The 57,381-nt window shown below is 41.9% G+C and carries 59 protein-coding genes, 1 other RNA gene and 1 pseudogene (2 of these 61 cut by a window edge); 28 read left to right on the top strand and 33 right to left on the bottom strand.

Annotated elements, in window-relative coordinates:
* On the bottom strand, positions 1-183 hold the 5' portion of the coding sequence (locus ABD772_RS06040) for an LOG family protein (protein WP_345101768.1). 525 nt of this gene lie to the left of the window's left edge; the window shows 183 of its 708 coding nt (coding positions 1-183); its start codon is at positions 181-183; its stop codon lies beyond the left edge, outside the window.
* 96 nt (positions 184-279) lie between these two features.
* Positions 280-1,770 carry a sodium:solute symporter gene (locus tag ABD772_RS06035; protein WP_345101766.1) on the bottom strand — a complete coding sequence of 497 codons (1,491 nt, stop codon included), beginning with the start codon at positions 1,768-1,770 and terminating at the stop codon, positions 280-282.
* Positions 1,771-2,003: 233 nt separating this feature from the next.
* Here ABD772_RS06035 and recR point away from each other — a divergent pair, with 233 nt between their 5' ends.
* The 3 genes from recR to ABD772_RS06020 are packed head-to-tail and all read left to right on the top strand — an operon-like array spanning position 2,004 to position 4,256.
* Entirely contained in the window at positions 2,004-2,621 is a 618-nt protein-coding gene (gene recR, locus ABD772_RS06030) for a recombination mediator RecR (RefSeq protein WP_345101764.1), read from the top strand.
* A 2-nt stretch (positions 2,622-2,623) separates the two neighbouring features.
* Positions 2,624-3,457: a glycosyltransferase family 2 protein gene (locus ABD772_RS06025; protein WP_345101762.1), complete on the top strand. Its 834-nt coding sequence runs from the start codon at positions 2,624-2,626 to the stop codon at positions 3,455-3,457.
* Complete coding sequence (locus ABD772_RS06020) at positions 3,441-4,256, top strand: SDR family oxidoreductase (RefSeq protein WP_345101760.1); 816 nt, start codon at positions 3,441-3,443, stop codon at positions 4,254-4,256. The genes ABD772_RS06025 and ABD772_RS06020 overlap by 17 nt, the downstream gene beginning before the upstream one ends.
* A 5-nt stretch (positions 4,257-4,261) precedes the next feature.
* Here ABD772_RS06020 and ABD772_RS06015 read toward each other — a convergent pair whose 3' ends face one another.
* Complete coding sequence (locus ABD772_RS06015) at positions 4,262-5,206, bottom strand: ion channel (protein ID WP_345101758.1); 945 nt, start codon at positions 5,204-5,206, stop codon at positions 4,262-4,264.
* Between the two features lie 252 nt (positions 5,207-5,458).
* On the opposite strand from ABD772_RS06015, the gene trpD reads away from it, so the two are divergent.
* The 4 genes from trpD to trpA all read left to right on the top strand — a co-directional run bounded on the left by trpD (position 5,459) and on the right by trpA (position 9,132).
* Positions 5,459-6,448: an anthranilate phosphoribosyltransferase gene (gene trpD, locus ABD772_RS06010; RefSeq protein ID WP_345101756.1), complete on the top strand. Its 990-nt coding sequence runs from the start codon at positions 5,459-5,461 to the stop codon at positions 6,446-6,448.
* 1 nt (position 6,449) lies between these two features.
* Complete coding sequence (locus tag ABD772_RS06005) at positions 6,450-7,091, top strand: phosphoribosylanthranilate isomerase (protein WP_345101754.1); 642 nt, start codon at positions 6,450-6,452, stop codon at positions 7,089-7,091.
* A complete protein-coding gene (trpB, locus tag ABD772_RS06000) occupies positions 7,075-8,256 on the top strand; it encodes a tryptophan synthase subunit beta (RefSeq protein WP_345101752.1) in 1,182 nt (393 codons plus the stop codon). Before ABD772_RS06005 ends, trpB begins: the two co-directional genes overlap by 17 nt.
* Positions 8,257-8,361: 105 nt before the next feature.
* Positions 8,362-9,132, top strand: a complete 771-nt coding sequence (gene trpA, locus ABD772_RS05995) for a tryptophan synthase subunit alpha (protein WP_345101776.1) — start codon at positions 8,362-8,364, stop codon at positions 9,130-9,132.
* 107 nt (positions 9,133-9,239) lie between these two features.
* Here trpA and ABD772_RS05990 read toward each other — a convergent pair whose 3' ends face one another.
* The 3 genes from ABD772_RS05990 to sucC form a co-directional block, all read right to left on the bottom strand.
* A complete protein-coding gene (locus tag ABD772_RS05990; protein WP_345101750.1) occupies positions 9,240-9,860 on the bottom strand; it encodes an L-threonylcarbamoyladenylate synthase in 621 nt (206 codons plus the stop codon).
* Positions 9,861-9,969: 109 nt separating this feature from the next.
* Positions 9,970-10,488 carry a YceI family protein gene (locus tag ABD772_RS05985; RefSeq protein WP_345101748.1) on the bottom strand — a complete coding sequence of 173 codons (519 nt, stop codon included), beginning with the start codon at positions 10,486-10,488 and terminating at the stop codon, positions 9,970-9,972.
* Between the two features lie 178 nt (positions 10,489-10,666).
* Positions 10,667-11,857, bottom strand: a complete 1,191-nt coding sequence (sucC, locus tag ABD772_RS05980; RefSeq protein ID WP_345101746.1) for an ADP-forming succinate--CoA ligase subunit beta — start codon at positions 11,855-11,857, stop codon at positions 10,667-10,669.
* Between the two features lie 181 nt (positions 11,858-12,038).
* On the opposite strand from sucC, the gene ABD772_RS05975 reads away from it, so the two are divergent.
* From ABD772_RS05975 to ABD772_RS05940, 8 genes are all read left to right on the top strand, one after another.
* A complete protein-coding gene (locus tag ABD772_RS05975; RefSeq protein WP_345101744.1) occupies positions 12,039-12,692 on the top strand; it encodes an ABC transporter ATP-binding protein in 654 nt (217 codons plus the stop codon).
* Positions 12,693-12,717: 25 nt separating this feature from the next.
* Positions 12,718-12,999, top strand: coding sequence for an ATP-grasp domain-containing protein (locus ABD772_RS05970; RefSeq protein ID WP_345101742.1), 282 nt, complete (start codon positions 12,718-12,720; stop codon positions 12,997-12,999).
* Positions 12,989-13,597: an HAD family hydrolase gene (locus tag ABD772_RS05965; RefSeq protein ID WP_345101741.1), complete on the top strand. Its 609-nt coding sequence runs from the start codon at positions 12,989-12,991 to the stop codon at positions 13,595-13,597. The genes ABD772_RS05970 and ABD772_RS05965 overlap by 11 nt, the downstream gene beginning before the upstream one ends.
* Before the next feature lie 57 nt (positions 13,598-13,654).
* Positions 13,655-15,175: a S41 family peptidase gene (locus tag ABD772_RS05960; protein ID WP_345101739.1), complete on the top strand. Its 1,521-nt coding sequence runs from the start codon at positions 13,655-13,657 to the stop codon at positions 15,173-15,175.
* Positions 15,176-15,330: 155 nt separating this feature from the next.
* Entirely contained in the window at positions 15,331-15,981 is a 651-nt protein-coding gene (gene rpe / locus ABD772_RS05955; RefSeq protein ID WP_345101737.1) for a ribulose-phosphate 3-epimerase, read from the top strand.
* 202 nt (positions 15,982-16,183) lie between these two features.
* On the top strand, positions 16,184-17,251 hold the full coding sequence (serC, locus tag ABD772_RS05950; protein ID WP_345101735.1) for a 3-phosphoserine/phosphohydroxythreonine transaminase: 1,068 nt from the start codon (positions 16,184-16,186) through the stop codon (positions 17,249-17,251).
* An 80-nt stretch (positions 17,252-17,331) separates the two neighbouring features.
* Positions 17,332-18,285, top strand: a complete 954-nt coding sequence (locus ABD772_RS05945) for a D-2-hydroxyacid dehydrogenase (protein WP_345101733.1) — start codon at positions 17,332-17,334, stop codon at positions 18,283-18,285.
* Between the two features lie 488 nt (positions 18,286-18,773).
* Positions 18,774-19,412 carry an NAD(P)-dependent oxidoreductase gene (locus tag ABD772_RS05940; RefSeq protein ID WP_345101731.1) on the top strand — a complete coding sequence of 213 codons (639 nt, stop codon included), beginning with the start codon at positions 18,774-18,776 and terminating at the stop codon, positions 19,410-19,412.
* A 15-nt stretch (positions 19,413-19,427) separates the two neighbouring features.
* Here the strand turns inward: ABD772_RS05940 and ABD772_RS05935 are convergent, their stop codons facing one another.
* From ABD772_RS05935 to lpdA, 6 genes are all read right to left on the bottom strand, one after another.
* Positions 19,428-20,213 carry a PhzF family phenazine biosynthesis protein gene (locus ABD772_RS05935; RefSeq protein ID WP_345101729.1) on the bottom strand — a complete coding sequence of 262 codons (786 nt, stop codon included), beginning with the start codon at positions 20,211-20,213 and terminating at the stop codon, positions 19,428-19,430.
* Between the two features lie 12 nt (positions 20,214-20,225).
* Complete coding sequence (locus ABD772_RS05930) at positions 20,226-20,888, bottom strand: ATP-binding cassette domain-containing protein (RefSeq protein ID WP_345101727.1); 663 nt, start codon at positions 20,886-20,888, stop codon at positions 20,226-20,228.
* On the bottom strand, positions 20,870-21,193 hold the full coding sequence (locus ABD772_RS05925) for a hypothetical protein (RefSeq protein ID WP_345101725.1): 324 nt from the start codon (positions 21,191-21,193) through the stop codon (positions 20,870-20,872). Before ABD772_RS05925 ends, ABD772_RS05930 begins: the two co-directional genes overlap by 19 nt.
* Positions 21,194-21,326: 133 nt before the next feature.
* Positions 21,327-22,187: a sigma-70 family RNA polymerase sigma factor gene (locus tag ABD772_RS05920; protein WP_144250350.1), complete on the bottom strand. Its 861-nt coding sequence runs from the start codon at positions 22,185-22,187 to the stop codon at positions 21,327-21,329.
* A gap of 139 nt (positions 22,188-22,326) precedes the next feature.
* Entirely contained in the window at positions 22,327-23,166 is an 840-nt protein-coding gene (locus ABD772_RS05915; RefSeq protein WP_345101721.1) for an MBL fold metallo-hydrolase, read from the bottom strand.
* A gap of 115 nt (positions 23,167-23,281) precedes the next feature.
* Positions 23,282-24,667 (bottom strand): dihydrolipoyl dehydrogenase, encoded by a 1,386-nt coding sequence (gene lpdA, locus ABD772_RS05910; protein WP_345101719.1) that lies wholly within the window; start codon positions 24,665-24,667, stop codon positions 23,282-23,284.
* 346 nt (positions 24,668-25,013) lie between these two features.
* Here lpdA and ABD772_RS05905 point away from each other — a divergent pair, with 346 nt between their 5' ends.
* Both ABD772_RS05905 and ABD772_RS05900 read left to right on the top strand, forming a co-directional pair.
* Complete coding sequence (locus ABD772_RS05905; protein ID WP_345101717.1) at positions 25,014-27,653, top strand: TonB-dependent receptor; 2,640 nt, start codon at positions 25,014-25,016, stop codon at positions 27,651-27,653.
* A 14-nt stretch (positions 27,654-27,667) separates the two neighbouring features.
* On the top strand, positions 27,668-28,837 hold the full coding sequence (locus tag ABD772_RS05900; protein WP_345101715.1) for a hypothetical protein: 1,170 nt from the start codon (positions 27,668-27,670) through the stop codon (positions 28,835-28,837).
* 79 nt (positions 28,838-28,916) lie between these two features.
* Here the strand turns inward: ABD772_RS05900 and ABD772_RS05895 are convergent, their stop codons facing one another.
* Positions 28,917-29,297 carry an SRPBCC domain-containing protein gene (locus tag ABD772_RS05895; RefSeq protein ID WP_345101713.1) on the bottom strand — a complete coding sequence of 127 codons (381 nt, stop codon included), beginning with the start codon at positions 29,295-29,297 and terminating at the stop codon, positions 28,917-28,919.
* A 9-nt stretch (positions 29,298-29,306) separates the two neighbouring features.
* Entirely contained in the window at positions 29,307-29,891 is a 585-nt protein-coding gene (locus tag ABD772_RS05890) for an acetate uptake transporter (protein ID WP_345101711.1), read from the bottom strand.
* Positions 29,892-29,989: 98 nt separating this feature from the next.
* On the opposite strand from ABD772_RS05890, the gene gpmA reads away from it, so the two are divergent.
* Entirely contained in the window at positions 29,990-30,679 is a 690-nt protein-coding gene (gpmA, locus tag ABD772_RS05885) for a 2,3-diphosphoglycerate-dependent phosphoglycerate mutase (RefSeq protein ID WP_345101709.1), read from the top strand.
* Between the two features lie 89 nt (positions 30,680-30,768).
* Positions 30,769-31,194 carry a nuclear transport factor 2 family protein gene (locus tag ABD772_RS05880; RefSeq protein ID WP_345101707.1) on the top strand — a complete coding sequence of 142 codons (426 nt, stop codon included), beginning with the start codon at positions 30,769-30,771 and terminating at the stop codon, positions 31,192-31,194.
* A gap of 9 nt (positions 31,195-31,203) precedes the next feature.
* On the opposite strand, the gene proC is transcribed toward ABD772_RS05880, so the two are convergent.
* Positions 31,204-32,022 (bottom strand): pyrroline-5-carboxylate reductase, encoded by an 819-nt coding sequence (proC, locus tag ABD772_RS05875; RefSeq protein ID WP_345101705.1) that lies wholly within the window; start codon positions 32,020-32,022, stop codon positions 31,204-31,206.
* Positions 32,019-32,816, bottom strand: coding sequence for an acetylglutamate kinase (gene argB / locus ABD772_RS05870; RefSeq protein WP_345101702.1), 798 nt, complete (start codon positions 32,814-32,816; stop codon positions 32,019-32,021). Before argB ends, proC begins: the two co-directional genes overlap by 4 nt.
* Before the next feature lie 321 nt (positions 32,817-33,137).
* On the opposite strand from argB, the gene ABD772_RS05865 reads away from it, so the two are divergent.
* Complete coding sequence (locus tag ABD772_RS05865) at positions 33,138-34,433, top strand: NAD(P)/FAD-dependent oxidoreductase (protein ID WP_345101700.1); 1,296 nt, start codon at positions 33,138-33,140, stop codon at positions 34,431-34,433.
* Positions 34,434-34,454: 21 nt separating this feature from the next.
* The gene (locus ABD772_RS05860) at positions 34,455-35,702 is read left to right on the top strand and encodes a cation:proton antiporter (RefSeq protein ID WP_345101698.1); all 1,248 of its coding nucleotides are present in this window, start codon (positions 34,455-34,457) and stop codon (positions 35,700-35,702) included.
* Positions 35,703-35,743: 41 nt separating this feature from the next.
* Here the strand turns inward: ABD772_RS05860 and ABD772_RS05855 are convergent, their stop codons facing one another.
* The 11 genes and pseudogenes from ABD772_RS05855 to ffs all read right to left on the bottom strand — a co-directional run bounded on the left by ABD772_RS05855 (position 35,744) and on the right by ffs (position 43,980).
* A complete protein-coding gene (locus tag ABD772_RS05855) occupies positions 35,744-36,694 on the bottom strand; it encodes a Rossmann-fold NAD(P)-binding domain-containing protein (protein ID WP_345101696.1) in 951 nt (316 codons plus the stop codon).
* A 115-nt stretch (positions 36,695-36,809) separates the two neighbouring features.
* A complete protein-coding gene (locus ABD772_RS05850; protein ID WP_345101694.1) occupies positions 36,810-37,937 on the bottom strand; it encodes an aspartate aminotransferase family protein in 1,128 nt (375 codons plus the stop codon).
* Between the two features lie 59 nt (positions 37,938-37,996).
* Positions 37,997-38,980 (bottom strand): N-acetyl-gamma-glutamyl-phosphate reductase, encoded by a 984-nt coding sequence (argC, locus tag ABD772_RS05845; RefSeq protein WP_345101692.1) that lies wholly within the window; start codon positions 38,978-38,980, stop codon positions 37,997-37,999.
* Positions 38,981-39,432, bottom strand: a pseudogene (locus ABD772_RS05840) (GNAT family N-acetyltransferase).
* Positions 39,422-39,784: a cupin domain-containing protein gene (locus ABD772_RS05835; protein ID WP_345101690.1), complete on the bottom strand. Its 363-nt coding sequence runs from the start codon at positions 39,782-39,784 to the stop codon at positions 39,422-39,424. The pseudogene ABD772_RS05840 and the gene ABD772_RS05835 overlap by 11 nt, the downstream one beginning before the upstream one ends.
* A complete protein-coding gene (gene argG, locus ABD772_RS05830; protein WP_345101688.1) occupies positions 39,784-40,980 on the bottom strand; it encodes an argininosuccinate synthase in 1,197 nt (398 codons plus the stop codon). The genes ABD772_RS05835 and argG overlap by 1 nt, the downstream gene beginning before the upstream one ends.
* Positions 40,981-41,017: 37 nt before the next feature.
* Positions 41,018-41,374 carry a four helix bundle protein gene (locus ABD772_RS05825; protein ID WP_345101686.1) on the bottom strand — a complete coding sequence of 119 codons (357 nt, stop codon included), beginning with the start codon at positions 41,372-41,374 and terminating at the stop codon, positions 41,018-41,020.
* Between the two features lie 40 nt (positions 41,375-41,414).
* Positions 41,415-42,062: a GNAT family N-acetyltransferase gene (locus ABD772_RS05820; protein ID WP_345101684.1), complete on the bottom strand. Its 648-nt coding sequence runs from the start codon at positions 42,060-42,062 to the stop codon at positions 41,415-41,417.
* Between the two features lie 393 nt (positions 42,063-42,455).
* A complete protein-coding gene (locus tag ABD772_RS05815; RefSeq protein WP_345101682.1) occupies positions 42,456-43,421 on the bottom strand; it encodes a YpdA family putative bacillithiol disulfide reductase in 966 nt (321 codons plus the stop codon).
* A 175-nt stretch (positions 43,422-43,596) separates the two neighbouring features.
* Positions 43,597-43,779 (bottom strand): hypothetical protein, encoded by a 183-nt coding sequence (locus ABD772_RS05810; RefSeq protein WP_345101680.1) that lies wholly within the window; start codon positions 43,777-43,779, stop codon positions 43,597-43,599.
* Between the two features lie 102 nt (positions 43,780-43,881).
* An RNA gene (gene ffs / locus ABD772_RS05805) (signal recognition particle sRNA small type) lies at positions 43,882-43,980 on the bottom strand.
* A 125-nt stretch (positions 43,981-44,105) separates the two neighbouring features.
* Here ffs and ABD772_RS05800 point away from each other — a divergent pair.
* Positions 44,106-45,293, top strand: coding sequence for a sulfotransferase family protein (locus ABD772_RS05800; protein WP_345101678.1), 1,188 nt, complete (start codon positions 44,106-44,108; stop codon positions 45,291-45,293).
* Between the two features lie 36 nt (positions 45,294-45,329).
* Here the strand turns inward: ABD772_RS05800 and ABD772_RS05795 are convergent, their stop codons facing one another.
* Entirely contained in the window at positions 45,330-45,947 is a 618-nt protein-coding gene (locus ABD772_RS05795; protein ID WP_345101676.1) for a 2'-5' RNA ligase family protein, read from the bottom strand.
* 73 nt (positions 45,948-46,020) lie between these two features.
* Between ABD772_RS05795 and dinB the strand changes: the two genes are divergently transcribed.
* Positions 46,021-47,205, top strand: a complete 1,185-nt coding sequence (gene dinB / locus ABD772_RS05790; protein WP_345101674.1) for a DNA polymerase IV — start codon at positions 46,021-46,023, stop codon at positions 47,203-47,205.
* A gap of 119 nt (positions 47,206-47,324) precedes the next feature.
* Here dinB and ABD772_RS05785 read toward each other — a convergent pair whose 3' ends face one another.
* Complete coding sequence (locus ABD772_RS05785; RefSeq protein WP_345101672.1) at positions 47,325-47,840, bottom strand: DUF4251 domain-containing protein; 516 nt, start codon at positions 47,838-47,840, stop codon at positions 47,325-47,327.
* A gap of 418 nt (positions 47,841-48,258) precedes the next feature.
* On the bottom strand, positions 48,259-50,142 hold the full coding sequence (gene htpG, locus ABD772_RS05780; protein WP_345101670.1) for a molecular chaperone HtpG: 1,884 nt from the start codon (positions 50,140-50,142) through the stop codon (positions 48,259-48,261).
* 147 nt (positions 50,143-50,289) lie between these two features.
* Here htpG and ABD772_RS05775 point away from each other — a divergent pair, with 147 nt between their 5' ends.
* On the top strand, positions 50,290-50,430 hold the full coding sequence (locus ABD772_RS05775) for a hypothetical protein (protein WP_345101668.1): 141 nt from the start codon (positions 50,290-50,292) through the stop codon (positions 50,428-50,430).
* Between the two features lie 103 nt (positions 50,431-50,533).
* Here ABD772_RS05775 and ABD772_RS05770 read toward each other — a convergent pair whose 3' ends face one another.
* Complete coding sequence (locus ABD772_RS05770) at positions 50,534-51,241, bottom strand: hypothetical protein (protein WP_345101666.1); 708 nt, start codon at positions 51,239-51,241, stop codon at positions 50,534-50,536.
* A gap of 193 nt (positions 51,242-51,434) precedes the next feature.
* On the bottom strand, positions 51,435-51,962 hold the full coding sequence (locus ABD772_RS05765; protein ID WP_345101663.1) for an NADPH-dependent FMN reductase: 528 nt from the start codon (positions 51,960-51,962) through the stop codon (positions 51,435-51,437).
* A 441-nt stretch (positions 51,963-52,403) separates the two neighbouring features.
* On the opposite strand from ABD772_RS05765, the gene trxB reads away from it, so the two are divergent.
* The 3 genes from trxB to ABD772_RS05750 all read left to right on the top strand — a co-directional run bounded on the left by trxB (position 52,404) and on the right by ABD772_RS05750 (position 56,571).
* Positions 52,404-53,360 (top strand): thioredoxin-disulfide reductase, encoded by a 957-nt coding sequence (gene trxB / locus ABD772_RS05760; protein ID WP_345101661.1) that lies wholly within the window; start codon positions 52,404-52,406, stop codon positions 53,358-53,360.
* Between the two features lie 140 nt (positions 53,361-53,500).
* Complete coding sequence (locus tag ABD772_RS05755) at positions 53,501-55,804, top strand: family 20 glycosylhydrolase (protein WP_345101660.1); 2,304 nt, start codon at positions 53,501-53,503, stop codon at positions 55,802-55,804.
* Positions 55,805-55,836: 32 nt separating this feature from the next.
* On the top strand, positions 55,837-56,571 hold the full coding sequence (locus ABD772_RS05750; RefSeq protein ID WP_345101658.1) for a hypothetical protein: 735 nt from the start codon (positions 55,837-55,839) through the stop codon (positions 56,569-56,571).
* Here the strand turns inward: ABD772_RS05750 and ABD772_RS05745 are convergent.
* Positions 56,568-57,284, bottom strand: a complete 717-nt coding sequence (locus ABD772_RS05745; RefSeq protein ID WP_345101656.1) for a DUF72 domain-containing protein — start codon at positions 57,282-57,284, stop codon at positions 56,568-56,570. The genes ABD772_RS05750 and ABD772_RS05745 overlap by 4 nt on opposite strands.
* A gap of 95 nt (positions 57,285-57,379) precedes the next feature.
* On the opposite strand from ABD772_RS05745, the gene ABD772_RS05740 reads away from it, so the two are divergent.
* Positions 57,380-57,381, top strand: a 2-nt sliver of a protein-coding gene (locus ABD772_RS05740; protein ID WP_345101654.1) for a BatA domain-containing protein. 2,080 nt of this gene lie beyond the right edge of the window; a 2-nt sliver of its 2,082-nt coding sequence is all that appears in the window; the start codon is cut by the window's right edge — 2 of its three bases fall inside, at positions 57,380-57,381; the stop codon falls past the right edge of the window.

Raw genomic sequence — 57,381 nt, 5'->3', positions numbered from 1 at the left:
AGGATTGTCATTATGGGTACGTGCAGACCCGAATATGGAAACGCAAGGACCTATTTTAGCCAGTTTTTCAAAGCCATCGACAAACTCGGCCATTATTTTAAATATTTGCCAGGAGTCGGTTACTTTAATCTCCTGCCAGTTTTTGTTATCAAATGCATGTCTTATTTTTTCTTCACCAGTCATGTTTTTTTTATTTAGTCCGGAAGTCGGAAGTCCGAAAGTCCAGGAAGTTTTAGATGTTTGTTCTTATAGATGTTTGTAAACGTAATATTGTTTTGATCAAGCTTTCATACTTTCGGTTTTCCCGGCTTTTGGACTCGAAGTTGCCAGCAATCCAACAAATGTAATTAATCCGTTTATCAGGATGAGTTCGTTGTCGAAGGTATAGCCAAACAAATAGGCAGCGTGCGAACTAAGGTAAAAACATATCGCCGGAGATATAAGGCAGATAAAAGGCACTATTTTATCTCTTACCTGTCGGCGGCTCATAAACAACCCAAAGGAATATAAGCCCAATAAAGGCCCGTAGGTATATGATGCTACTTTAAAAATTGCGCTCACTACAGCATCGTTATTTATAGCGTTAAATACAATGATCGTCAAAAACATCAAACCCGAAAAGCCAATATGCACATAATGCCGCATGTTAACCATTTTTTTGCTGTTAATGTCTTTGCCTTTGTTAAAGTTCAAAAAGTCGACACAAAACGAGGTGGTTAAGGCCGTTAGTGCCGAATCGGTAGTGGCAAAGGTGGCAGCCGTTAAGCCAAGCATAAACACTATGGCCGGCACGATCCCCAGGTACCTTAAGGCGATGGTAGGATAGAGGTAGTCGGTTTTGGTGACGGCGATACCGTTTTTTGCAGCATACATGTACAATAGCGCACCCACACTCAAAAAGAAAATATTGATCACCACAAATACAGCTGTAAAACTGAACATGTTTTTTTGTGCTTCGCGGATATTTTTTAAGCTGAGGTTTTTCTGCATTAAATCCTGATCAAGGCCCGTCATGCCCACGGTAATGAATAAGCCGCCAATAAATTGCTTGCTAAAGTGGAAATGGCTGGTCATAAAATCGCTGAAGAAAAAGATCTTGGAGTAGCTGCTGTTCTTGATGGCATCTGCCGCCTCAAAGACGTTCATGTTCATGCTACGGCAGATAAAATATATCGACAGAAAAACAGATGATACCAGGAACAGTGTCTGCAAGCTGTCAGTAATGATGATTGTTTTTAATCCGCCTTTAAAGGTATAAGCCCATATCAGCAATAAACATATCAATACTGTAACTGCGAACGGCACCCCATAACTATCAAAAATAAATTTCTGTAATACAATTACCACCAGATATAATCTGAATGCCGAACCAATTACCCGGCTTATCAAAAATATACCTGCTGCCGTTTTATAACTCCAGTTACCTAATGCATGTTCAATATAACTGTAAATGGAGGTCAGCTTCATGCGGTAGTACAAGGGGAGTAATACGGTTGCTATGATGATAAATCCGGCAGCATTACCCAATATAAACTGGAAATAGGCAAACTGATCGCCGCTGGGTGCACCTACTTTGCCGGGGACGGAGATAAACGTCACGCCGCTAAGCGCGGTACCAATCATCCCGAAGGCCACTAAATACCATTTTGAATTACGATTGGCTACAAAGAACGTATCGTTGTCTGATGATTTGCGCGAGGTAAGCCATGAAATGACAAGCAGAACAAGAAAGTATCCAATGATAAAAGAAAGTAAAATCCCAGGCGACATTTATTTAAGTTTATTACCCCACGCGTTATTGCGAGGAACGAAGCAATCTCTACACTTGCTATTCAAATTTGTTAACCTGTCGCGCAGAGATTGCTTCGTTCCTCGCAATGACGTGGCTGATAATATTTGCCTCCCCTTGACGCGGGTGACATTATTGTCATCGAAATGACGAACTCTATATTCAATCGTAAACGGACTACGGCGATTTAGCTATTATTTTTTAAATTCGCAATATGAACTTTTCGTCGAAGTTGTTGGAGAATGCGGTGGCCGAGTTTGCCAAATTGCCGGGTGTAGGTCAGAAAACCGCTTTGCGTCTGGTGTTGCACCTGCTTAACCAGGATAAAGAAGAAGTACAAAAGTTTAGCGGTGCCATTAGTACACTCCGCAATGAGATTCGTTTTTGTGAGGTTTGCCATAATATTTCTGACCAGCAGGTGTGCGAGATCTGTTCGTCGCACAAACGCGACCTCAGCATGATCTGTGTAGTTGAAGATACCCGCGATGTGATGGCCATTGAGAACACCAGTCAGTACAATGGCGTTTACCATGTTTTAGGCGGATTGATATCACCGATGGATGGTGTCGGGCCATCTGACCTTCAGGTGGATTCGCTGGTTGAACGTTTGAAAAACGACGAAGTTAAAGAAGTGATCTTTGCGTTAAGCGCTACTATGGAAGGCGATACCACTATATTTTATCTGCACAAAAAATTAAAACAGTTTAACATTAGTATCTCAACAATCGCTCGTGGCATAGCCTTTGGAGGAGAATTGGAGTACGTAGACGAAATCACCTTAGGGCGGTCTATCGCTACACGTGTCCCGTATGAAAATTCTTTATCCAGGTAAGTATGAAACTATCGGTAATTGTAGTTAATCAGAATCGTTGCGATTTGCTTAAACTTGCGCTTAATTCTTTGATTAAAGCGTCTAGTAACATTGATTATGAGGTGATTATAGTTGACAATGCATCAACTGACAGCTCTGTAGAAATGCTTCGTGCCGATTATCCGGATATTAAATTGATTACCAATACGGTTAATGAAGGTGTGTCAAAAGCAAGCAATCAGGGTATCGGCGTTTCCAGGGGAGAGTATATTTTACTGGTCAATGCGGATACTATTTGCGGCAAAGAGACTTTAACGAAAGTTATAGAGTTTATGGATGTACATACCGATGCCAGCGGTTTAGGCATCAGAATGTTGGGTGCACAAGGCAGATTTCTGCCAGAATCAAATCGCGGCCTGACCAAGCCCTGGGTCACCTTTTTTAAACTGATAGGTTTTGCCAGGAACTTTCAAAAAACACGTTTATCAGACCGTAACCATAAAGCCTGGGTAGAGGAGTTTCAAACCTCGGAGATTGATATTCTGAACGACGCTTTTATGCTCATCCGTAAATCGGTTTTAAATGAAGTGGGTTTATTTGATGAACGCTTCGTGCAATTTGGGCACAATATTGATTTGTCTTATCGTATGCGTTTGGCGGGCTTCAAAAACTTCTATTTCCCAAAAACTTACATCATCAACTTAAAAAGCAATAACACACCTAAATTTAGCTGGCAATACATAAAGAATTTTTATGGCGCTATGCTTATCTTCGCGGCTAAGTACCTGTTCAGATTGCCTGAAATAAAAATAGAAGGCATGCAGATGTACCCGGCTGCTTATGAAGTTGAACAATAAAACCGTTATCATAACCGGTGCCTCTTCGGGTATTGGTAAATCATTAGCTCATGAATTTGCCCGCAGGGGCGCTAACCTGGTGTTAGCCGCAAGGCAATATGTTACTTTATGCCAGATAGCACAAGAGCTTCAAGATCAATATCAGATCAAAGCGCTGGCTGTGCAGTGCGATGTAACTTCAGAAAGCGATTGCCGGCACCTCATTAACCAGGCGAAACTTAGTTTTGGCAAAATTGATATCCTCATCAACAATGCAGGGATATCCATGCGCGCATTATTTAAAGACGTTGATGTACAAGTTTTAAAAACCTTGATGGACGTCAATTTCTGGGGAGCAGTGTATTGTACCAAATATGCATTACCTGAAATCGCCCAAACGCAGGGGTCTATAGTCGGCGTGTCGTCTATAGCTGGGTATAAAGGCTTGCCAGGCCGTACCGGGTATTCCGCCTCTAAGTTTGCCATGAATGGATTTTTAGATTCGCTAAGGGTTGAAAACTTAAAAACCGGCGTACATGTGATGACTGCCTGTCCAGGCTTCACAGCATCAAATATCCGTAATACGGCTTTAAATAAAGAAGGTAATCAGCAAGGCGAAAGCTCAATGCACGAAGAAAAAATGATGACCTCTGAAGAGGTTGCCAAATTAATTGTCGACGGGGTAGAGAAGCGCGAACGCACACTCATCATGACCGGCCAGGGAAAGCTAACCGTATTGCTCAGCAAAATAATCCCCGGTATTTTAGATAAGTTGGTTTATAATGTATTTACCAAAGAAAAAGATCCGCTACTGAAATAATGTGATCATATTTCAACCAGGTCATGGTGGTCAATCTTGTCCAGATTAAGCACCAGCCGCCCTTCTTCATCACGGTCAAAAGCCGGTTTAAATCTGGCCCCCCAAACTATTTCGTCGTACATATATGAAGTACGTGAGTGGACGGTCTGCGAGAAAGTATCGTCAAAAGCTTTCAACAAAACTGCAAATGTAGCCCCCGAGTTTTTAAGGTCGGCGGCTGTCATATCGCGTAACGGGCTATTGTCATCGAGCGGATGGACTATAGTCCAGCTTAGTGTTAGTATGCTTACTTTCTTGCGCTCTAAGTCTAAAGATATAAATCGGCGCTCCTGTTTTCCATTTACTTCTTCATTGTAGGAAAATATCACTTCCATGCTCAGGTCGATCAGGGTATTGCGGCGCAGGTTGGTTAGCCTGAACATTAACCCTTTGCCGCCCTGGTAAGGCGCTACCAATAAATGCTGGCTGTATTTAATCTTGGCCGACGGTTTGGAAAAGCGCCCGTATAATAAACCAGTTGCTAAGGCAAAAGCCAGCAGACCGATCATTGACTCAAAAGCAGCCACTGTATTAGCCGCCATACCATGCGGACTGATATGGCCATAACCAACTGTAGACAACGTTTGGGCCGAAAAGAAAAACGCATCCATGAAATGATAAAAGAAGCTATTACCTTCAGTGCCATCTAAAGTGCCGGGGCCTAGCGATACGTAGATCAAAGCAAATATAATATTAGCTATCAGGTACCCTGTAAGTACAATCAGCCAAAACTTAAACCAGTTCATGGTGATAAGCGAGTGGTAATTGTTAGCGGTGTTGAATATAGATAAGCCCTTACGTTTTACGTTAATAGAGCCGTCCTGGTTAATGAGCCGCTGCGTATTAACCACTGCTTTGGTGCCAAAACCAAGGTCATCCTCCGGATTAAATTTTCTTTTGTGTATTGCCATTTTGCCGTTGTGATAAAGCTGATCGCGCAACTTTTTGTAAAAATATTATTCTGCTTGCTTTTAGAAAAAACTATTTCCATATTTGCGCCGTAATGATTGCAAAAATGTTAAATAATTGGTGGTGGCTTAACGATTAAATCGTAAGGCAAACTCCTGTTATAAAAAATATTAAAAAGGGTTGCCGCGTGGTAACCCTTTTTTGTTGACAGCATTTAAAGGTCATTAATCAATTAAATCCCACACGGGGCATATATGAAACAGATACTTAATCATCTTTTTGAGAACAAGACACTAACGCGCGAGCAGGCTAAAGATATACTGACACTTATTTCGCAGGGGCAGTTTAATACTTCGCAGATCACTGCTTTTATGACGGCTTATTGCATGCGCACAATCAAGGTTGCTGAGCTTGAAGGTTTCAGAGATGCAATGTTAGACTTGTGCCTGGCGGTTGATCTGGGTACTGACGATGTGATAGACCTTTGCGGTACCGGCGGCGATGGCAAGGATACCTTCAATATATCAACGCTGGCCTCATTTGTTGTAGCCGGTGCCGGCTACCAGGTTGCCAAGCATGGTAATTATGGGGTATCGTCGGGATGTGGTTCGTCAAATGTGATGGAGTATTTGGGGTATAAGTTTACCAATGATCTGGATACCCTGAAAAGGAATCTGGCCGAAGCCAATATTTGCTTTTTACATGCGCCGCTGTTTCATCCGGCCATGAAAACCGTGGCGCCTATCCGCCGTGAGTTAGGGGTAAAAACTTTCTTTAACATGCTAGGCCCTATGGTAAATCCGGCAAAGCCGAAAAATCAATTAGTCGGGGTTTATAATTTGGAGCTGGCGCGGATGTATGCTTATCTGTATCAGCGCTCTGATAAAAAATATACAATATTGAATGCCCTGGAAGGATATGACGAAATATCATTAACCTGCGATTTTAAGACCTTTACACCGCAAGGCGAGAAAGTACACAGGCTGAGAGAGTTGGGTTTTGAAAAAGTAGCCCCCTCAACTATAACCGGCGGCGCTACGGTTGATGAATCGGCAGGGATATTTATGCGGGTGCTTAATAATGAAGCGACGACTACTCAAAGTAACGTGGTTTTGGCAAATGCGGCGTTAGCTATTCAAACCATTAAACCCGAAAAAACGTTTGCCGATTGTTTCTATGAAGCTGAGGAAGCGTTATTAAGCAAAAAAGCACTGAAAGGTTTTAAAACCCTTATAGGTAACTAAGATGAAAATAAAGGTTTGCGGATTAAAATATCCTGACAATATCAAAGCTATAGAAAAACTGAAACCCGAATACATGGGTTTTATTTTCTATGGGCGCTCGCCGCGTTTTGTGGCAGATATTAATACGGACGCTTTAGCTGCCATACCATCAGTCATTATCAAAACAGGTGTTTTTGTTAACGAAAGTGCCGAAAAGGTAGGGCAGCTTATAGAAAACTACGGTTTTGGTGCTGTACAACTGCATGGAAATGAATCGCCTGAGTTTGCTGAACAATTTAAGGGCAAAGTACAGGTGTTAAAAGCCTTTGGTGTAAACGAAGATTTTGACTTTACGCAACTGAATGGCTACGCTGGCAAAGTGGATTACTTTTTGTTTGATACCAAGACTGATGCGCACGGCGGCTCAGGCAAAACCTTTAACTGGGATATATTGAACCAATATAAATTAGAGGTGCCGTTTTTTTTAAGCGGCGGTTTGAGTTTAGATAACCTGGAGCAGATCAGCAAGATCACGCATCCGCAATTTTATGGGGTAGACTTGAACAGTAAATTCGAGATCGAACCTGGATTAAAAGATATAGAAAAATTAAGACAGGCTTTTAGCCTGATAAATCAAGATAACACGCATGAAGTACGGAGTTAACGAACAAGGATATTACGGCGATTTCGGCGGCGCATACGTGCCTGAAATGCTTTATCCGAATGTGGAAGAATTAAGGCAGCAATATTTAAATATCCTGAATGATGCCGATTTTAAAGCTGAGTTTGACCAGCTTTTGAAAGACTATGTTGGCCGGCCATCTCCGTTGTATTATGCCAAACGCTATTCGGAGAAATACGGCGCCAATATTTTTTTAAAGCGCGAGGATTTGAACCATACGGGTTCACACAAGATCAACAATGCCATTGGTCAGATCTTATTGGCGCAACGCCTGGGTAAAAAACGCATCATAGCCGAAACAGGTGCCGGTCAGCATGGCGTGGCTACGGCTACGGTCTGCGCGCTGAAAGGTATAGAGTGTGTGGTTTATATGGGCGAGATCGACATGGAACGCCAGGCGCCAAATGTCGCCCGCATGAAAATGCTGGGCGCGAAAGTTGTTCCGGCCAAATCAGGCAGTAAAACTTTGAAAGACGCTACTAACGAAGCATTGCGCGATTGGATAGCCAACCCTGTTGACACACATTATATCATCGGCTCGGTGGTAGGGCCATATCCTTACCCGGATATGGTGGCGCGTTTTCAATCTATTATATCGTTTGAAACAAAAAAACAACTGTTGGAACATACCGGTAAAGAACTGCCTGAATATGTGATGGCTTGTGTAGGCGGCGGCAGTAATGCCATGGGTATGTTCTACCATTTTTTGGAGGATGAAAGCGTGAAACTGGTAGCTGTTGAAGCAGCGGGTAAAGGTGTAGACAGCGGGCATTCTGCAGCTACAACATTCTTGGGCAAAGAGGGTGTATTGCATGGCAGCCGTACTATATTAATGCAAACCGAGGACGGGCAGGTTGTAGAACCCTATTCGGTTTCGGCCGGGTTAGATTATCCGGGTATCGGTCCGCAGCATGCGCATTTATATAAAATTAAACGCGCCCAGTATGCCAGCGTTACTGACGATGAAGCTTTAAACGCCGGTTTATTGTGCTGCCAGTTGGAAGGGATCATTCCGGCAATTGAATCAGCGCATGCTTTAGCGCAACTGGAAAAAATGAAATTTAAAAAGGATGATAATGTGGTGATCTGTCTTTCTGGACGCGGGGATAAGGATTTGAACACTTATATTAAATATTTTAATTACTAGAGTAGTACATGGTCGATAGTCCATAGACCATGGTATTGTATGAATGGACTTTAACATAATGAAACAGCTATGGGCTATTGTCCATAGATTATGGACTCAAAACATATGAACCGGCTTAATCAACTTTTCGCTACCAAAAAAAATAATTTACTGTCGATATATTACACAGCAGGGTATCCTGAATTGAATACCACTTTGGATATTGCCGAAGCTTTAGAGAAAGCCGGTGCCGATTTCCTGGAGGTTGGTTTTCCATATTCAGACCCGGTAGCTGACGGGCCGACTATTCAAAACAGTTCGCAACAGGCGTTGGATAAGGGTATGACGCTTAATGTGCTGTTTGACCAGTTGAAAGATCTGCGTCAACGTGTTAGTATTCCCATTTTGCTGATGGGTTATATTAACCCGATAGTGCAATATGGTATTGAGCGTTTCTGTAAGCAAGCCGCCGAGGTAGGGGTAGACGGCGTGATAGTTCCCGACCTGCCAATGTATGAGTATGAAACCATTTATGCTAAACATTTTCAGGATAATAACCTGAGCAATATCTTCCTGGTAACACCGCAGACCTCGCCAGATCGTATCCGTAAGATCGATGAGTTGAGTAATAGCTTTATCTACCTGCTTTCATCTTCATCTATCACCGGCGGCAGCCTGAACGTATCTGATGTTATTGAAGCATATTATACCCGTGTTAAAGCTATGAATCTGAAAAATCCAACCATTATCGGTTTTGGAATATCAGACAACGCAACCTTTAATAAAGCCTGCCAGTACGCCAATGGTGCCATTGTGGGTAGTAAGTTTGTGAAGTTGCTCGAAGAGGATAACTACCTGGAAAAGATTCCGGAATTTGTGAAAAACATAAGACCTTAGCAAATTTGTCATTTCGACGAGGAACGAGGAGAAATCTATACACCCGTTCATATGCTCGTGTATAGATCTCTCACTATGTTCGAGATGACATATTTAGGCTATATCTTTTACAGATACAGCTCCAAATCGCCCTTGCCTTCGCGCACGATCTCTAAATCGCCTGACGTGCAATCAATTACTGTTGATGCAACGTTATCGCCATAACCACCGTCGATAACGATATCTACCAAATCCTCATATTTTTCGTGAATTAGCTCAGGATCAGTTGAGTATTCAATGATATCGTCTTCATCGCGGATAGAGGTGGATACAATAGGATTACCCAATTCCTTAACAATACACCGCGCGATGTTATTATCAGGCACACGTATACCTACGGTTTTTTTATTAGAGCTTAGCAACTTTGGTACATTGTGGCTGGCATTGAAAATAAAAGTAAACGGTCCGGGTAATGCTTTTTTTAATACCCTGAAGATAGTATTATCTATCGGTTTGATGTAATCTGAGATATGGCTCAAATCATAGCAAACGAAGGAAAAATTAGCTTTTTCGGGTTTGATATTCCTGATCTTGCAAATAGCCTCAATAGCCCGGTGATTGGTAATATCGCAACCTAAACCGTACACGGTGTCAGTAGGGTAGATGATTAATCCGCCTTTGCGCAGTACCTCTACCACCTGCTCAATGATTTTTGGATTTGGATTTTCTGGATAGATCTTAATCAGCATAGGGCTATATTTTGGTACAAAGCTACAATATACAACAAAAGCAACCTTATGAAGTTGCTTTTGAACTAACAGCATTAAATGCAGGTTGTTTATATTGTATTCCGATTAATTATGCTTGTTTAGCAAATTGAACGTTGATAGTCAATTTAATATCGTCGCCTAAAACGATTGAACCAGTTTCGGTTACGCCATCCCAGGTTAAACCAAAATCTTTACGGTTGATTTTACCGGTTACCTCAAAACCCGCTTTTGTATTACCGTAAAAGTCAGTAGCAGAACCGCCGTGTTCAACGTCAAGAGCTACTGATTTGGTAACACCTTTAATGGTCAGATCGCCCACTAATTTCGAACCGTCAAATGAGGTTGATTTAAAAGTGATTTTTGGAAACTGCTCAGCATCAAAGAATTCAGCTGATTTCAAGTGTCCGTCGCGTTGTGGCTGGTTCGTGTCGATGCTGTCAACATCTAACGAAAAGTTAATATTAGCGCCGGTAAAATCATCGTTTTCTGTTTCCAGATCGCCTTCAAATGTTCTGAATGAACCGGTTACTGTTGAGATAACTAAGTGTCTTACTTTAAATTGTACTTCTGAGTGCATTGGGTCCAAAACCCATTTTGTTGTTGCCATGATCTTGATTGTTTTAAATTATAAGACAAATGTAACAACATTATATGTTTAAACATGTAATTTGATTGTAATTAAATCTATCCTTTTTAAAACAACCTGCCGGCGACGGCTTTGTTTCGAAAAAATCCAATAAAAAAGGGGCATAGAGCCCCTTTTTTAAAATGGATATCGCCTGATATTATGCTAAAACTTGCTTCACAATTTCTGCAGCTTCTTTTAAAAGAATGGCCGAGTAAACTTTTAAGCCCGAGTTATCAATCAGATCTTTAGCCTCTTTAGCGTTGGTGCCTTGTAAACGTACAATGATAGGCACCGGGATATTGCCAATCTCTTTATAAGCGTCAATAACACCTTGAGCAACACGGTCGCACCGAACAATACCGCCAAAGATGTTGATCAGGATAGCTTTTACATTCGGATCGCTCAGGATGATGTTAAATCCGGCTTTAACGGTTTGTGCGTTAGCTGTACCGCCTACATCCAGGAAGTTAGCAGGCTCGCCACCGGCTAATTTGATAATATCCATGGTAGCCATTGCCAAACCGGCGCCATTAACCATACAGCCGACGTTACCGTCCAGCTTTACATAGTTAAGGTTTGATTTTCCTGCTTCAACTTCGGTAGGGTCTTCCTCGTTAGTATCGCGCATGGCTGCATAATCCGGGTGGCGGTATAGTGCATTGTCATCCAGATTTACTTTAGCATCAACAGCTAATATTTTATTGTCAGATGTCTTTAATACCGGGTTAATCTCAAACATTGAGGAGTCGGTAGCATCATAAGCTTTATATAACGCGGCTATGAATTTAGTCATGTCCTTAAACGCATCGCCCGACAAACCCAGGTTAAACGCAATTTTACGGGTTTGGAAACCTTGCAAACCTACTTTAGGATCGATCTCTTCTTTAAATATAAGATGCGGCGTGTGCGCAGCAACTTCTTCGATATCCATACCACCTTCGGTTGAATACATGATAATATTGCGGCCTTTAGCACGGTCAAGCAATACGCTGATATAAAATTCTTTGGTTTCGCTTTCGCCTGGGTAGTAAACATCTTGCGCAATTAATACTTTACGTACCAGTTTACCTTCAGGGCCGGTTTGTGGCGTAACCAGTTGCATACCTAAAATGTCGGTAGCTCTTTGTTTAACCTCGTCTAAGTTTTTGGCCAGCTTTACACCACCGCCTTTACCGCGACCACCTGCATGTATTTGTGCTTTAATTACAACCCAGCTGGAGTTGTAATCTTCCTTCATTCTTTTGGCTGCCTCAACAGCTTGCTCAGGGGTATCGGCAATAATGCCTTCCTGAACCCTAACACCAAAACTTTTTAATATTTGCTTTCCCTGGTATTCGTGAATATTCATTTTGTTCGAAGATTTGCGGTAAATCTACAGATTTTGTTTTGAAAGTTAGAGAATAGCCGTCAGAGATTAGCGATAAGTTTGGTTTAATGAATTATTATTAAACGTCGATTTACTCAAACAACCCTTAACAAAAAACGCAACTAATCACCAATCTCTAACCACTAATCACTATTTTTACAAAATGCTTAAAGCAACAGCAATCAACAAATCATACGGTCAGCTTCAGATATTAAAAGGGGTTGATTTCGAAGTTCAGAGAGGAGAGATCGTTACTATAGTAGGCGCATCCGGCGCTGGTAAGAGCACATTACTTAATATATTGGGCACGCTGGACAGGCCCGACTCTGGCCAGTTATTTATTAATGATGTTGAGTTAAGCCGGCTTAATAATAAAAGCCTGAGCGATTTCCGTAACCGTGAGATTGGCTTCATCTTTCAGTTTCACCACTTGCTGGCCGAGTTCGATGCCCTGGAAAATGTTTGTATTCCTGCTTTTATAGCGGGTACACCACGCCAGGATGCAGCTCAACGTGCTGCCGAGCTTTTAGAGCTATTGGGCCTCGGGCATCGTCTCCATCATAAACCTAATGCGCTTTCGGGTGGAGAGCAACAGCGCGTTGCCGTAGCCCGTGCGTTGATCAATAATCCGGCCCTTATTTTTGCCGACGAACCGTCAGGCAATCTTGACTCAACCAATGCACGCGAGTTGCACGAACTATTCGGCAAGCTGCGCGATGAGTTCAACCAAACCTTTGTAATTGTGACCCATAATGAGGAGCTGGCCGATATATCAGATCGGAAAGTGGTAATGATGGATGGTTTAATAGTGCAGTAAAGTGGGTATTCTTATAACATCGGCTATGTCCGCTAAAGCACATGGTCTTAAAAATCAATTAAATAACAATAACGGCCATATTATTTTAGGCGATTATCATGATCTGCCCCAATTTATGCTGTCAGATAAATTAATTAAATTACCTGATCCGGCATTGGCCTCGTATGCTCACCAGATGCTTAGTCTTTGTTTGGATAACAGTATTAGTATTATTTACGTATTAGATAACAAAGAGGCCGGCCAGTTAACAGAAGCCAGACAACTATTTGCCGAATACGATATAGAAATAAACACAGATGACATATAACGAGATAGACGAGCGTAAAAAAGCTTTTATATTTGAGTTGGACAATGTGATCTATCCCGAAAAGGATTATCTTTTTCAGGTTTATTATCTTTTTGCCAGTTTTTTGGAGTATACAGAATTGTTTGATGCCAAGGTAATAACCGATTTGATGGTTAACACTTACCATGCAGAAGGGAAAGACAAGGTATTTGACAAAGTGAAACAGATGTTTGCCATTGATGAGAAATATCGCGTTAATTTCCATCATTTAATGTATACGGTTAAGCTGCCGTTAAAGCTGTTGATTTTTCAAAATATGCTTGATATGTTGCAGGAAATTGTAGTCGACCGTAAAAAGATATTTATTGTTACCAATGGCAATCCGGCTTTGCAATTAAACAAGATCAGGCAAACAGAGTGGCGCGGCCTCGAGCAATACTTGACCTGTTATTTCGCCGAAGAAACTAAGCCGATGCCCGAGCCGGATGTTATCCATCAGCTAATAAAAGAACATGATTTAGAGCGCGGGGATATTGTGATGATTGGCCGGTCGCAAGAAAGTAAAGACTGCGCCGAAGCCACTGGAATTGACTATCATAGCGCGAAGGAAATTTTATAATTACTTAAGTACAACATCATTATATGTTGTAACGTTAAAGAGAACTTGATAAGAAATATGAAAAAAATAATATTAGGCATTTTATTAGCTAGCGGTTTTTTTGCGGCATGTAAAAAAAACAACAATAACCCCAATAATAACAATAATGGGGGCGGAGCCTCGAAAAACGGATCTACACTTGATTTGATAAAAGACTCTGTTTATTTATACGCCAAAGAAGATTACTATTGGTATAGCAGTATCCCGTCTTACAGCACATTTAATCCGCGTTCATTTACCGGCAGCACAGATCTGGAAGCTTTACAGAGTGAGATAAATGCTATTTCCCAAACCAATCAGTATGAATACTATGATGCAGCCCCTGGCGAAGCTAAATATTCATTTATAGATCAGGGCGAGGTATCTTCAGAACTTGGTGGTACTAACAGTAACTTTGGTTTTGCGCCGCTTTATAATGAAGTAAATGACCTGCGCATAAAATATGTTTATCCGGGTTCGCCGGCTGATTTGGCCGGCATAAAGCGTGGTTATAAAATAACAGCCATTAATGGCAATAGCTCAATCAATTATGATGGGGCAGACGGTACAAATACCAATTTTGTAATTAATGCGACATTTAACAGCAATACCGTTAACATGACGCTGCAGCGCAATGATCTATCTACTTTCCAGGTTACAATAAATGCTGCCGACTATACCATTAACCCTGTTCTTACTTATAAAACTATATCACTAAGCAATGGCAAAGTAGTTGGTTACATTGTGTTTAACTCGTTTACGTCTGATGAGAATGCGGACCCTAAATTAGATCAGGCTTTCAACTATTTCCAGTCGCAGGGTGTTACCGACCTGGTAGTAGATCTTCGTTATAACGGTGGTGGATACGTATCAACAGCCGAGTATATCGATAACCTGATCGTTCCGGCTGCAAAGAATAATACCACCATGTATGCTTATCATTTTAATGATATCCTGACTAATAATAAAGAAACCTTGCTGGCTAACCAGTTCAGAAGAGATAATTCAAACCAGCTTTATAACCTGGCTCAGATCGACTATTCAGTCGCCGCAAATACTCAGAAGTTTGCTAAAAAAGGCAGTTTAAATTTAAGCCGCGTATTTTTCATTGTGAGCGGTTCAACGGCTTCTGCCAGCGAGTTAACCATCAATAATTTACGCCCGCATATGGATGTGCAGTTAATAGGTACTACCACATACGGCAAGCCTGTTGGTTTCTTCGATATCGATATTAATAAATATCAAATGTATATACCCGAGTTTGAAACACAAAACTCTGCAGGGCAGGGTGGGTATTACGCAGGCATGACCCCTGGTACAAGCGGTTACCCCGGTATAAAAGATTATGATGATGTTACCAAAGAGTTTGGCGATACTACAGAAACTTTACTACATCATGCTTTAACCTATGTGCGCAAAGGCACTTATGCGTTGGCTACACAAAAGATTCAGGGTTTAAGTGCACAGCGTACGCTGTCGATAGATCAGGCTAATAAAGCAGCTGTTGCTTTAGAAGGTAAGAAGTTTAGGGGGATGGTGTTTAATAAGTTTAAGAAGTAAGAGACTTTCTAAATTAAAGGAATAATAACCTTTAATTTAGAAATATCTAAATAAACTATTGAACCATTGAGCCTCTAAAATGAACCATTGAACCAATAAACAAATAATTATATTTGCAGGCAAGGTACTAATCAACTAAACAACTAATATCGCCAATGAACCATCTCGTATCCCCGTCAATTTTATCAGCTGATTTTGGTAACCTGCAACGCGATATTGAAATGCTTAACAATAGTGAGGCCGACTGGATACATGTAGATATTATGGATGGGGTATTTGTGCCTAATATTTCATTTGGTTTCCCCGTGGCCGAAGTAGCAAAAAAACATGCAACTAAACCCCTGGACGTGCATTTGATGATTGTGGAGCCTGATCGTTACCTGAAGCGCTTTGCAGAGGCGGGCGCCTACGGTTTGACGGTGCAGTTGGAAGCTTGCCCTAATTTGCATCGTACTGTACAAGTTATTAAAGAACTGGGCTGCAGGGCAGGGGTAGCCATCAATCCGCATTCGCCGGTGGCTTTACTGGATGACATTATAGCAGATCTGGACCTGGTATTAGTCATGTCTGTAAACCCGGGTTTCGGCGGTCAGCATTTTATCGAAAATACTTACAAGAAAGTGTCCGAAACCAAAAACCTGATCGAAAAACGCAACTCAAAAGCGTTGATCGAGGTTGATGGGGGTGTGGATAAAACCAACGCCGGAAAACTATATGCAGCAGGAGCTAATGTATTGGTTGCAGGTAGCTCGGTATTCGCCGCATCCAAGCCCTCAGAAATGATCTCGGCGTTAAAACATGCCTGAAGTTTATTACAATCGTAATAAATATACTATCACCATTTAAAATTCTTTAAACAAAGGGCTTTAAAAGCAATAATTATTAAATATTTGTATTTTTTAAAATAAATGCAAATAAAACCTTCAAACTTTGTCAAATTCATTACCTTTGCCGCAGCAAAATACAAAGTTCTTAATTTGCATGGCGCAACAACCAATTTAATAACATATGAAACATAACTTTGGTGCCGGACCGGGCATCTTACCTCATGAAGTGTTAAAGCAAGCTGCCGAGGCAGTTGTTGATCTTAATGGAATCGGTTTATCTCTGTTAGAGATATCGCACCGCTCGGCTGAGTTCGAGGCTGTGCTGGACGAAGCCGTTAAGTTAGTTAAAGAATTGTTAGAAGTTCCGGAAGGTTATTCGGTATTGTTTTTACAAGGCGGCGCAAGCACTCAGTTTGCTATGGTGCCTTATAACCTGTTACCATCTACCGGAAAAGCTGCTTACCTGGATTCGGGTGTGTGGGCAAGCAAGGCTTTAAAAGAAGCTAAATATTTTGGTGAGGTAGATATCATTGCGACATCAAAAGAAAGTAACTATACGTATATCCCTAAAGATTATACCGTACCAACTGATGCAGCGTATTTTCACATTACTTCCAATAATACTATCTACGGTACACAGTTGCATGAGTTTCCTAAATCGCCTATACCAATGGTTTGCGACATGTCATCAGACATTTTCAGCCGCAAAGTTAACGTAGCCGATTTTGGTTTGATATATGCCGGTGCTCAGAAAAACATGGGCCCTGCAGGTACTACACTGGTAATTATAAAAGACGAGATACTGGGTAAAGTTGACCGTAAGATTCCTTCAATGCTTAACTATCAGACACAAATTGATGGTGGCTCAATGTATAACACGCCGCCGGTATTTGCTATCTACGTTTCGATGCTTACCCTACGCTGGTTAAAATCAAAAGGTGGTGTTGAAGCTATCGCTCAGGAAAATAAAGCTAAATCGAATGCATTATATGCAGAGATAGACCGCAATCCATTATTCAAACCGGTTTGTAAGGTTGAAGACCGCTCAGACATGAACGTTTGCTTCGTGATGGAAAATCCGGAACACGAAAAGTCATTCCTGAAACTATGCGACGAAAAAGGTATAGTAGGCGTGAAGGGCCACAGAAGTGTTGGTGGTTTCCGCGCTTCAATTTACAATGCATTGCCAATCACCAGCGTACATGCACTGATTGACGCGATGCAGGAATTTCAAGAGAACAATAAATAATTAAAAGACTGAAGATTAGTTACTGAAGATTGGTGCTTAGCCGCTCGTCATAACTAATCTTTAACTTCAATCTTTAAAAGATGATCAAAATATTAGCTAACGATGGGATAGATCCTATCGGTAAAAAAATGTTAGAGGATGCCGGTTTCGAGGTTGATACTAACAATATTCCGCAGGACGAACTGCCTGTTAAATTACAGAACTACGATGCGATAACCGTACGCAGCGCAACTAAAGTGCGCGCCGCCTTGATCGATGCTTGCCCTAACCTGAAGCTGATTGGCCGCGGTGGTGTTGGCGTGGACAATATCGACGTTGACTATGCCAAAGAAAAAGGTATCGGCGTTTATAATACGCCGGCTTCTTCATCATTATCTGTGGCCGAGCTTGTTTTTGCCCAGTTGTTTACCGGTGTGCGTTTCCTGCACGACAGTAACCGCAAAATGCCGGTTGAAGGTGCAACCAATTTCAATGGTTTAAAGAAAGCTTATGCTAAAGGCATAGAGCTGCGTGGTAAAAAATTAGGTATCGTAGGTTTCGGTCGTATAGGCCGCGAAGTGGCTAAAATAGCTATAGGCGTAGGTATGGATGTTTTGGCTTACGATCTGTTCCCGTTTAACCCTGAAGTTGAAATTGTTTTAGGTACAGGCGGTACTAAAGTAAATGTTTCTGTTAAAACTTCAACTTTAGACGAGATCATTAAAACTGCCGATTTCATTACCCTGCACACTCCGTTTATCGACAAAGCCCTGATTGGTGCCGAAGAGCTTGCGCAAATGAAGAAAGGCGTACAATTGATCAATATATCGCGTGGTGGTTTAATTGACGAGTTGGCGCTGATCGATGCGTTGAATAGCGGCCAGGTTTCATACGCAGCATTAGACGTATTTGATAACGAGCCAACCCCTCGTCAGGAAATTTTGTCCCATCCAAAAATTTCGTTAACACCGCATATTGGTGCAGCTACCAACGAAGCCCAGGAACGTATTGGTGTTGAGCTTGCCAGCCTTATTATCGGTCATTTTAAGAAATAGTACGATTATTAATTCACAATAATTGAAAAAAGGCGCGTTAAGCGCCTTTTTTGTTGCTAACCTATAAAAGCCTTTGGGCCATTGTACAGCGCCAGACGTATTAAATTACGGCAGATGCTTGCCCTGTCGTTCCTTAATGGGTCACAGTGTAAATTCAATCAAGTGTTGGCCGTTTTTAGGGATTATCATGCAGATTAGCTGTTTCACTTTAGGTGTTTCACTTCGTTGGGCAAAAAAAGACAAATTATGTCTTATAGTGCTAATAATAAGCTATTTACATACGTTTACCTAAAGTATTTGTACTGTTTCAAAGTGTTTCACTCGTTTTTTGTAAATATCTTATTTTCAACTACTTAACGTGTAAAAGTGTTTCAAGTGTTTCAAAGTGTTTCATTATTTTGTGAAACACTTTGTGGCATTAAAACCTGGTTACTTAAAACAAAAAACGGCCTTTTGCCTTTTACCATTAACCCTTTACCTCAATAAAAATGAAGATAGCAGTATTTGGTGCAAGCGGTCGTATTGGTAGCCGTATCGTTCAAGAAGCTTTAAACCGGGGGCATGATGTTACCGCCATTGTCCGACATCCCGAAAATTACACGCTGATCCATGATCACCTTAAAGTAGCCAAAGGCGACTTATTTGATAAGCAGGATGTCGAAACCGGCGCCTTCGATCAGGACGCCGTTGTATGCGCCTACAGTAATACACGTGGCGCACCGCCCTCAACTATTGCCGAGCTTGCAATACCGCTTATAATGGGTTTAAAACAAGCACATGTTAAACGTTTGATTGTGGTTGGCGGTGCAGGCAGCCTGACGATTCCCTCAGGTATACAATTAGTAGATACACCAAATTTCCCGATTGAGTATAAGTCAACCGCGCTTGCACATCGCGATGCCCTGAAGTTATATCAAAACGAAAAAGAATTAGAGTGGACCTACATAAGCCCGGCTGCAGAAACAGCGCCCGGCGAACGTACCGGAAAGTTCAGGATAGGTGGTACGCAATTGCTTAGCGATGAAACAGGCAGAAGCTTCATCACTATGGAAGACTACGCCATTGCGGTTGTGGATGAGATTGAAAATCCAACACATATACGGCAGCAGATGACGGTGGCTTATTAGGCCCCTATATACTATTTAAATGAATATTTCGCCTTTTAAATAAGTAATAGCCTTGCCACTCATTAATACACGGTCACCTTGTAATTCGCACCATAGCTCGCCTTTACGGGCAGATATCTGATAGGCATGCAATTGGTCTTTACCCAGCACTTTGGCCCAGTAAGGTATCAAATTGCAGTGAGCCGAACCGGTAACCGGATCTTCAGGAATGCCGGCACCCGGCGCAAAGAACCGCGATACAAAATCAACATCCTTGCCACGTGCGGTAACTATCACGCCAACGGTATCCATTTTTGATAGCGCGAAAAAATCAGGGTTAATCTCGCTGATATTATCTTCAGATTCATATACTACAAAGAAATCTCTTGAACGGAAAAATCCGATAGGAGCTATGCCACCCAAAGCCTGTACCAATCCGTTCGGCTCCTCGATAGGTATAGGTGGCCTTGATGGAAAATCCAAAGTGTATTTGTCGCCGTTGCGCGTAACTGTAAGTGCTCCAGATTTCATGGTTTCAAAATGGATCATATCGCCTACATATCCCAACTCGGTAAATAAAATATGTGCCGATGCCAGTGTAGCATGGCCGCAAAGATCTATCTCGTATTCGGGTGTAAACCAGCGCAGCAAATAGCCTGTTTGGCTTTTTACAAAAAATGCGGTCTCGGCCAGGTTATTCTCGGCCGCAATTTTTTGCATTACTGCCTCAGGTAACCACTCGGTAAGCGGACAAATAGCAGCGGGGTTGCCGCCAAACAGCTGGTCGGTAAATGCATCGGCCTGGTAAATAGGGATAGTCATGATCTTGTATTTTTATATATTGCTAATGTAGTTGTAAGTTACCAGATCATCAACGCTATTGATTGGTTTTGTGACACCTTCATGTAAAAGTATGATCCTGTCGCTCACTTCAAGTACACTATAGTATTGATGGTCGGTAACAATAATGCCTTTTGTTTTTGCAACCTCACGTATCAATTGCTTGAAATATTCTGCTTGTACAGGCGTAATATGGGTAAAAGGCTCGTCAAGCAAAATAAAATCAGCCTTGCTGTAAATGATCATCAGCATTTCCAGTTGCCGCAATTCGCCGCCCGAAAGTTGCTCAGGTTTTTTATGCTGATGTTTTTGATAGATGTCTAACGTTGAGAATTGTTTCCAATATTGCTTATCAACCAGCATTACAGCCAGTTTGCTGATCTTGATGCCCTTAGGCAGATAACCTTGTTGAGACAAATAGGCTATACGGTTTTGCTGATAACCGTAATGAATAAATACATCGTCGATACTAACGTACTTATGCAACGGTGTAAGCGTGCCAAAGATCACTTTCAGCAACGATGATTTACCAGAACCATTACGGCCCAGCAAACCTAAAACTTCGCCTTGTTTACATTCCAGCCAGACATCGCGCAGTATTTTGCGGTCATCAAATTCCAGCTGTACACTGTCGACCTTTAGAACAAATGGCTGCATAGTTGGATCAGTAATATTACGGTGCTTGGTAAGATGCAGACTGCCACATCTATTACAAATGTAATTGTGATAATAGGCCTTAAGTGGTATCCCGCGTTGCGGAAATAAAAATAGCTCTGCTTTGCTGAAAAATGATACAGACCTAATGCGGCGGTAAAACCAACGATCTTGCCATATACCAATACGCCAAAATCAAAATGCCCGGCAGACATATAAGCGAAAAAGATGCCCGCAACAGTAAATGCGATGTTGTAAAGTAATAACAGCCGGTAAAGCTGTAAGGCTAACGTTATTGACTGTTTCAAGTAATTGATTGTGATAATTACATAAACAGGCCGGCCAGGAAATTATTGTTTGCGGTAAGATTTATTTATGTTGGAAGGATCAGAAACAAGAAAGCCTCCGGTACTTTACCGAAGGCTTTTTTGTAACCAGGCGTTAACCTAAATATGATTTCAGAATTTTACTTCTGCTGGTGTGTCTTAAACGTTGCAGCGCTTTGTCTTTAATCTGACGTACGCGTTCGCGGGTCAAGTTAAATTTCTCGCCAATCTCTTCTAATGAAAGGGGATGATTAGTACCCAAACCAAAGAACAATACAATGATCTCGCGCTCACGCTCAGTTAAAGTAGAAAGCGAACGTTTTATCTCTTCTGAAAGCGACTCGTTGATCAAAATGGAGTCGGTATTTGGTTCAGAGTTTTCTAATACGTCTAGCAGGGTATTTTCCTCGCCTTGTACAAACGGAGCGTCCATTGATACATGACGGCCCGAGTTGCTCAGCGTGTCAGATATTTTATCAACAGTGGTTTCAAGCATGTCGGCCAACTCTTCTGGCGAAGGTTCGCGCTCATATTCTTGCTCTAATTTTGAAAAGGCTTTGCTGATCTTGCTTAATGAGCCTACCTGGTTTAGTGGTAAACGCACTATACGAGACTGCTCTGCGATAGCCTGTAATATAGACTGACGGATCCACCAAACGGCGTATGAAATGAATTTAAATCCTTTAGTTTCGTCAAAGCGTTTTGCGGCTTTGATGAGGCCTAGGTTACCTTCGTTTATTAAATCGCCCAGTGTTAGGCCTTGATTTTGATATTGTTTAGCAACCGATACAACGAAGCGAAGGTTGGTTTTGGTTAAACGCTCTAAAGCGGCCTGATCACCTTCTCTGATTTTTTGTGCTAAGATTACTTCTTCTTCGGCTGTTATTAGGTCAACTTTACCAATTTCGTGAAGATATTTATCAAGTGACTGAGATTCACGGTTGGTAATGGATTGTGTGATTTTGAGTTGTCTCATTTATTTTATTAACCTCGATTCGTAGTTTGAGAATTGAACGTGCAAAGGTACAAAAAAGTTTGCCTATATTTTAGTATTAAAAAATGTTTATATATTATTCATTTTCAATGATTAATTGCATGGTTTTTGCGGTGCCCGCCTAAATCTCACTCAATTTAAACGTATCGCCCAAACGTATGCCTTTCTCTGTTTGCTGCAAGGTACAACATTCGTTAACCGGATCGTGTTCCAGGAACAATATATAACTTTTTGCTAAAGCTTCCTCTAAAAATTGCTGTTTTTCTGTTAAAGTCTGCAACGGAAACATGTCATAAGCCATTATATAAGGTAGGGGCAGATGCCCGACAGACGGCAGCAAATCAGCCATATACAACACTTGTTTGCCTTTATAATTTATTAACGGTAACATCATTGATTCTGTATGTCCGTAGGCAAACCGGATAGCTATATCGGTACCGAATTTTACATTGTCGTGAGCTTCGATATACTTTAATTGGCCGCTTTCCTGTATGGGTAAAATGTTTTCCTTTAAAAATGATGCTTTCTCGCGCTGGTTAGGATTTACCGCCCACCCCCAATGTTTTTCATTACTCCAGTAAGTTGCATTTTTAAATGCCGGAACAAGTTTATTCCCCTGCCGGATAATAGCTCCGCCTACATGGTCAAAATGCATATGCGTCAGAAACACGTCTGTAATATCGTCCCGATGAAAGCCATGAGCACTTAATGACTTGTCCATGGCATCGTCACCATGCAGATAATAGTGGCTAAAAAACTTCTCGTCTTGTTTATTGCCAATGCCGGTATCCACCAGTATCAATCTATTGCCATCCTGTATCAATAAACAGCGCATAGCCCAGGTGCAAAGGTTATTAGCATCGGCGGGATTGGTTTTTTGCCAGATAGTTTTAGGTACCACGCCAAACATAGCGCCACCATCTAACTTGAAAAAGCCGGTGTTAATGGTATAGAGGTTCATTGGTTAGTCAGTCGATAGACAATGGTCTATAGTCCATAGTTAAAGTAAAAACAAAAAAGTCGATAATCCAAGTAAAATAACTAAGGATTATCGACTATGTCTATGGACTTAAAAATTACAAGTGTATGCACTCGCCGTAGGCTTCGGCAGCAGCCTCCATGATAGCTTCGCTCATGGTAGGGTGAGGGTGTACCGTTTTGATGATATCATGACCCGTAGTTTCCAATTTACGGGCTGTTACAGCCTCTGCAATCATTTCGGTAACGTTATTGCCAATCATGTGTGCGCCTAAAAACTCGCCATACTTGGCATCAAAAATCAATTTGACGAAACCATCTTTAGTTCCGGCAGCACTTGCTTTACCCGATGCCGAGAATGGGAATTTACCCACTTTGATTTCGTAACCGGCTTCTTTAGCTGCTTTTTCGGTATAGCCGACAGATGCAATTTCAGGGCTGCAATAAGTACAGCCCGGGATATTGTTATAATCAAGCGGCTCAGGTTTTAGTCCTGCAATTTTTTCAACGCAGATAATGCCTTCGGCTGATGCCACGTGGGCAAGCGCCTGGCCTTTAACTATATCGCCAATGGCATAAACACCTTCAACGTTAGTGCGGTAGTAATCATCAACTAAAACTTTACCACGATCTGTTTTTACGCCGTTTTCTTCCAGGCCGATGCCTTCGATGTTGGTAGAAATACCAACTGCCGACAATACGATCTCAGCTTCCAGAACTTCTGTACCGGTAGCTGTTTTAACGGTTACTTTACAGCCTTCGCCGCTGGTATCAACAGATTCAACATTTGAGCCGGTCATGATATTGATACCTTGTTTCTTCAGTACACGGGCGAGTGTTTTTGACACTTCTTCGTCCTCCAGCGGAACGATGTTGTCGAGGTACTCAACAACAGTAACTTTAGTACCGATTGAGTTGTAGAAATATGCAAACTCAATACCGATAGCGCCCGAGCCTACGACAATCATTGAAGCTGGTTTTTTAGGCAATATCATAGCCTGGCGATAACCGATAACTTTTTTGAAGTCCTGTTTCAGGTTAGGCAATTCGCGCGAACGGCCTCCTGTAGCTAATATGATGTGTTTAGCTTTATATTCTTTAACGCCGTCGTTTGTTCTTACTTCGACAACGCCTTTGTTTTTCAATTTACCGGTGCCGGTTATAACGTCAATTTTATTTTTCTTCATTAAAAACTGAACGCCCTTACTCATGCCGTCAGCAACGCCGCGGCTTCTTTTAATAACGGACTCAAAGTCGACCTCGCCGCCGTTTACATTGATGCCATATTCAGACGCATGGTTAAGATATTCAAAAACTTGCGCGCTTTTTAATAACGCTTTGGTTGGGATACATCCCCAGTTAAGGCAGATGCCACCTAAAGATTCTCTTTCAACTACTGCGGTTTTTAAACCAAGTTGGGAAGCGCGGATTGCAGCAACATAGCCGCCCGGGCCAGACCCTATAACAATTACATCGTAGTCCATATTTGTAGTTTCGTTCTTGTGTTAAGTATTTGCGAGCCAAAGCTAAGTAAAACCGCTGAAAGCAAAAAACCGCAAGGGGGTATTTACATCATTTGAGTATCATTTAACGGCTATAAAATCTATAAATACCATAGATTAACTATAAGGAAAAATTATATATTTTGGTATGAAATTCACACCTATAGACTCATAAAATTTTGCATTTTGATTGATAAGTAACAAAATGTTAATAAAAACAAAAAAAAATATTGCAATTGGTAACATAAAATTAACCCGATGCATTAGGTTAACAAGTATATTTGTCACTGCAATTTTTTAGTTAAACGAATTCAAAACAAAACATCGTATGAGGAAGCTTTTACTTATTCTTTTTATTGGCTTGTTTACTACCGGAGCGGTATTTGCTCAGAGCGGAACAGTAAGAGGCAAATTGCTTGATGCTCAAACAAAAGAACCACTAATTGGTGCTACTGTTGGCGTTAAAGGCACAACAAATGGTGTAGCCGTATCACTTGACGGCAGCTTTAAAATTATCGCTGATAACGGCGCTACCTTAGTATTATCGTACATTGGCTATGTAACAAGAGAAATAACAGTTACCGGCAGTGACCTTGGTGAGATTTTACTTGACCCCTCATCTGCTTCAGTAAAAGAAGTAGTAGTTTCTGCAAACGCCGCACAAGCTATTGACAGAAAAACTCCTATTGCTGTATCGTCAGTGGGTAGAGTATATATTGAAGAGAAAGGCGCCGGCGCCGAATTTCCTGAACTTTTGAAGGCTGCTCCTGGCGTAATGACTTCAAAAGGTGGCGGTGGTTACGGCGACTCACGCGTTAGTATCCGTGGATTTAGCAGTAACAACGTTGCGCTATTAATCAACGGCTTACCTGTCAACGACGTTGAGGCTGGTAAAATTTTCTGGAACGACTGGGCCGGTTTGAGCGATGTTACTACTAATATGCAAGTACAACGTGGTATCGGTGCTTCTACTGTTGCGGTACCTTCATTGGGTGGTACTATTAACATTACAACAAAAAGTACTGAAACTCAGGAAGGCGGAACTATTTCGCAAAGTTTAGGGACGTATGGAATGAGTAAAACGGTTATTTCATATTCAACCGGCTTAACAGATAAGGGATGGGCCACTTCATTTTTGTTAGCAAAAAATCAAGGCGATGGTTATGCGCCAGGCCTTTACTACACTGGTTACAGCTATTTTGCTAACATCTCGAAGGTGTTGAGTCCGTCTCAAACATTGTCCTTTAACTTTTTGGGTGCAACTCAGACCCACGGTCAGCGTTACACTTTTAACACTATTAATACTTACAGAGCCAATACTTTAGGTATCCGTTATAACTCTGACTACGGTTATTTAAACGGCCAAATGTTGAGTGCCGAACAGAATTATTACAACAAACCTTTAGCATCGCTTAACCACAACTGGAAAATTGATGAAACTTCATCTTTATCTACTGTAGTTTATGGTTCATGGGGTACAGGTGCTGCTCGTTATTTGGCTACCGCTTCTGGTACTTCTGCCATTTTAACGCCGGGTTCAAGTAATGTTCCGAGAACAGGCGACATTTATTCTACAATTGACTTTGATGCCATAGTAAATAAAAATGCCAATAGCGTCGACGGAGTTGCATCTCCATTTTTCCAAAATACAGTTAATAACCATCAGCAATATGGCTTATTGAGCACTTATAAGAAAAAAGTTGGTGACATAGACCTATTAGCCGGTCTTGATGGCCGATATTACCAAGCCGAACACTATGCGGAGATTCAGGATTTGCTTGGTGGCCGATATGTTATTGATACCAGAAACAACAGTGCAACATCACCTTATGGTGATCTAAATAATCCAAACAGGTTAGTGCAGGTGGGCGACAAATTTAATAACGATTATAGATACCAGATTGCATCTGAAGGGGTGTACTTGCAAGCAGAGTATAACAAAGATAACCTTTCTGCTTTTGCCAGTTTAGCCGGTACAAATACCAGTAACAGACGTACAGACTACTTTAATTACCTGACAACTGACCTTAACCGTGTTAGTAAATGGGTTAACTTTTTAGGCTACCAGGCTAAGGGTGGCGCCAACTATAACCTTGATGCTCACAATAACTTATTCGCTAATATGGGTTATATACAAAGAGCGCCACTGGTTGCAAACGTTTTTGTAAACAAGAAAAATGATCTGAATCCGGACGTAAAACCTGAAAAACTATTTACCTATGAGTTAGGTTATGGTTTCAGAAGTTCTATGTTTAGTGCTAATGTTAACTTGTACCGCGCAACTTATAAAGACAGAGCTAAAACCTACTCGTATGTTGACAATGGCGAAGTTAGTAATATCAACATCACCGGTATAAATGAATTACATCAGGGTGTTGAGGTTGACGCTAAATTCCGTCCAATTAATACCGTAACTTTGAGCGGTAGTTTGTCCATTGGCGATTTCCACTACACAAGCAACACAGGCGCAGCTCAGGTTACTACAGAAGGCGGAGCATCACACACACAACCTGCTTTATTGCTTAAAAACTTAAAAATTGGCGAATTTGGTACTTCAAACACCGCAGCCCAAACAACTGCAGCTTTAGGTGCAGATATTCAAGTATTACCACGTGTTAAAATAGGCGCTAACTGGAACTATTACGCACGTTACTATGCGTCATTCGACCCTTCGAAAATAACAACTACTCAACAAGCTTTAGCTGGTCAGGCTTATAGCAATTATGCTCTTCCAAACTTCTCGACTACTGATTTGAACTTTGTTTACCGTTTCAAATTTGCAGGTTTAGATGCTTCGTTCATTGCTAACGTTTACAATGTATTTAATACTGAATACATTGCTGACGCATTTGAAAACACTATCCCTGGTAGTGCTGCTGATTATGCCTTTGTTAAAAGAACGAATGCTATGGGCGTTTGGTACGGTTCGCCAAGAACCTATGTTACAACATTGAAAATTAAATTCTAATAAAAGATATTAACATGAAAAAGATTTCTTACTTACTGGGCATAGCTGTAGTTGCGGTTATAAGTGCTTGTAATCCGCTTGATAAAACGTATAAGCAACTCGGTGATTTACCTGCGCCGGCCGCACCGGCTGCTTCTGTTACCATAACATTGTCAGCAGCTGATTATGCCTTACTGCCAAAAGGCAATTCTGCACAAAAGTCTCTCTATTTTAAAACTGTAGACTCTGCAAAAGCAGGTATACCGCTTATTCTTGCTGCTAAGTACCCAACTTATGGCGAAAAATCATCAGCTACGGTAACTTATGCCGCTGCTCCGCTTTCTGTTAAGTCGGTTGATTCAATATACAATGACGTGGCTTATACCTTAAAGCCGGCTGATTACACATTAAATGGAGGCACAACTACCTACACTAACTTTAGTGCCACACAGATCATAACCTGGTTAGGGATTAAATATCCTGCAGCTGTTGAAAATCAAATAGCAGTTATTACATTTAATTTCTATGAAGGAGGTGCTACAACTACCGGTGTGCAGCAGTCATTCCTGTTCAAAGGTGGTGTATGGACTAAGTTATATACAATTTCGCCTGCTCAATACGCTTCAATAGGAAAAGGGGGTAATAACAATGACTTTGTTTCTGCCGATGCAGCGTTATTGCCTAACTATTTTAATGCCTTTTTAAAAGTAGATCCTGCTGTTTCGGCTACGGCTAAAGCTGGTGATACCAAATATGTTAGTTATAAATATTATGCCGGCGGTGCTGCGCCAAATACCTTCCAACGTGTGATGGTACTTACGTTTGATGGCACTAACTGGACAACCACATCTACTCCCGGAACAATTGTATTTGCAAAAACCAACGGTATCTGGGTGGCTGATAACACGGTAACTTTAAAACTGGCATCAGCGGATTATAAGTTTATTGCTGCTATTCCTGGTATTGCAAGTGACGCCGCTATGGCTAACTTAAATTCTTTTGGTAACTTTAACATTCAAGGCGGTGCCACCAGCTGGACTGATGATCAGATCAATAATGGCATTATTGCTTTATTAAAGTCTAAATATGCGACAGCGGAGACAGATCAAAAATTTGTAATTACTTATGCTGCCTATAGCGGTGGTAACATAGTGGTAACTAAAACATTTGTTTTCAACGGTACAACTTTTGTATTACAGCAATAATTAGTTAAGCTATAAAACAAAGAAAGCCGCCCGATTATCGGGTGGCTTTCTTTGTTTTATAATAACTTTGGTTTAAACTTTAGCCTTCATAAAAATCTGTCAATGCGCCAAAATAACTGTCATTCCAGCCTTCAACCATGTCGTTGTAGGCCTCGTCGGGGATATTAGTGTGCCTTAATTCTACAGAGGTTCCTGCTTTGTCAGGATGCAGTTTTAGGGTAACGATAGATTCTTCATCCTGACCTTCAAAATACCATTGCTGTACTATCTTTTTACCGGGTTCAAACTCAATGTTACGGCCCACAATAGCGCCGTCCCACATTGAAAATTCAGAGCCCGGTTCGGTCGACATTTCAGCAGCTTCGCCTGTCCATAATTGAATGGTAAGCGGATTGGTCAGCGCCAGGTAAACCGTTTCCGGCGTTTCAGGGATGATATAATATTTTTTATAATCTTTCACCCACGCAAGTTAGGCATTTACCGGCCCAATTGGCAATACTGTTTTTCCGTAAACCTCATTGAGCAGTAGGGCTACACCAGTGTAAATAGCAGAAGCGCCGCAAATAATACCCTCATATCCGGCTAATTTGCCAATGTTTTTGTTCCCGGTGGCATCACCTATGGCTAATAAGGCAAACAACACTACCAGCGAACCAAATACAAATTGCAACGCGCGGTTTAATCTCAGGGTTCCAAAAAACAATAGTAAGGTAAATAAACCCCATATAGAAAGATACGCCACCATGGCGCTTTCGGCAGGAGCTGCAGCCCAACCCAGTTTAGGCATAACAATCAAGCCCACTAACGATAGCCAGAAAAAGCCATACGAAGTAAAAGCAGTCAGTCCGAAGGTGTTGTTCTTTTTAGCTTCGATTACGCCGGCTATTACCTGTGCAAGTCCGCCATAAAAAATGCCCATGGCCAGTATCATCGAGTTCATTTCAAAAACGCCTGCGTTGTGGACGTTTAGCAAAACAGTGGTCATGCCAAAGGCGCATAGCCCAAGTGGCGCCGGATTGGCAATGCCATCCTTTACAGTTGCAATAGTTGTCATAAGTGCTTGGTTAAATTGGTTTGTTATTGCAATTTAAACCATTTATAATCATTTGCAACATTAAAACAGATTTTTGAATCAGGCGTTTATCTTCCAGGATGCAGAAATTAGTACTGATAAGGCATGGCGAAAGTGTCTGGAATCATGAAAACAGATTTACCGGGTGGACAGATGTCGACCTTTATGCTGACGGTTGCGAACAAGCAAAATGCGCCGGCCAGTTACTCAAAAAACAGGGCTTTACTTTTGACGCCGGGTATGCGTCGGTATTAAAAAGATCCATTAAAACACTCCATATTTTATTGGAAGAATTAGACCATTTGTGGATACCGGTAATCAAGTCATGGCGACTAAACGAGCGTTTTTATGGCGCGCTGCAGGGGCTTAATAAGCAAGAAATCATCAATAAATATGGCATTGAACAAGTACAAAAATGGCGTCGTGATCCAAACGAAGATCCGCCGCCGATAACTAAAGAAGACGATCGTTATCCCGGTCATGACATCCGTTATAAAAACCTGACCGAAGTCGAATTACCTTTAACCGAAAACTTAAAGCAGACGATGGATAGAGTATTGCCACTGTGGAATAACGAGATTGTGCCGGTTTTAAAAAACAAACAAAAGATTATTATTTGCGCACACGGCAACAGCTTACGCGCATTGGTTAAATATCTTGATAAACTGACCGATGAAGATGTCACTAAACTTGAAATACCCACAGCTACGCCGTTGGTTTATGAGCTTGATGATGAGCTAAATCGTCTAAGGCATTACTATTTGCAATAATGGTAATTTGTTTGTTACGATTAGGAGCTTCGTTTGTATTGTGCCAATGGGAAGTTACTTTAGCAAGGTAACCACCATATATAATGAAAATGAAAAGATTAATCACTGTATTACTGTTATTATTCTCTTTGCTTAATCTACCGGTATTTGCGCAGAGTGCTGATGAGCGCGCCGTTGTCAGCCAGGTAGAGACTATGCGTAAAGCAATGATAGCAGGGGATAGATCAGTTTTAAATAACGTTTTGGCTGATAGGCTAAGTTATGGCCAATTTTTTGGGCCGGTAGATAACAAAACCCAATTTATTGATGCTTTGGTTAAGGTGGCCTTTACCCGTATAGACTTAAAAGACCAGAAGATTCAGGTAGATGGGAACACAGCCATAGTGCGCCATAAATTTATTGCCGATGCCACCGAAAATGGCAGAACTCATAGTATCGCTATTGGTGTATTGCAGGTTTGGAAAAAGATCAATAACCGCTGGCTGCTTTATGCCCGCCAGGGTTATAAATTATAAATTCCCTTTTTAATCCTCACTTTTATACAGGTCGCCGGCTTTTGTTGCTGATAGCTTGATGCCTTTTATCATAGCAGAGCTAAAGCCGTTATGTTCCATCTCGTTTAATCCTGCAATTGTACAGCCTTTTGGCGAAGTTACCTTATCAATTTCCTGCTCGGGGTGTGATGCCAGTTGCAGTAAAAGGTTAGCCGCACCTTTAGCCGTTTGAGCGGCCATTTTAAGGGCATCATGCGCATGGAAGCCAATCTCAGTCCCGCCTTGTGATGCCGCACGTACTGAGCGTAAAAAGAACGCAATACCACAAGCGCAAAGGGCGGTAGCTGCGGTCATCAGTTCCTCATTGATCTGAATAGTTACACCAACGGTATCAAATAATGATCTGACCAGATTTACATTCTTTGCGCTTCCATTGTCGGTAGCAATACAAGTCATAGAGTCGCCAATAGCAATAGCCGTATTAGGCATAGCACGTATAACCTGTACATTCATCTCCAGTTGTTCGCGGATATCGTTACAGGTAACACCTGATATCACGGAAACCAAAAATTGTTTTTCTGATTTAATAGCAGGTTTAATCTCTTCCAGTAGTTTATTTAACTGCTGTGGTAGCACTGCCAAAATAACGATATCAGCCTTTTTAGCAGCTTTTACGTTTAAGTTGGTCACCTGGTAGCCTTGAGCTGCATATTCGTCAAGCGCATCTAAATTACGGCGCGTCAGGGTTATTTGCTGCGGTTTGCAAATACCTGACTTAACCAGCCCCTTTGCTAATGATAAACCTATATTTCCGCTGCCTAAAATGGCTATATGTTGTTGCGAATTCATGATATCTTACTTAATGTTGTTCCAAATGGTCTGCCGCGCTTTAACTCGCCTAAATCATCAGCGTGGCCAATTACTACTGCCTTAACACCGCATGATATCGCGGTAAAAGCATTCTCGAGTTTAGGCAACATGCCGCTATGAATAATTTGCCTGGTTTTTAATTCTTCGTATCTAACGGGGTCAATGTCTCTTATAATTGAGTCGTCGTCGTTTACATCCATCAATACACCTTTTTTCTCAAAGCAATATATCAGGGTAGTTTCAAACAGCGATGACAACGAAACAGCCAAAGCAGAGGCAATGGTATCGGCATTGGTGTTTAAAAGCTGACCTTCGCCATCATGCGTCAACGCACAAAAAGCAGGAGTGAAGCCAGCTTCCAGTAACCGGGCAATACCGGCAGTATCTACCGATTGGTCATCAATATCACCCACAAAACCATAGTCGATAGTTTTTACCGGGCGTTTTTTTGTTCGGATAAAATTGCCATCGGCACCAGTTAGGCCAATGGCGTTGGTGCCAAAGCGCTGTAGTTGCGCTACAATGTTTTTGTTGATTAAACCACCGTAAACCATCGTAACTACACGCAGGGTCTCTATGTCGGTAATCCGGCGCCCATCAACCAGCTTAGCCTCAATGCCTAAGGTTTCAGACAATTGCGTGGCTACTTTACCGCCGCCGTGTACCAGTATCTTATATCCGTCAAGACTGGTGAAATCCTTCAAGAAATGATATAGATTTTCTGAATTATCGATAACATTTCCACCGATTTTAATGATATGCAAGGATTTCATGCCTGATTGATACTGATTTTGTTGCAAAATTAACTAATTATTGGGCAAAACTGGGCGCTTTTAATAAGTTTTCAATTGAAACTTATTAATTATTATTAGAAATGAGTAAATATTTGGTTTTGATTGCTAATCAGATGACTCCTATGAATATTGTTAGACAGGGCGGCAGCTTGAAAGTATTTAACATATGTAGGCCGGATAACCATAGCCAAAATGCGTATATTGATTCGGTACCATTAATAGGAATAGTAATAAAAGATGAACTTTGCTTATTTTAGTATTCACTAAAACCATTTTGCATTATGTCTGTCACCTATATCTATGGAACAACAAAACGCGAGTAAACCACGGGTTGTTATCATCGGCGGTGGTTTTGCCGGATTACAATTAGCAAAAAAACTAAAAGATGCACCGGTCGAGGTGCTGATGCTTGATAAACACAATTATCATACTTTTCAGCCGCTGCTTTATCAAGTTGCTATGGGGGCTATTCCTGCCGATTCTATCGCGTTTCCCATTCGTCGCATTTTTACCTACCAGGATAACTTTAGTTTTAACTTGGCGTACGTCCAAAAAATAAATCCCGAGGCAAATTCGGTTACGACCAATATAGGCGATATTCACTATGATTACCTGGTTATAGCGACTGGGTCAAACACCAACTTTTTTGGCAACAAGGAACTTGAAACCTGTACCATGCCCATGAAAAACCTGCCCGAGGCGCTTAATCTTCGCGGACTGACATTGCAACACCTGGAAAAGGCGCTCATCACCAAAGATAAAGACGAACGCGATGCGCTGATGACCTTTGTGGTAGTAGGCGGAGGCCCGACAGGCGTGGAGCTGGCTGGCGCATTAGGTGAAATGCGGCATTTGATATTAGAGAAAGATTACCATGGCTTGAGTAAACAGGATATGAAGGTGTATCTGGTTGAGGGTAAGGATAGACTGTTGGCTGCGATGTCCGCAGACGCCTCGCGCAAGGCCAAGCAGTTTCTGGCGGCTAACGATGTGATCATTTACAACAGTGTACACGTAGAGAGCTATGACGGCCATACCTTGAAGATAGATGACGGCATGGTGCTTAAAGCGCGTAATGTGTTTTGGGCAGCAGGGGTAATGGGAGAGGTGCCGGAAGGAATTGAAAACGCTAAATTAGTACGCGGTTCGCGCATTGAGACAGATGATATCAACCGGGTAAAAGGCTATGAAAATATTTTTGCTATTGGCGACGTGTCGGCTATTGTTAGCGAAGAATATCCGAACGGCCACCCGGGGGTTGCTCCGGCCGCAATTCAACAAGGTGCATGGCTGGCAAAGAACCTAACACACCTGATTAATGATGAACCCGCCGAGCCGTTTGTATACCACGATAAAGGCACGCTGGCAACTATTGGCCGTAACAAGGCCGTCGCCGATTTGGGTAAAGTACATTTTCAGGGATTTTTTGCATGGTTGCTTTGGGGCTTTGTACATATCCTGTCACTTGCGGGCTTTTCTAATAAAACCTCAGTAATATTAACCTGGCTCATTAATTATTTTACCAAAAACAGCGATAACCGTTTGATCGTCCGCAGCTTTAACCGGTCAACACGGATGGTTGAACCCGAGAAATAATTTGAACTTCAATTACCCCCTATGGATCTGTTTGTTCTGATAGCCTTATTGATTATCGTAAGTGCTTTTTACTCTTACATTAATGCACGCTATGTTAAACTTCCGGGTACTATTGGTATTGTATCGATAGCTATTATAGCGTCTATCGTTACAGTTGTTGTCGACAGTATTGATCCTCGTACCGCCCGGTATCTTACCATGCTGGCAAAGAATATCAATTTCTCGAGCACGGTGCTTAATATCATGCTTGGTTTTTTACTGTTTTCAAGCTCGTTTACTTTAAATACCCGTCGTCTTAAAAAAGAAATGCGGCCAATTTTTTTGCTAAGCACTATCAGCGTAATCATATCTACTTTAGTGTTTGGCTGGCTTTTTTATGGCGTTGTGAGGCTTTTGGGTATTCATATACCGCTGATGTATTGTTTGCTATTTGGTGCCCTTATATCGCCTACAGACCCTATTGCGGTAGGAGCTATCATCAAAAATTCAAGATTACCCGTTAATCTGGAAACTATTATTTCCGGCGAGTCATTGTTTAATGATGGTATAGGGTTGGTGCTATTCATCACAATTTTAGATTTTGTACGTTCAGGAAATGATAACCTGGATTTGGTGAAGGCTGCTTTGTTGTTTATCAAAGAGATTTTTGGTGGTATATTTTTGGGAATAATTTTGGGGTATATTGCCTTCCGGCTCATGAAAAGCATTACCGACTTTCAGACCATCGTGCTGGTATCAGTAGCGTTGGTAATGAGTATATCAGTAATTGCTGCTTACCTGCACTTTTCAATTCCGCTGGCTGTGGTAACTGCCGGGTTATTTGCCGGCAATCGTAGTATCAATATCGATAATACCGAACATTCTCATCAGGCGCTCGAAAAATTCTGGCAACTCATTGATGAGATGCTGAATACCATTTTGTTTGTAATGATAGGCTTGCAAATGATTAATCTGCCTTATCTGGAGAATTACTGGCTGATAGGCGGCGTCGGCATCATGGCTATACTATTCGCAAGGTGGATCAGCATCATGACACCATTGATATTCTTTAAAAAAATAGCACGCACCAATTTTAAAAACATCAATATACTAACGTGGGCAGGCTTGCGTGGTGGTATATCAATAGCATTGGCGCTTTCATTGCCCTATAGCTCCTACCGACATATTATATTAGCAGGCGCTTATTTTATCGTTATATTTTCGGTAATTGTACAGGGGCTTACGTTAAACCGGGTAATTGAAGCTTCGATACCTAAAGATGACCGGTAATTATTTGCGCATGTAATCGGGGACGAATATGTACATAACCTCTATTGTAACTGCTCCAGCATCTGCTTCAACACTGCTTGCGCAGCCCAGACACGATTACCGGCTTCATGAACAACAATAGAGCTTGGGCCATCCAATATTTCTGATGACAACTCCAGGTCACGGCGTACCGGCAGGCAGTGCATCACCTTAGCGTTATTGGTTGTCTTTAGTCTGTCATTGGTTAACATCCAGTCTTTGTTGTCGCCAAATATTTGTCCGTAAGGCTCAAAAGCCGACCAGTTTTTAACATAGATAAAGTCGGCATCCGCGATAGCTTCATTCTGATTATGCGTGATGGTTGCACCTGTTGTAAAGTCAGGAGACAGTTCGTAACCGGCAGGGTGGGTGATCACAAAATCGACCTCAGCCTTACACATCCACTCAGAAAATGAGTTAGGGACAGCCTGCGGCAAAGGTTTGATATGCGGAGCCCACGTCAGTACCACTTTAGGGCGCGGCCGGGTTTTTAATTCTTCAATCGAAATCAAATCGGCCAAACTCTGCAGCGGGTGACGGGTAGCCGATTCCAGACTTACTACCGGGACACCACAAAATTCAACAAACTTATTAAAGATAACCTCGGTATAGTCCTCCTCGCGGTTCTTCAACCCTGGGAACGACCGTACACCCAGTATATCAACGTACTGACCCATGACGGCTGCGGCTTCGCGAATATGCTCAACGGTGGTACCGTTCATCACCACATTATCGCGCAGCTCCAAAGCCCAGCCTTCTTTATCAACGTTTAAAACCATCACGTTCATACCCAAATTAAGCGCAGCTTTTTGTGTACTCATACGGGTGCGAAGGCTTGGGTTCAGGAAAACCAGCCCCAGGGTTTTGTTTTTACCCAGATGCTGGTGTGCATACGGGTTCTTTTTAAGCGCCAGGCCTTCGGCAACAAGTGCGTTGATGTCAGTTACGTCTTTAACAGAAGAAAATAGTCTCATGGTCTCAATATAGGATTGTTGTCATCTCGACTGAAAGTAGAGATCTATACATAAGTTTGAGTAAGCCGTGTATAGATTTCCCGCTCCGCCCGCAATGACAAATGACTTTATTAGTTTATTTCAATACAGTACTAAAAACCTCCAAAAATCTGTCAGCATGCGCTTTGGTTAAATTCAAAGCAGGCAATAACCTGATCACATTTGGTTTGGCTTCGCCGGTAAATATATGATGTTTAAATAACAAGTCTTTTTTGGCATTGGCATATTCGGCAGCTAAGTCTATACCGATCATCAATCCGCGACCCCTAACTTCGGTTACCTGTTTGAACTTTTTCAGTTCGTCAATCAGGTAACCGCCAACGTCGGCAGCGTTTTGCATCAGGTTTTCCTGCTCCATAACCTCTAACACAGCCAAAGCAGCTGCGCAAGCCAAATGATTACCCCCGAAAGTTGTACCCAGCATGCCATAAGCAGGCTGTATTTTTGGTGATATACTAATAGCACCTATAGGGAAACCATTACCCATACCCTTAGCCATAGTATAAATATCTGCATTAACACCCGCGAAGTCGTGCGAATAAAATTTACCGGTACGCCCGTAACCGCATTGTACTGCATCAGCAATAAATACAGTGTTATATTTATCGCAAAGCAATCTGATCTTTTTCAGAAAACTTTCGGGCGCTACCTGGATGCCACCTACGCCTTGTATACCTTCAATAATTACTGACGATATATCGTCATGCCCGGTAAAAGCCTGCTCCAGAGCAGCTTCATCGGCCCAGGGCAATCTAATTACATTATCCGATTCATTAACCGGCGCTACGATCTTCGGATTGTCTGTAACTGATACAGCCAGTGATGTACGACCGTGGAAAGCACCCGTAAAAGCAATTACTTTCTTTTTGCCGTTATAAAACGAGGCGAGTTTTAAAGCATTCTCGTCTGCTTCTGCACCAGAGTTAATCAGGAATAATTGATAATCTTCTTTACCTGACACATGCCCCAGTTTTTCGGCCAACTCCTTTTGAATAGGTATTTCGATAGAATTTGAATAGAAGCCTAATTTATGTAATTGATCTTCCAGTCTTTTTACATAGTGCGGGTGGGTGTGACCAATAGATATTACAGCATGCCCGCCATAAAGATCTAAATATTCCCGACCCTTATCGTCATAAACAAAACTGCCCTGGCCTTCTACTATGTTAATGTTGTTTATTGGATAAACATCGAATAATTTCATTTTTTTGTTATTAAATTAGATAATCAGTGACTTAAGTTTGACCTGGTGTGGCTGTCGGTTTAAAAACCGGTCGCCTTAAGTCGTAATCCTGCGCGCTCATCGAGGCCAAACAGCAGGTTCATGTTCTGAACTGCCTGACCGGAGGCGCCTTTTAACAAATTATCTAACATGCTGATAATAAATAATTTATTATCATATTTTTTAACCTGCAAAAATACTTTGTTGGTGTTAACCACCTGTTTTAAATCTATATTTCTGTCGGTAACGTGGGTAAACGGATCACCGGCATAAAAATCCTGATAAAGCTTTAAGGCTTCGGTTTCGGTCAAAACACTATCCAAATAAATAGAAGCAAAAATGCCGCGGGTAAAATCGCCGCGATAGGGTACAAAGCTGATAGGTTGCGCAAAAGCAGGCTGCAATTGTTTAAGCGACTCGCCGATCTCATTTAAATGCTGGTGGCCGAAAACCTTATAAACCGAAAGGTTATCATTTCGCCAGGTGAAGTGCGAAGTAGGCGACAGGCTTTGACCTGCGCCGGTTGAGCCGGTAGTAGCAGAAACATGAACTTCAGTAGTCAACTGACCAACAGATGCCAATGGCAACAATCCTAACTGAATGCAGGTAGCAAAACAACCGGGGTTAGCCACGTTTTGCGCAGATTTAATGGCCGCTCTGTTCAATTCAGGCAAACCGTATACAAAGTTTTTACTTTTTACTTTTGAATTTTTACTTAGACGGAAATCCTGACTTAAATCAATGATCTTAACGTTATCGGGTATCAGATTGGCTTCTAAAAACTTCCTGGCATCGCCATGACCAACGCAAAGAAAAAGTACATTAACATCTGTCGAAAGCTCACCGGTAAATTTTTGGTCGGTGTCGCCAAACAGATCAGTATGTACATCATATAAAAAATTACCCGCATTGCTATTGCTATGCACAAAAGCAATTTCAACATCGGGATGATTTACCAGTATCCTAAGCATTTCGCCGCCAGTATAACCTGCTCCACCAATAATGCCTGCTTTGATCTTTGCCATTTAATTCAAGCTTAATTTGTATAAATAAAATTCTTCGTCGGGCGGTTGTTTAACAAAACCCAAGCTTTTATAAAGGCTCTGCGCTGTGTAGTTATCAACCGCCGTTTCTAACTGTATGAATTGCGCACCGCCTGCTTTTGCAAACTCTGCTGCCTGTTTGATCAGTTTTGCGCCAATGCCTGTTTACGAAAACCGGCATCCACAAACAAATCGTTCAATATCCAATTCTTCACTGCTCTGACCGATGAATATTTTGGATATAGCTGTGTAAATCCTACAGGCTTATCGCCATTCATCGCCACATATATTACCGACTCGTTATTGTCAAGTCGTTCGCGAATAAATCGCTCGGCCAATGCCAGGTCTGGCTGCTTTTTATAAAACGCCCGGTACCGGTCAAACAGGCTTGCTGCCAATTGCCATTCATCGCGATTTATTCTCTTAATTTCCATCGGCTGTAACGTTTATTCTGTCATTTTTTGTTGAGGGATAAGAATAAACTAAAAACTCCAAATCGGTGTTTTGATGATTAGCGATCAAGTGCTTTTGCCTCGCATTGATCTGGATGGCCTGCTGCTCTCTTAGCTCAATAACTTCATCATCGACAGTAAACTTTGCACGCCCGTTTAAAATGTAAAAGAACTGTGATGCCTGCTCGTGGTAATGAAGCTTTTCAGTAGTATCAGGTGGCATCAGTTCTTGTTTTACAGATAAGGCATCGGTATCCACAAAGGTCCATCCGTGGCAATCATCGCCCCACATATAATGGTCTAAACATTCGCCCTTTGAAAATACCGTGTTCATTACTCGCCGCTGTTAACTTTATGGTAAATCATTACCTGATTACCGAATATTTTTGAGAAGCCTTTAACATCCTCGCCGCTCCAGGTATTGTTCATCTCGCCATAGCTGCCAAATTTGTTCGACATCAGATCATGATCTGACTCAATACCCACAACCTGAAATCTATAAGGCTGTAACTCCACAAATACTTTACCGCTTACTTTTTTCTGCGTATCAGTCAGGAACGCTTCCATATTACGCATAATAGGGTCGTGGAACTGGCCCTCATGCAGCCAGTTGCCATAGAACATAGACAACTGATCTTTCCAGGTAAGCTGCCATTTAGTTAGCGTGTGTTTCTCTAAAGTATGGTGTGCTTTTATAATGATCATTGGCGCAGCAGCCTCAAAACCTACGCGGCCTTTAATGCCAATGATGGTGTCGCCAACATGGATATCACGGCCAACGCCATACGGTTGGGCAATGGCTTGTAATTCTTGTATAACCTGGGTTGGATGATTGTAACGTTTTCCATCAAGTGCAACCAGTTCGCCTTTTTCAAAGGTCAGTTCGATGTTTCTTTTGTCTGTCGATGTAACCTGAGTAGGCCAGGCGTCTTCAGGTAAACCTAAGTTTGAAGTTAAAGTCTCTTTACCGCCAACTGAGGTTCCCCAGATACCTTTATTGATCGAGTATTTGGCTTTTTCAAAGTTCATTGCCACACCGTGCTTTTTCAAATATTCAATCTCTTCTTCGCGGCTTAATTTCAGATCGCGGATAGGGGTGATGATACCCACATTAGGAATCAGGATATTGAAGATCATATCAAACCTAACCTGATCGTTGCCCGCACCGGTGCTGCCATGAGCCACAAACTCCGCACCGATCTCTTTAGCATAGTTGGCAATGGCAGTAGCCTGGCTAACCCGCTCGGCACTTACAGACAATGGATAAGTGTTGTTTTTTAATACGTTGCCGTAAATCAGGTAGCGTACGCAGGTGTTGTAAAAATTCTCGGTTTCGTCAACCACGTGGTGCGAGGTAACGCCCATTTCGTAAGCACGTTTTTCAACGGTATTCAACTCTTCGGCGCTAAAACCGCCGGTGTTTACAATTACCGAATGTACTTCGTAACCCAGGTCGCGGGTTAAGTATATACAACAAAATGAGGTATCTAAACCTCCGCTATACGCTAAAACTACTTTTTTCTTTTCCATATGTGAGCTTAAAGCAGAAAGCTAAGACCGAAGCCTTTTACTCTCTTAGTTTTTTAATCAAGCCAATTAACATGGCTTTTACTTCATTAATGAGATTGTTGGTTTTGTAATATAATTCTTCATCTATATATAACAAATCTTTGCATAATAGACAGCAATATTCTAATTCATGAGTAGATCCTAAAGCGAGGCCTGAAAAATGACCAAAGCCTCCTTTGGTAAAACGTCTACAATCTTCAACGATATTCATAGGTATTGAATAACCTGCGCGTTTGTTCTGACTGGACATATCAAACTGTTCAACGTTTGGAAACTTAGGAAGTATATTAGAATACACCAACAAATTTAACTGATGTGCTTTCTGCCATACCTCTGATTTTTTAAAATCTCTCATTTGATCCAAGCTTTGTGCTTTAGTCGTTCAGCTTCTCGCCTTACTGCCCAAAACTTTTGATAGCGGCCTCAATACGCCTGAAAAGATTGGCTTTTTTGGTCATCTTTTCCAAATTTTCCTGTTTTTGCTTATCAGCGTCTATTGCCTTTTCGGCCGGATCAAACAACATGGCGGTGCACATACAATTTTTACGTTCTTTCATGGTCAGAATATCGTAATTAACACAGCTTTTACATCCTTTCCAGAAATCCTCGTCCTGTGTAAGCTCAGAATAAGTAACCGGCTCATAACCCAGTTCTGAGTTGATCTTCATCACTGCCAAACCGGTTGTCAAGCCGAATAGTTTGGCGTCAGGATATTTGGTTCTTGAAAGTTCAAATATTTTATGTTTGATAGCCTTTGCCAGACCAACCTTTCTAAATTCTGGCGATACGATCAGCCCCGAATTAGCCACAAAGTCGCCATGGCTCCAGGTTTCAATATAGCAGAAACCGGCCCATGTACCGTCTTTATGCAAGGCTATTACAGCTTTGCCTTCCAGCATTTTATTAGCTACGTATTCAGGCGAGCGTTGGGCAATGCCCGTGCCCCGCGCCTTTGCCGACTGGGCCATCTCATCAGTAATGATGGGTGCATAGTCTACATGCTGTGCAGTAGCAACCTGAATACCGAAATCTTGTATAGTCATTGTAAATAGAAAAAATTACCGTTCTAAATGGTATGAGCCTTAGTAATTAATGATTTTTTGATGAGGAAGTTTTAAAAAAACTTCGGTTGACGGGCAATAGGGTATACTGGCAGTTAAACCCGTGGCATATACAGCCTTCGTCGTGATGGGACAAATAAAACAGTTGAAACCAAAGCAGCAGCAACCGGAGCAGAAATTGCTCTCACAGTAGGCTTATTTAAGGTTTGCAGTATCATTTCGACAGAATCTTGCTTTATTTAAATTTGATGCAAAAGTTTGCATTAATTTTTATTTATGCAAGGAAAAAATTAATTAGTTTATAGGTTATTAGGGTGAGCAGTTGAATAGGGTATTAAATATGACTTTGAACTAACTATTTACTTAATCAACTATTCACTTAATCAACTGCTTAACCACAATATTATCAATGATCATATCTGCATGGATACGTGAGTTTTCGATGAACCAGAGATGGGTATCCAAGCCACCGCAAACTACGCCGGCAAGATACAGGCCAGGCAGGTTAGTCTCCATGGTTTCGGGATTGTATTCGGGGATGAATTTATCGTCAGACAGGAGCAGTCCCCATTTTTTTAACTGATCAAAGTTTGGTTTGTAACCGGTCATCGCCATAACAAAATCATTAGGAATGGTGATAATACCCTCCGGCGTTTCAATATCGACCTCATGCTCCCGGATAGCCACAAGGTTAGAGTTCAAACAGGCTTTAATACTACCTTCCTTAATGCGGTTGATAATATCCGGCCTCACCCAATACTTAACTCGATGACTGATCTCCTCGCCGCGGACAATTAAAGTAACGTCGGCGCCTTTTCGATAGGTTTCCAATGCTACATCAATAGCCGAGTTACTCGAGCCAACCACTGCAACTTTCTGCATCGCGAAAAAATGAGGATCCTTGTAATAATGTTTTACTTTAGGCAGGTCCTCGCCGGGGATGTCCAGGTTAACGGCAATATCATAAAAACCCGTGGATATTATAATATGTTTAGCCTGATACGTATTCTTTGTGGTCACGACAGTATATATATCATTTTCGCGTGTTACGGCCGTTACTTCTTCAAAAAGATGGATAGGTAAGTGATTTGAGGTTGCTACGCGGCGGTAATATTCCAAAGCTTCTGCGCGTGTTGGTTTGTTATTTATAGTAACAAATGGTATCCCGCCAATTTCCAGTTTCTCAGAGGTCGAGAAAAAGGTCATGGTTGCCGGGTAGTTATATAACGAATTTACCAGACAGCCTTTTTCAACAATTACAAAGCTAAGTCCAGCCTTTTGCGCCCTCAAGCCGCAAGCTATGCCAATTGGGCCACCGCCTATAATAAGTAGATCAAGCATTATAATTGAACTTTATGCAATTATAACCAGATTTACCATATTAAGTGTTGAAGTTTCAAGATTAGCTGCCCCAATACAAAATAATGAATTTAGAATGACTTACGTTGGAACTAGTCAGGCAAATAAAAATAACACGCCGTAGATGTATACGGTGTTAAAATTACAGAAAAAGTAATTAAAAATACAATGGCCCGTTACTGCTGCCAAACGGAAATTTATTGCACCGGCCATGGTTATAATAATTGCTTGATCTGTGGTCGCGATACATTTTGGGACTATTGTTTTTGTCGATATGCAATTCGGCGCTACTGGTTTCAGTCTTGTCAGATTGAAAAACCAAGGTGTTTTTTTTCTTCATAGTTACTTCCTCCCGAAATTTGGATAAAAGAATTGCTCTATTAAATTTAAGAAGAACTACGCTGATTTGCAAGAGTTTTTTTGCGAAAAAAAAGGCACAAAAAAAGGGTAAGCTACTTTTATCGCGCCGCTCAACTCTCTACCCTTGCTGCGTTCCCACCCTGGGGGAGTTCAAGAGGAGCTGGCCGTAAAAGACTTACCCACCGCAAATATAGAAAAATGTTACCGTCGCGGTTAAAAAATTGTTAAAAAACGATTGCAGATACTGTTTTATCCCCCAAAATACTGTGTAGTTGTGTTTTAGGTTGTTGTAAAATTAAATAATTATTGAAGCAACCTGGAAAGCTGTTACGCAGTATCAGCAATAAACGAATTGAACCCGCTGCTGCTATGCTGAAGCAAATCATCAAAGCCGAATATGAACTTGAAAAGCTATTGCCACAAAGCCGGTTACAGAGCCGGCCACCAACCGAATTACTTTCGGCTGCATTAAAATGGTCTGAGTTGGTTTGGCAGGGGGCCGAAAAACTCGGCACCATGCACCTTACACCAACGCAAATAGCCCATGGGCTTGCTCTGCGGCGGCGACCGGTTTTTATATGTGGGGTCCATCGCAGCGGGACTACGCTGGTTCAAAATTTATTAGATAATCATCCGCAGCTTTCGGTTTTACCTTCAGAGGGGACCTACTATACCAATCAACTACTTAAATTGAAGCAGCTGCCACCCAGCCAACGGGCCAAGTACCTGGGTACCGAGTGGCTGCGCCGGATGGTTAACCCGATCAATCAGCAGCCTTATTGGCTTTTAGGTCGTTCGGACGAGGGCGGATCGCGGTATGTTGATTTTGCCAGATATGTTTTGGCGTGGTGGGATATATTGCCGCATACCGAAAATACGCAATGGCCACATTTGGCTATAGTACTGGCTTATGCATCGTGCGCCAATAACTTAACGGCGCTGTCGTGGGTAGATAAAACACCCACCAACGAGCGCTTCTTACACCGTATCTGGGTTGAGTTTCCAGATGCTAAAATTGTGCATGTGGTACGCAACCCGGTTGCGACACTGACATCACGCAAAGTCATGGAGCCCGACATCCGTTTGCGTAATGCTTTGCGCCATTTAAGGCTATCTTATCGTGTGGCTACTGACAAAGCGACTACTAATGATCCGCGTTTTTTTCTGTTAAGATATGAATACCTTTGTGATACTCCGGACGTCATCTTGCCGCAATTGGCCGGTTTTTTAAATATCGACCTGTCACCAAGCCTGTATCAGCCTACCACCGGGGGGATGAACACCCACGCCAACAGCTCTTTTAAAACGGATGCGTCACACGGCGCGATCTTGAAAACCAACAGTCATTCGCAGCAAGAGGTGTTTACATCTGCCGATAAAAAGCTCATTGCAGCTTATGTCGGTAAGGAAGCTGCATTGCTGGGTTATCCCGTAGATAAAATTAACAGCTTTGATAAACTTTATGCACACCTCAGATATGCATTGTTCAATTAATCCCGATACGGTGCAATTGACTTTATCCGGTCCGATTTAAAATAGACTTGTTTGCTGACTGTTTGACGGTTTAATAAGCGACTGTTTAGTTGGCGCCAGGCCGTATTGCATTTTCCCGTCAAACGGCAATTCAGTATACGGTTGCCATTTGGCATAAGCGACGAATGATTCACGCTGAAGCACAGTTAGTGCGTTAACCGTAAATGACTCCTGCCAATCGGTAGATTTAAAATAGGGCCACAGTAATTCAAAATCAGTTACCGGGATGTTGCGGCAAATAGTGATATGGGGCACGCTGAATTCTTTGATCTTTAAGTGATGTTTTAGCATCTTAAACCAATGGCTCGTTTCGGGCGGGGTGACAATACGGGCGTAGATGGTACGGTAATCCTTGCCATGATTAAAATAATCAAATCCGTTAATAGTTAACGTAACCGGCGGTATAAGACACAAACGTTTTCTAAACTCACGAATGCCAGGCTCAGTTAAAAAGGTTTTCTGTCGTGGCATAATATTGATAGAGATATGTGCCGTAGAATACTCGCTCTCATAAGCGCCAATCACATCGGCGGTATAATGTTTATACTCGCGCACTATAGCTTTCACCCGCTCTGACGGAGAAAGCAACATAAAAAAATCCATATAACCCTTCATTGCCAAAAATTTAGTGGGAAACAATTTTACTAATATTTTTAGTAATCATGCAAATTTATTTTAAATTTGTGCTATGGAAACAAAGCGATGGATAGTCCATATTGACCTCGATTCGTTTTTCGTATCGGTTGAGCGCAAATTTGATCCCGGCCTTATTGGTAAGCCGGTTTTGATAGGTGGCTCGGCCGAGAGGGGGGTGGTAGCTTCATGCAGCTATGAGGCCCGCAAATTTGGCATCCATTCGGCTATGCCTATGAAGCAGGCCATGAAGTTATGTCCTAATGCTACCGTTATCCGCGGCAGCCATGGGCGTTATGGTGAGGCTTCACGCGAGGTTACCCAGATCATTCATGACAGCGTACCGCTTTATCAAAAAACATCTATAGATGAATTTTATATTGATCTGACCGGTATGGACCGCTTTCACGATTGCTATCAGATTGCCAGCGATCTTCGCCAGCGGGTTATGCGCGAAACGGGGTTGCCAATATCTTTTGGTATGGCGTCTTGCAAAACCGTCGCTAAAATGGCTACTAATGCTGCCAAACCCAACGGGCAGCTACTAATTGAGCATGGCAGAGAAAAAGAATTTATGGCGCCTATGTCCATCCGGAAAATACCCATGCTGGGCGAGAAGACCTGCCAGCGGCTTTACCAGTTCGGGATTGAAAAAATAGGAGACTTGCAGCGCGTCGATCTGAAGTTTCTGGAAACGGTATTCGGTAAGCATGGCCGTTACATCTGGGAGCGGGCAAATGGCATTGACGACAGTGAGATCGTTCCGCACAGCGACCGTAAATCGATATCAACAGAAAATACTTTTGAGTCTGATGTCGCCGACAAAAAAACACTGGAAACTACTTTGGTATCGATGACAGAAGAATTAGCTTATAAGCTTCGAAAGGAAAATAAGCTGGCATCATGCCTGGCCATCAAGATACGTTATTCAAATTTTGAAACGCATACAGTACAGGAGAAAATAGCGCTGACAGCAGCCGAGCATATCTTGATTCCGGGCATCAAAAACCTGCTTAAAAAGGCCTGGAATGGCCATAGGCCCATACGGTTGATAGGGGTTAAGCTTAGCAACATCACCCAGGGTAGTTACCAGATCAATTTGTTTGAAGATAACGAGGAACGTATTAAACTTTATCAGGCTATGGATAAGATCAACTTTAAATTTGGCGAGAAAACTGTTTGCCGGGCTGCGGGTATGGCTATAGGTACGCGTAGCTTTAATCCGTTTCTTAAAGGTTAGCAGCCGCACAGCCCACAGACTCATCTAAATCCTCCCCGGAAGGGGAGACTTTTAATTATATATTAAAGCATCCTACCGGGGAGGGTTTAGGTGGGGCTGAGAGGCCTCGCTGTGGCTGCTTAACTTTTCTTGATCTCCTCGATATGCCCGTTAAATGATATGGGCTGGCGATTGAGTGATGTTACCCGTAACGATGCATACCCGTCAGCATTTACCGACAAAACTAAATTACGTACGTCATTAGCGCCAGGCGGGTTTGATTGATTGGGCGTTAATGTAATTTCCCAATTATTTTTTTTGCTCACCACTTTATTGGTGAAATCAGCCGTAGTTAATTTAACACCGCCATCGCTGGCATCGCGCGGCGCAGCATAAGCGCGGCCAAAATAGGGTAGCCATATCTCTAATTTGTCGGGCGTTACAGTCACGTCATAATTGCTGGTAAGCGAGTGTGAGGGCATGCTGTTGGGTATTACATAATCGGCCACAAAAACATACTTACCCGAGCTGATGAGTTGCTTAACTTCGGCTGCCCTGGCTGCCTTTTTTTCGGCTTTGGTTAGTTTTTGCGCATAACCGAAATTAAAGGTCAGCGCGCAAATGCATAGCGTAAAAAATACTTTTAAGTTTTTCATGGCACAGATGATTTATAGGTTTAACAGGTTTATAACGAATGAGTTTCGCTATCTGATATAAATTTCGACATTAAAAACGGAAATTTTCATGACTTATAAGTAAGTATTATTATAGGGAAGATTGTCTTCAATCATCGCTCTTGACGGAAAATCTAATTTTTTGCGTTCTTCGCTACATAGAGAATGAGAAGTTTTTCTTAACCCTAACGCTAACAACAACGGATTGGCGTATCAGGATGTCATTTCTCGATGTAGGAGAAATCTTATACACGATTATAAGCCCTCGGATAGGTATGGGTTTCTTGCTATGCTTGAAATGATATAGTTCAATTAAAAGAAAAAGCCGCTGACAATTAAGTCAGCGGCTTTTCAATATTCCTAAAATTCCTCTCTTTTAGAGAGAGGCCGGGGAAAGGCGTTATATCAAATTCACGCTTCTGTTCACAAACTCGGTCAACTCGGCACCGGTCAATAAACCTTGCGAAAGCAGGGCCAGATCAAACGCCTGTTTAGCCAGTTGGGCTTGCACATCGGTGTTCTCGTCCTGTAAAATGCGGCTTATCAGTTTATGGTTGCCATTAACTACCACTTTATAGTTGTCAGGCATGCTGCCGTAAAAGCCCATACCGCCGCCCATGGCAGCCATATCTTTCATACGGCGCATAAACTCATCCATAGTTACGGTAACCGGTAATTCTTCAGGATGCAGACTTTCAATCTCTACCTTATAAGCTGGTTTGTTAATGGCTTTATCAAAGATCTCTTTCACCTTGTTGCTTTGTTCTTCGGTAAGTACCGTTTCGGGTGATTCGTCTTTTTTGATCAGTTTATCTGCGACATCGGCGTCAACACGTTTTAACTGTGTTTTTTCCAGCTTTTGTTCCAGGTGGCTGATGAAGTGACTGTCAATAGGCGAATCCATCAGCAACACATCATATCCCTTTTTATTGGCCGATTGGATAAACGCATCCTGTTTTGAAGGATCGTTAGTATACAGGTAAACCAACTGACCGTCTTTATCGGTCTGCGTGCCTTCAACTTTATCTTTGTACTCAGTCAGCGTAAAGTTTTCTTTAGCCGTGTTGGTCAGCAAGGCAAAGTCTTTGGCTTTATCGTAAAACTTATCCTCGCTGATGATGCCGTATTTTACAAACAGGCCAATGTCGGTCCACTTTTCTTCGTAAGCTTTACGGTCGTTTTTAAACAGTTCAGCCAGTTTGTCGCCCACTTTTTTGGTGATATAGCTGTTGATCTTTTTAACGTTACTGTCGGCCTGTAAAAAGCTGCGCGATACGTTCAACGGGATATCCGGTGAGTCGATAACACCATGCAGGAGCATCAAGAACTCCGGAACAATGTCTTTAACCTCATCAGTAATAAATACCTGGCGCGAGAATAATTTGATCTTATTGCGCTGTATCTCGAAATCCTTTTTCAGTTTAGGGAAATACAGTACACCGGTAAGATTGAACGGATAGTCTACATTCAAATGGATCCAGAACAGGGGGTCTTCGCTGAATGGATAAAGCTGTTTGTAAAAGTCAAGGTAATCCTCGTCCTTCAGTTCAGCCGGCGCTTTTGTCCAGATGGGGTTGGTATCGTTAATAATGTTATCAACTTCGACACTGGTATATTTTGGCTTGCCTTCTTCATCGACACCATCCTCAACAGATTCGGTTTTAGTGCCGAATTTAATAGGCACCGGCAAAAAGCGGCAGTATTTATCTAATATTTCCTGTAGGCGATATTTGCTTAAAAATTCTTTGCTTTCTTCGTTGATGTGCAAGGTAATTTCGGTCCCGCGCTCAGCCAGGCTGCCTTCTGTGATCTCAAATTCTGTACTGCCGTCGCAAACCCAATGTGCAGGCTCTGCACCTTCCTGGTATGACAAAGTTTCAATCTCTACTTTATCTGCCACCATAAAGGCAGAGTAGAAGCCCAAACCAAAGCGACCAATGATCTCATTAGCATCCTTGGCTTCTTTAAACTTCTCCATAAACTCGGTAGCGCCGGAGAATGCGATCTGGTTAATGTACTTTTTGATCTCTTCGGCAGTCATGCCGATACCGTTGTCAGAGATGGTAATGGTTTTCTTTTCTTCATCAAAAGCAATCTCAACGCGCACATCGCCCAGGTTACCATTGTATTGACCAAGCGCAGCCAGGCGTTTTATTTTTTGAGTTGCATCGACAGCGTTTGATACCAGCTCGCGCAAAAATATCTCGGTATCAGAGTACAGGAATTTCTTAATTATCGGAAAAATGTTTTCGGTGTGAATCGAAATGGTTCCTTTTTCTTGCATAATTTTATTTATTGACGTTTAGATTAATTTATAATGATAACCTGCAACATCAATGCGCGTTCCAAATGGAAACGGGTTGTCAAATTGTCAGTAGAGTAATAAGTTTGAATTTAAAGGCGCTTAAGCGAAATTTCTTATATTGACACAATGACAAGCCGCAGGCAACAAATAAAGCAATGGTTTAAAGAGGTGCTGGAGGATGATCTACAAGGTGTTTCTTACTTTATTTTTGGCTTTCAGGCTAAAAAGAACTTAGTCATTGGGATATCGTCGGGATATTGGCGATAAGGCTGCCTCTTTTACCAATTTTGTCAGGATAAGTAACGCCATTAAGACCGGCCGAATGCTTTAGAAAGTAGATTTGGTTGAATTTTATATCGTTGATTACAAATTAAGGCTTATTTTGAGCCACAAAAGTTACGTCTTTTGTGGCCGGATTTTTACTTAGCTTTTGTTTGATATACACTATTAAGTCGTAATTCGACGCATATTTCATAAACTCATAAGCAGGTCGGTTATCAATCATAAAACTTTCAAGTTGTTTTCCCGCATAGCCGGTATATTTAGTTACCAGTGCTTTAGTGAAGCGCATGTCAATCATGTCGTCCTGATAGTCTCTTATTAAGGTTTTTTGAAGTTTGCGTGCATTTTTTCCTGCCTTGCTGAAATGACTATACAAGGCATCGATATTTATAGCTATCCCGGCTATCGGAAGACCCGGAAGTATAACAAAAAAACCACGATCATCGCCGATGCGGTAAATTTGTCTGTAATCATCCTGATTTTTCAGCAGTTTATCTATTGGGCTAAGCTGGCGTTCGCTGATGGTTACTTCGTCCAATAGATTTGTTAACGGTTTAAGCTTAATTAATAACGGATTTTGATTATTATAAACAATGGTATCGGTTTTAAAATTAGAATAACTCGTTAAAATGGTATCCCCTTTTTTTAGTTTCATTATAAAATCGCCGGTGCCGCCGCTCATAGAAATGCGCCCCGAATTTAAATTTTCGATTACGGCCCCACTTACAGGACCAGCGTTATTGGTGACGGTTCCGTATTTGATTTGTCCGTAGGCAACCAGGTTTATTGTTGCCAACGTCAACACCATTAAACAACGGTGTAGGTATAAGGATCTGGGTAATGACCGTAGAGCGCTCATTTTGATACATTTAAGTATATCTAAAATAAGTAAATTAAAGGACAGTTTCAATTTATTTAACTATTCTTAACATTATTGTCTCTATTTATGAAAAAAGATATTCAAAAATGACGAACTATGTTGTTGAGGCTTACGAATTAATTTGAGCTGTAAAAGCCGCCAGCAAATCCTTCAATCCCTTAATCGTGTCTGTATCGGTAATAGTTCCATCCGCAGCAACTTTCGACCTGACAAACTGAATCAATAAATTGGTTTCGTCAGAAAGTTTAGCAGTTAGTGCGCCCAAAGTAAGCAGGAGCGAGGCATGCGCATATTCGCCACCCAAAGAAGCGGTGATCAGCGCAACCGGTTTATCAACCAGGGTGCTGCTTGATACCAGCCAGTCGAGCATGTTTTTCAAAGAGCCGGGAACACCGAAAGCATATTCAGGAGTGCAGATAATGATACCGTCGGCATTCAGCAATAGTTGACGCAGGGCGGCAATGGCAGCGGGCGGTGTTTCGGCGTCCAACCCGGGGTCAAACGCAGGTACGTCAGCCAGGTTATTGTAAATAGTATATTTGGTATCGGGCTCCATTAAAGTGCTCAGGTATTTTAATATAGCATGATTAGACGAACCTTGCCGTAAGCTGCCGGATATGGCTACAATATTTTTCATAAGATTACAAGCGCAAGTTATTACTAATTACAGAAAAATATATAGATAACTGTAAGCGAAAGGGGGCGCTGGACGGCTAGCAGTCTAAGAATGACAATGTCTTAGAATTGCTTTTTTCTTCTCGCAGAATTGCAAATTAGCTGTTCCACTCAGGTGTTTCACTTCGGCAGGTCAAAAAAGTAGATAAAGCATTTAATTTATTGATAATTAAATAATTAGATGTATTTACCTAAAGTATTACTACTGTTTCAAAGTGTTTCACTTATTTTTTATAAACATCTCATTTTTAGATATTTACACATGAAAAGTGTTTCAAGTGTTTCAAAGTGTTTCAGTATTTTGTGAAACAGTAACGCATGCCAAATCTAATGTCAATATAGTGACCAAAGGCTATTGGCAGGCATGGTTTTTAATTATATTTTTGTCCTTCATTTTAATTCGATGCCTGAAAATTTAGAACACGTTAAATGCCTGATCATTGGGTCGGGTCCTGCCGGATACACTGCGGCCATCTATGCCTCTCGTGCCGACCTGAAACCGGTTATGTATACCGGTATGCTTGCCGGCGGTCAGCTTACTCAAACTACTGATGTAGAGAATTTTCCCGGCTATCCTGAAGGGATTATGGGCCCCGAAATGATGGAAGACTTCCGCAGACAGGCTGAAAGACTGGGTACTGATATCCGTTTCGGCTATGTAAGTTCAGTTGACTTTTCGAGTTTGCCGCATAAAGTGGTGGTTGACGATATCAAGACTATCCTGGCCGATACCGTAATTATATCAACCGGTGCCTCTGCCAAATGGCTGGGCCTGGAGTCTGAGCAAAAATACAGCGGCTTTGGCGTTTCGGCCTGTGCGGTTTGCGATGGCTTTTTCTTTAAAGGACAAGACGTTGCCATAGTAGGTGCCGGCGATACCGCTGCAGAGGAAGCCACTTATTTGGCCAAGCTTTGTAATAAGGTTTACATGATTGTCCGCCGCGACGAGTTCCGGGCCTCGAAAGCAATGGTTCACCGTGTGCTTAACACCCCGAATATCGAGATCCTTTACAATACTGAAACCAAAGAAATTTTGGGCGATGGCCACAGTGTAAATGCCGTAAAGGTTATTAACAATAAAACAAACGAAGAGCGAAATCTGGATGTTACCGGCTTTTTCGTAGCGATAGGCCATCAACCTAATACCGAAATATTTAAGGGCTGGATAGATATGGACGAAACCGGCTATATTATCACTAAACCGGGCTCAACCCAAACCAATATCGAAGGCGTATTTTGCTGCGGCGATGCGCAGGATCATATTTACCGCCAGGCGGTAACTGCTGCCGGTACAGGCTGTATGGCCGCTATTGATGCCGAGCGCTATCTTGCTGCTAAAGAGCACGTAGTAACTGCTTAATACCTCATTATGCAAAAGATATAAAAGGTTGTCTATACAGGCAGCCTTTTTTTGTGGTATATTTTTTACAAGATACACTGCTATTTAATTTTAAAATCTTTTAACTTCACCATCTTTAAATTATTGACCAATTTATAATTATGTATAAAAGAATCATTCTGCTACTGGTTACTACTGTTGGCTTTGCTGCCGTTACACAGGCTCAAGACTTAAATCCAAACCTGGGGATCATTCCGGCTCCGGTATCTGTCAGAAAAACATCTGGTAGTTTTGTACTAAGTCAGGAAACCGCTTTTCTGGCGGATTCAGTAAACAATAAAGCAGTCGTTTTTTTTGCTGATTATCTGAAAAATACTGCCATGCTGCACATCCCTGTTAAACATAACAGCGGACAAACCGTGAATAACAGCATTGTGTTAACCAGCGCAGGTACCGACGGTCTTCCTGCAGAAGGTTACCGTTTGACGATTACCCCAACTAACGTTACTATAGCCGCCAAAGGCGCAGGTATGTTTTATGGCATACAAACTTTAATACAATTAATTCCAGCCAATAAAGGTGCGACTGCTAAATTACCTTGTGTGCAAATTGAAGATTACCCGCGCTTTGGATACCGTGGTTTGATGCTGGATGTTTGCCGTCATTTTTTTACGGCGGAGTTTGTAAAGAAATACATCGATCTGATGGCTGCTTACAAGTTCAATACCTTCCATTGGCATTTAACTGACGATCAGGGCTGGCGTATAGAAATTAAGAAATATCCAAAACTTACTCAGATAGGCAGCCATCGCCCGGCTACCCTTATAGGCAACTATCATGACCGCACTCCGCAGCAGTTTGACGACACTCCGGTAGACGGCTATTACACTCAGGATGAGATCCGCGACATTATTAAATATGCCGCCGACAGGTACATTACTATTGTGCCCGAAATTGAGATGCCGGGCCACGCTATGGCAGCACTGGCTTCGTATCCCGAACTGGGTTGTGAGCCGGGTTCGGGTTACCAGGTGCAAAGCACCTGGGGTGTTTTCAAAAACGTGTATTGCCCGTCAGAAAAAACATTTGCTTTCCTGGAAGATGTACTGACCGAAGTGATCGATCTTTTCCCAAGCAAATACATTCACATTGGTGGCGACGAAGCACCTAAAGATGCCTGGAAAGAATCGGAGTTTTGCCAAAAACTCATTAAAAAGTTAAAACTAAAAGATGAGCATGGCTTACAAAGCTATTTTATACAACGTATTGAGAAATTCGTAAACTCAAAAGGCCGCAGCATTATAGGCTGGGACGAGATACTGGAGGGCGGTTTGGCGCCAAATGCTACTGTAATGAGCTGGAGAGGCGAACAGGGGGGTATAGAAGCAGCCAGACAAAACCATAACGTTATTATGACCCCGGGCAGCGGCGGCATGTATCTGGATGCCTTACAAGGTAAATTGAGCACCGAACCTTTGAGCATTGGCGGCTATACTCCGCTTGATAAAACTTATCGTTATGATCCTACTCCGGAGGCTTTAACTCCCGATCAGAAGAAATACATTTTAGGCGTTCAGGGCAACTTGTGGACAGAGTACATTGCCACCGAAAATAAGGTAGAATATATGCTGTTACCGCGTATGTTTGCTGTATCTGAGGTTGCATGGACCCAGTTGGCCAACAAGGATTTTAAAGATTTTTCAGAAGTACGTTTGCCAAACCATTTGGCATGGTTAGATAAGAAGGGCTTTGACTATCGCGTGCCTACAGCTATCGGCGCCAAAGATTCGGTAGGCTTTGGCAGCACCCTCACTGTAAACCTCAAAACATCAGTAACGGGAGCGAAGGTGTATTATACCATTGATGGGTACACCCCGCGCGAAACGGATATAGAATACAACCTGCCAAAAACTTACAGCGTACCGACTGATCAATATCGCGAGCTGCAAACCATTGTAATCACCCCAACCGGTAAACGCAGTGTGGTTACCAAAACCGTAATTTATAATAAAGCACCTTTGCCACCGGTTCAGTTTTCAGGAACAACCCCCGGTTTACGTTATGAACTGATTCCGGGTGAGTACAATAGTACTAACGATTTCAAGATGTCTGCTGACGGCGCCGATTCACTGATAGCTAAAAGCTTTAATATCAATCAGTTTAGAAAAGGTGGCGGTTTTGCGATAATATATAATGGGTACGTTCGTATTGATAATGATGGCGTTTATGGTTTTGCGACTTCGTCTGATGACGGCTCGACTTTACTGATTGATAATCAGCTGGTGGTTGATAATGATGGCAGACATCCAATCAATGCTAAAAGCGGCGCTATTGCTTTACAAAAGGGGTATCATAAATTTACCCTGAAATATTTTAATATCGGGACAACGGGTAGCCTCAGAGCGTTTATCACTATCCCGGGTAAACCGACGGGCGAATTAGGCTCTGATCTGCTATTTAACTAAAAGTTGCTATGCGTTTAAGGTCTTATATTTTTATGCTGATAGGGTGCGCAGCTATGACGGGCTGCTCGCACAAAGAAAAAAAGCCCCTAGTTGACAATATGCCAAAAGCTCCGGTGGTAATGGACCCTTTCAGGTTTCATAAATTGATCGAAGTATCGCCGGGGAATTATTACGATGTTTTAAGTTGGGGGCGTGGTGGTGTGGATACCAGCTCGCTTTTGATCTTGCACTCAGACTCTATCACCAGAAAATATACTACCACTACAGGTGATATCAATGGACAGATAGTAGACGCGTATAATTCTGATATGGATATTGACGGTCATCCTGAAATTTTAATCCAGGCTAAACGTAAGGATACTATTAATTATACTACCATGTACGCTTACGAGTTTTACGAAAGCAAAGTGCAAAAACTGGATTTTCCAAAACTAAGCAGCTCGCAGCGTAAAGGTTATCGTGGCAATGATAATTTTTATATTTCTGAAGGAAAGCTGATACGTGAGTTTCCGATTTACAAAGGCAGCGGCCCGTCGGCGAAACCAACCGGGGCGCAACGTAAATTAGAGTACAGTCTGAGCAGCAATAGCTTTAATGTAAAACAGCTAAGTAAAGACTCAACATCGGTCAACGACAAAGCCGTTGTGCAGGAAACTAAGCCGGTAGAAAAGAAATCGACAAAAGCAAAAAAGACAGTAGCAAAAAAAACAACAAAAAAACATCATAAAGAGGTTTCCCATAAAAAGAAGAAGCACCATCACCGTTAAACCAGGCTCATCATTTCCTTAGCATTGTAAATGGCATATACGGCCGAGTCATTATTGAAATAGAACCAGCCTTGTTGGGTGTTAGGATTATTTTTCACCGTATCTATAACTTTTTGTAAAAACTCTTTCGAATAAGGCGAGCGATATAATTCAGGTACACCGTGAAAGCGATAATACACCGACGGCGCATTTTGAATCACCTCATCGGGCAAGCTAGGGTGACTCATTCCACAAAAAGCAATGTTGTGCTCGGCCAGTTTTTTGTAAACATCATCACGCCACCAGCTTACATGGCGCGGCTCCAATACATTGTTAAATGTGGGATTTAGGCTATTAATAATCTTATCCAGCTTCTCCTCGTTATAATGAACGTTCGGCGGCATCTGAAACAAAACCGGACCTAGCTTTTCTTGCAAGCCGTTATTGATAGTATCGTAAAAGCTGGTGATCAAATCAGTGACATCATTAAACTTTTTGTAGTGTGTAATAGCCCTTGGCGCTTTAACCGAAAACCTGAAATCGGCGGGGCTTTTGCCGTACCAGGTCTGTAAAAACGACAATTGAGGAAAACGGTAAAAAGTAACATTCAGTTCAAGTGTTTTGAAATGTTCGCAGTAGTAATCAAACCATTTGCGCTGCGGCAAACCCTCCGGGTAGAATTTGATCTTCCAGTGATTATAATGAAAACCTGAACATCCGATATACCATTCCATGCTGGAGTAACCCCCGTCGCCAAATTTTTGTTTGATGAATGAAAGATTGTTAACCCTAATTTTGCACATTTGTATAATCACCTATTGAGCCAATAAT

The sequence above is a fragment of the Mucilaginibacter panaciglaebae genome (assembly GCF_039539265.1).
Taxonomy (GTDB): domain Bacteria; phylum Bacteroidota; class Bacteroidia; order Sphingobacteriales; family Sphingobacteriaceae; genus Mucilaginibacter; species Mucilaginibacter panaciglaebae.
This window is presented reverse-complemented; position numbering and strand designations above follow the sequence as displayed.

Excerpts from the sequence above, each read along its gene's own strand:
- ABD772_RS06035 (WP_345101766.1), bottom strand. The coding sequence starts at position 1,770 with ATGTCGCCTGGGATTTTACTTTCTTTTATCATTGGATACTTTCTTGTT.
- recR (WP_345101764.1), top strand. The coding sequence starts at position 2,004 with ATGAACTTTTCGTCGAAGTTGTTGGAGAATGCGGTGGCCGAGTTTGCC.
- ABD772_RS06025 (WP_345101762.1), top strand. The coding sequence starts at position 2,624 with ATGAAACTATCGGTAATTGTAGTTAATCAGAATCGTTGCGATTTGCTT.
- ABD772_RS06020 (WP_345101760.1), top strand. The coding sequence starts at position 3,441 with ATGAAGTTGAACAATAAAACCGTTATCATAACCGGTGCCTCTTCGGGT.
- ABD772_RS06015 (WP_345101758.1), bottom strand. The coding sequence starts at position 5,206 with ATGGCAATACACAAAAGAAAATTTAATCCGGAGGATGACCTTGGTTTT.
- trpD (WP_345101756.1), top strand. The coding sequence starts at position 5,459 with ATGAAACAGATACTTAATCATCTTTTTGAGAACAAGACACTAACGCGC.
- ABD772_RS06005 (WP_345101754.1), top strand. The coding sequence starts at position 6,450 with ATGAAAATAAAGGTTTGCGGATTAAAATATCCTGACAATATCAAAGCT.
- trpB (WP_345101752.1), top strand. The coding sequence starts at position 7,075 with ATGAAGTACGGAGTTAACGAACAAGGATATTACGGCGATTTCGGCGGC.
- trpA (WP_345101776.1), top strand. The coding sequence starts at position 8,362 with ATGAACCGGCTTAATCAACTTTTCGCTACCAAAAAAAATAATTTACTG.
- ABD772_RS05990 (WP_345101750.1), bottom strand. The coding sequence starts at position 9,860 with ATGCTGATTAAGATCTATCCAGAAAATCCAAATCCAAAAATCATTGAG.
- ABD772_RS05985 (WP_345101748.1), bottom strand. The coding sequence starts at position 10,488 with ATGGCAACAACAAAATGGGTTTTGGACCCAATGCACTCAGAAGTACAA.
- sucC (WP_345101746.1), bottom strand. The coding sequence starts at position 11,857 with ATGAATATTCACGAATACCAGGGAAAGCAAATATTAAAAAGTTTTGGT.
- ABD772_RS05975 (WP_345101744.1), top strand. The coding sequence starts at position 12,039 with ATGCTTAAAGCAACAGCAATCAACAAATCATACGGTCAGCTTCAGATA.
- ABD772_RS05970 (WP_345101742.1), top strand. The coding sequence starts at position 12,718 with ATGTCCGCTAAAGCACATGGTCTTAAAAATCAATTAAATAACAATAAC.
- ABD772_RS05965 (WP_345101741.1), top strand. The coding sequence starts at position 12,989 with ATGACATATAACGAGATAGACGAGCGTAAAAAAGCTTTTATATTTGAG.
- ABD772_RS05960 (WP_345101739.1), top strand. The coding sequence starts at position 13,655 with ATGAAAAAAATAATATTAGGCATTTTATTAGCTAGCGGTTTTTTTGCG.
- rpe (WP_345101737.1), top strand. The coding sequence starts at position 15,331 with ATGAACCATCTCGTATCCCCGTCAATTTTATCAGCTGATTTTGGTAAC.
- serC (WP_345101735.1), top strand. The coding sequence starts at position 16,184 with ATGAAACATAACTTTGGTGCCGGACCGGGCATCTTACCTCATGAAGTG.
- ABD772_RS05945 (WP_345101733.1), top strand. The coding sequence starts at position 17,332 with ATGATCAAAATATTAGCTAACGATGGGATAGATCCTATCGGTAAAAAA.
- ABD772_RS05940 (WP_345101731.1), top strand. The coding sequence starts at position 18,774 with ATGAAGATAGCAGTATTTGGTGCAAGCGGTCGTATTGGTAGCCGTATC.
- ABD772_RS05935 (WP_345101729.1), bottom strand. The coding sequence starts at position 20,213 with ATGACTATCCCTATTTACCAGGCCGATGCATTTACCGACCAGCTGTTT.
- ABD772_RS05930 (WP_345101727.1), bottom strand. The coding sequence starts at position 20,888 with ATGCAGCCATTTGTTCTAAAGGTCGACAGTGTACAGCTGGAATTTGAT.
- ABD772_RS05920 (WP_144250350.1), bottom strand. The coding sequence starts at position 22,187 with ATGAGACAACTCAAAATCACACAATCCATTACCAACCGTGAATCTCAG.
- ABD772_RS05915 (WP_345101721.1), bottom strand. The coding sequence starts at position 23,166 with ATGAACCTCTATACCATTAACACCGGCTTTTTCAAGTTAGATGGTGGC.
- lpdA (WP_345101719.1), bottom strand. The coding sequence starts at position 24,667 with ATGGACTACGATGTAATTGTTATAGGGTCTGGCCCGGGCGGCTATGTT.
- ABD772_RS05905 (WP_345101717.1), top strand. The coding sequence starts at position 25,014 with ATGAGGAAGCTTTTACTTATTCTTTTTATTGGCTTGTTTACTACCGGA.
- ABD772_RS05900 (WP_345101715.1), top strand. The coding sequence starts at position 27,668 with ATGAAAAAGATTTCTTACTTACTGGGCATAGCTGTAGTTGCGGTTATA.
- ABD772_RS05890 (WP_345101711.1), bottom strand. The coding sequence starts at position 29,891 with ATGACAACTATTGCAACTGTAAAGGATGGCATTGCCAATCCGGCGCCA.
- gpmA (WP_345101709.1), top strand. The coding sequence starts at position 29,990 with ATGCAGAAATTAGTACTGATAAGGCATGGCGAAAGTGTCTGGAATCAT.
- ABD772_RS05880 (WP_345101707.1), top strand. The coding sequence starts at position 30,769 with ATGAAAAGATTAATCACTGTATTACTGTTATTATTCTCTTTGCTTAAT.
- proC (WP_345101705.1), bottom strand. The coding sequence starts at position 32,022 with ATGAATTCGCAACAACATATAGCCATTTTAGGCAGCGGAAATATAGGT.
- argB (WP_345101702.1), bottom strand. The coding sequence starts at position 32,816 with ATGAAATCCTTGCATATCATTAAAATCGGTGGAAATGTTATCGATAAT.
- ABD772_RS05865 (WP_345101700.1), top strand. The coding sequence starts at position 33,138 with ATGGAACAACAAAACGCGAGTAAACCACGGGTTGTTATCATCGGCGGT.
- ABD772_RS05860 (WP_345101698.1), top strand. The coding sequence starts at position 34,455 with ATGGATCTGTTTGTTCTGATAGCCTTATTGATTATCGTAAGTGCTTTT.
- ABD772_RS05855 (WP_345101696.1), bottom strand. The coding sequence starts at position 36,694 with ATGAGACTATTTTCTTCTGTTAAAGACGTAACTGACATCAACGCACTT.
- ABD772_RS05850 (WP_345101694.1), bottom strand. The coding sequence starts at position 37,937 with ATGAAATTATTCGATGTTTATCCAATAAACAACATTAACATAGTAGAA.
- argC (WP_345101692.1), bottom strand. The coding sequence starts at position 38,980 with ATGGCAAAGATCAAAGCAGGCATTATTGGTGGAGCAGGTTATACTGGC.
- ABD772_RS05835 (WP_345101690.1), bottom strand. The coding sequence starts at position 39,784 with ATGAACACGGTATTTTCAAAGGGCGAATGTTTAGACCATTATATGTGG.
- argG (WP_345101688.1), bottom strand. The coding sequence starts at position 40,980 with ATGGAAAAGAAAAAAGTAGTTTTAGCGTATAGCGGAGGTTTAGATACC.
- ABD772_RS05825 (WP_345101686.1), bottom strand. The coding sequence starts at position 41,374 with ATGAGAGATTTTAAAAAATCAGAGGTATGGCAGAAAGCACATCAGTTA.
- ABD772_RS05820 (WP_345101684.1), bottom strand. The coding sequence starts at position 42,062 with ATGACTATACAAGATTTCGGTATTCAGGTTGCTACTGCACAGCATGTA.
- ABD772_RS05815 (WP_345101682.1), bottom strand. The coding sequence starts at position 43,421 with ATGCTTGATCTACTTATTATAGGCGGTGGCCCAATTGGCATAGCTTGC.
- ABD772_RS05810 (WP_345101680.1), bottom strand. The coding sequence starts at position 43,779 with ATGAAGAAAAAAAACACCTTGGTTTTTCAATCTGACAAGACTGAAACC.
- ABD772_RS05795 (WP_345101676.1), bottom strand. The coding sequence starts at position 45,947 with ATGAAGGGTTATATGGATTTTTTTATGTTGCTTTCTCCGTCAGAGCGG.
- dinB (WP_345101674.1), top strand. The coding sequence starts at position 46,021 with ATGGAAACAAAGCGATGGATAGTCCATATTGACCTCGATTCGTTTTTC.
- ABD772_RS05785 (WP_345101672.1), bottom strand. The coding sequence starts at position 47,840 with ATGAAAAACTTAAAAGTATTTTTTACGCTATGCATTTGCGCGCTGACC.
- htpG (WP_345101670.1), bottom strand. The coding sequence starts at position 50,142 with ATGCAAGAAAAAGGAACCATTTCGATTCACACCGAAAACATTTTTCCG.
- ABD772_RS05775 (WP_345101668.1), top strand. The coding sequence starts at position 50,290 with ATGACAAGCCGCAGGCAACAAATAAAGCAATGGTTTAAAGAGGTGCTG.
- ABD772_RS05765 (WP_345101663.1), bottom strand. The coding sequence starts at position 51,962 with ATGAAAAATATTGTAGCCATATCCGGCAGCTTACGGCAAGGTTCGTCT.
- trxB (WP_345101661.1), top strand. The coding sequence starts at position 52,404 with ATGCCTGAAAATTTAGAACACGTTAAATGCCTGATCATTGGGTCGGGT.
- ABD772_RS05755 (WP_345101660.1), top strand. The coding sequence starts at position 53,501 with ATGTATAAAAGAATCATTCTGCTACTGGTTACTACTGTTGGCTTTGCT.
- ABD772_RS05750 (WP_345101658.1), top strand. The coding sequence starts at position 55,837 with ATGCTGATAGGGTGCGCAGCTATGACGGGCTGCTCGCACAAAGAAAAA.
- ABD772_RS05745 (WP_345101656.1), bottom strand. The coding sequence starts at position 57,284 with ATGGAATGGTATATCGGATGTTCAGGTTTTCATTATAATCACTGGAAG.